Genomic DNA, 57,671 nt, shown 5'->3' with positions numbered 1-57,671 from the left:
TGGGTGCAAACCCGCGCACGGCCTTCTTCAAGGTGGTTATGCCGCTGATCATGCCGGGTGTGGTTTCCGGGGCACTTTTCGCCTTCGTGACTTCGTTCGACGAGGTGGTCGCGGTTCTCTTCATTGCCGATCACACCCAGCAGACGATCCCGCGCCAGATGTGGAACGGTATCCGCGAACAGATCTCGCCCGCGATCCTTGCCGTGGCGACGATCCTGGTGCTGATCTCGATCCTGCTGCTGACGACGGTCGAGCTGCTGCGCCGCCGCTCGGAACGGCTCCGCGGCGTCAGCCCGCAGTAAGCCGCAGTCATCACGACGAACGACGCGAAAAGGGGGGCTCCGCCCCCCTCTTTGCTATTCGCAAATTCACCCCCCGGGATATTTGCGCAAAGCCGAAAGGAGAACGAGCCCTCTATTCGTCTTTGTCCAAATATCCCGGGGGTGAGGGCCGCCAGGCCCGAGGGGGCAGCGCCCCCTTCGCGCTCAACAAGATCAAGGAAGGATCGCGAGCCAGGCCCAGATCGTCAGGATCGAGGCGGCTGTGGCGACCAAGACTGACGAGGCCGCGACCCGACGGGCTGCGCCATACATATTGGCGAAGAGATAGGCATTTACGCCGGGCGCCATCGCGGCCGTCATAACCGCCGAGCGCAAGGCTGCCGTATCCAGCGCGAAGACCCAATGGCCCAGCAGGTAGGCGATGCCCGGATGCACGATCAGCGAGAGGGCCGAGACCATGACAATGGCGCGCCCATCGCCCTCTGGGCGGTAGCGGAACAGCACGCCGCCAAGGCCGAAGAGGGCGGCGGGCAGAGCGGCGTTCGCCATCATGTTCATCGCCGCCCAGACCGGCCCCGGAAGGTCATGCCCTGTCATTTTGCGCAGGATCTGGATGGCGAAACCGCAGAGAATGCCGATCACGAGGGGGGTGCGCAGCACGCCCATCAGCGCGTTGAAACCCACGCGGCTGAGTCCCGCGCCGGTTCCGGCGGAGCGCACGGCCTCCATCGCCACGATACCAATGGTGTAAAGCATCGGCGAATGGATCGAGATGATGGCAAAGTTGCCCGCCAGCGCGTCGGGGCCGTAGGCGCGCTCGGTGATCGGGATGCCGAGCAGGAGCGAGTTCGAGAAGAGGCAGCAAAAGCCGATTGCGACCGCATCCGGACCGGTGCGGCGGAAGATCACCCGCGCCGCCGTGATCCCGATGGCAAATGAGGTCAGCGCGCCGACGTAGAACGAGATCATCAGCCCTGCGTCATAGCTCGTGCTCAGGTCGAGCATGGCGATGGAGCGCGCGAGCAGCACCGGCACGGCGAAGTTCTGCGCAAAGCGCATCAGCCCGTCGACCGCTGCGTCGGAAAAGAGGCCACGCCACGAGACGACGTAACCGAAGCCGAGCACGAGAAAGACGGGCAGGATGACGTCGATCAGCGCGCTCATTGCGCGGCGAACTCCAACACCAGCCCGTCATAGGCGGGGCGGATGTGTTCGGGTGTCTCGGCTGCGACATCGTCATAGTCGAGGTCGATATGCATGTTGGTCAGCACCGCCGATGCCGGTTTGACACGCTCGATCCATTCCAGCGCGAGGGCAAGATGCGCATGGGTCGGATGCGGCGTGCGGCGCAGCGCGTCGAGGATCCAGCACTCAAGGCCGTTCAGATGCGCCCAGGCTTCCTCGGGGATGGTGCTGACATCGGGCAGGTAGGCCACGTCGCCGATGCGGAAGCCGAGGGCGTCGATATTGCCGTGCTCGACGCGGAAGGGGTGCAGCTCGATCGGGCCACCGGCGCCGGTGATCTCGAAGGTGCAGTGGATCGCGCGCAGGTCGCAGATCGGCGGGTAGTTCGAGTCCGGCGGCTGCACGAAGGCGTAGCCGAACCGGCTCAGCAGGGCTTCCTGCGTGTCGCTATCGGCCCAAACGGGCAGGCGTCGGCGCATGTTGAAGGTGATCTGGCGCAGGTCATCGAGCCCGTGGACATGGTCGGCATGGCTGTGGGTGTAGACGACGGCATCCAACTCGCCCACGCCCGCGCGCAGCAGTTGCTCGCGCAAGTCGGGCGAGGTGTCGATCAGCACGCGGGTCGTGCCGTTGGGCGAGACGCGCTCGACCAGCATCGAGCAGCGCGAGCGGCGGTTCTTCGGGTTGTCCGGGTTGCACTCGCCCCAGTGTCCGCCGATGCGGGGCACCCCGCCAGACGAGCCGCAGCCGAGGATCGTGAAACGCATCCGGGTCATCGTTTGGCCTTCCAGAACAGGCGGTCGAAATTGGCCGAGGTGGCGGCGGCGAATTCTGCATAGCTGACGCCGTAGAGCTCTGCACCGATTTTCGCAGTCAGCGCGGTATAGGCGGGCTCGTTGCGGCGGCCGCGATGGGGTGGGGGGGCAAGATAGGGGGCGTCGGTCTCGACCAGGATGCGGTCGAGGGGGGCGGCGGCGAAAATCTCTCGCACCTCGGTCGATTTCGGGAAGGTCGCGATTCCCGACATGGACAGGTAAAAGCCCATCTCGAGAGATGCTTGCGCCAGGCGCGGCCCCGAGGAGTAGCAATGCATTACGCAGCTATAGGGGCGCGACTTCAGACCCTCGGCCAGGATCGCCTCCATATCCTCGTCAGCGGCGCGGGCGTGGATGATTAGCGGCAGGCCGGTTTCCTGGGCGGCCTCGATATGGATGCGCAGCGAGGTCTTCTGCACCTCGGCGCTGTCGGCCGTGTAGTGGTAATCCAGCCCCGTCTCGCCGATGCCCACGAATTTGGGGTGGCGGGCGAGGGCCACGAGCTCCTCGACGGAAGTCAACGGCTCTTCCGACGCGCTCATCGGATGGGTGCCGGCAGCGTAGTAGATGCCGTCATGCGCCTCGGCAATGGCACGAACGGAGGGTTCATTGCGCAGGCGCGTGCAGATGGTGACCATGCGCGTCACGCCAGCGGCGCGGGCGCGGGCGATCACCTCGGGCAGTTCCTGGGCGAAATCAGGGAAATCGAGGTGGCAGTGGCTGTCGACGATTTCGGGCGGATGGGTTTCGGTCTCGGCCACGGGCAGGTCCTTTATGGGCGGCTCAGGCGGCGGCCGCCGTGATTTCAAGAACCATATCCATGACCAGCGCGGCAGGGTCAAGGTTGACCCCCTTGCCATGGCGCGCGCGGGCGCCAAGGGTCTGGTGCAATGCCGCCCATTTCATCGCCGCGTAGCCATCGGGGCTGAGGCGAGCGATGACCTGCGCCTCGCCTGCCGCGCCTTCCAGGGGCGGCGGCCCGGCCACGCCCGCGCGGGCAAGGCGCGCCAGGAATAGCTCGATCAGCCCGAGCATCAGGTCGTAGCGCGGCTCGTTCTGCTTCCCGGTGATGCTGTCGGCCAAGGCGAGCGCACGCACGCGGTCAAGCCGGGGCAGGGTGCCGAACAGCGCCACGAGCTTTTCATAGGTCGCCAGCCCATCGAGGTTCAAAAGCCGGATCGCCTCGCCCACCGAGCCGCCGGAAAGCGCGGCAAGGGCCGCGGTGTCTGCCTCGACCGCCTCGCCGGCGGCGGCGAGGGCTGCGGCCATATCTTCGGGCGCAAGCGTGGCCAGCCGCAATTCGCGGCAGCGCGAGCGGATCGTGGGCAAGAGCCCCGCGGGCTGGTGCGAGATCAGCAGGAAGGTGACCCGCGGCGGCGGTTCCTCGAGCAGCTTGAGCAGCGCGTTGGCTGCCTGCGTGTTCATCTCGTCGGCGCTGTCCACGATGACGACGCGCCGTCCGCCTTCGGCTGCCGACAGGTGCAGGAAGCTTTTGAGCTTGCGCACCTCATCGACGCGGATGTCTTGCGAGAGGCCCGTTTCTGTGGCGTTCAGCCCGCGCTTGAGCAGGAACACACCGGGTTCCGAGCCCGCGTGGATGCGGCGGCAGACCGGGTGCTCGGGGTCGGTTTCAAGGTTGGTGGGCGGCGGGGGCGCGCCGAAAAGGCCGCCGCCATCGTCGGTGGGCTGGGTCAGCAGGAAGCGCGCGATGCGCCACGCCAGCGTCGCCTTGCCGACGCCGCGCGGGCCGGTCAGCATCCAGCCGTGGTGCATCCGCCCAGAGGTGAAAGCGTCGAGGAAATCCGCCTCGGCGCGCGCCTGCCCCATCAGGTGCTGCGTGTCGCGCGGGTGGATCGCACCTTCGACCTGCGTCGGATCCGGGATTTCGGCTGTCTTGCTGCTCATGCCAGCGCCGCCCGGGTGAGCGAGAGGATCTCGGCCGCGACATCTTCGGTCGGTCGGGCGCCGTTCACCAGCCGGAAGCGGGTGGCAAACTCGCGCGCCAGCGCCAGGAAGCCCGCGCGCATCCGTTCCTGCATGGCAAGGCCCATGTCCTCGAACCGCTCCTCGGTGCCCTGACGGCCCTTGGCGCGGGCAAGGCCGACGGTTGGGTCGATATCCACGAGGAAGGTCAGGTCGGGTTCGCGCCCGATCATCAGGGCGTGCAGCTGATCCACCAGCCCGCGCAAATCGCCGCGCGACAGGCCCTGATACATGCGGGTCGAATCCGCGAAACGGTCGCAGATCACGATGCGCCCGGCGGCCAGTGCGGGGGCGATGGTGCGTTCCAGATGGTCGCGGCGGGCGGCGGTGAAGAGCAGGATCTCGGTCTCGGGGGACCAGCGGTCGGGGTCGCCCTCAAGGACAAGGCGACGGATTTCCTCGGCGCCGGGCGATCCGCCGGGCTCGCGCGTCAGGACCACGTCAAGGCCATCGGCGCGCAGGGCTTCGGCCAGCAGGCGCGCCTGCGTGGATTTGCCCGATCCGTCGATGCCCTCGAACGTGATGAACATCTGGCCTCAGCTGTTCGCGGCCTGCATGGCCTTGGCGGTGAGGCGCGCGAAGGCCGCCTTGACGCGCACCATGAAGCCGCCTGCGGCGACGTCCTCGGCCGCGACCAGCGCGACGCGTTTGGGTTCCGTCAAGCCCGGGATCGTCAGCACCAGTTCGCCCAGCTTGTCGCCCGTGGCGATCGGTGCGGCGATGGGGCCGGTAAAGACCGCCTCGGCCTTGATCGCATCCTGCGCGGAGGCCGGGATCAGCAGCGTCAGATCCTCGGCCGGGGTCAGCCCGACCTTGTCCGTGGCGCCGAGCCAGACCGGCGCTTCGGCCAGACGGCTGCCCTTGGTGGCCAGCGTTTTCAGCACGAACTGGCGGAAGGCCCAGTTGGCGATCGCCTCGGCCTCTTGCGCACGCTCGGTTTCCGAGGTCATGCCGCTGATCACGAAGACGATGCGGCGATCACCCATTACGGCCGAGCCGGCGAGGCCATAGCCCGCCTCTTCGGTATGGCCGGTCTTGAGACCATCCGCGTGCCAATCCGCCGCCGCGATCTTGAGCAGCGGGTTGCGGTTGTTCGCGTTGGCGGGCGAGCGATCCTTATAGTTATACGAGGTTTCCGAGAACAGCGGGTAATAGTCGGGGAATTCCGAGATAAGACGCACGGCCAGGATGCCCAGATCGTGCATCGACATGCGCTGCCCCGGATGCGGCCAGCCTGATGAGTTCGCGAACATCGAGTTGTTCATGCCCAGTTGACGCGCACGCTCGCCCATCTGGCGGGCGAAGGCCTCTTCCGAGCCGGCCAGCCCCTCGGCCACGACCACGCAGGCATCGTTGCCCGAGTTGATGACAATGCCTTGCAGCAACTCGCCCACGGTCGGGCGGTCCATCTCGTTGAGGAACATGGTCGAGCCGCCCATCTGCTTGGCGCGGGTCGAGACGGCAAAGCTTGTGTCCATGGTCACGCGCCCGTCGCGCAGGGCCTCGAACAGCATGTTCACGGTCATCAGCTTGGACATCGACGCGGGCGGCAGCGGGATATCGGCGTTCTTCTCAAGCAGCACGGTCTGGGTCGTCACGTCGTAGACCCAGGCGGCCGTCGCGCGGGTCTCGAAGGCGCGGGCGGGCAGGGCCGCAAGAAGCGCAAGGCAGATGACGGTGAAAAGGCGGGTCAATTGCATCGGGCTGGTATTCCTTATTTCGAGACGGCGTAGGCGTCGGCAAAGCCGAAGCCCTTGAGCTGGGCAAGCAGCTTGTCGCGGTCGGCTGGCGTGGCGACGGGGCCGACGATAACGCGCCAGACGGTCTTGATCGCGCCAACCTCTTTGCGGATGACGACGTCCTTCACGCCCTTCTTGAGAAGATCTCCAGCCGCGCGCTGCGCATTGGCCTCGCTGCTGTAGGTGCCGATCTGCACCAGCAGCTTACCAGTAGGTGCTGCGGGGGCTGCGGCTGCGGGCTTGGCCTCGGCGGGTTTCGCATCGGCAGGTTTGGCCGGAATTGGGGTGGGGGCCTCGGGCTTTGCCGTCGCGGCCTTTGCAGGGGCTTCCGCTTTGGCCGGAGCGGCCGTTTTCACGGGTTCGGCGGGCTTGGCCTTCGGATCGGCCTCGGCCTTGGCGATGGCTCCGGCGGCAGCGGCGGTGATCGCGGCGGTGGGTTTGGGTACAGGCTTCACATCAACCGTGGGCTTGCCCGAGGGCGCTGCTGCGGCGGGTCGCGCGGGCTCAACCGGCACTTCCTCGCGGCGCAAGGCCACGACGGAAAGCTTGGCTGGCGCACCGGCAAGCATCCCGAGCGCGGCCGCTGCATCGGAGGAAACCTGGATCTTGGGGCCGGGGTTTTCCCGTTCGCGCCGGAACAGCGCAGCGTTCACCGACTTGCCGTTCGAGAGGTTGCGCACCAGAACGCGCTCGGGGTCTTTGACCGAGGCATGGGCAACCCAAACGCCGCCAAGCGAGGGACGCCCGTCCCACAGCCCCTCGTCCTCGACCGCGAAAACCTTGGGCGCCTCGACGTCACGCTCGACCGTGCGGACGGCGGCGGTTTCGGGGGGCGTGCCGTCGGCGGGCGCCTCCTCGGGATTGGCGCCGGTGCCCATCTGACAACCTGCTAAAGCCACTGCCGTTCCAAGCATCAGAACGTATCGCGACAACGATCCCTTGCGCATCATGCCCCTTCCTGCGCGGCTGCTTCCGCGTCTCATCTCTGGCCCGTCAGAGCCCTGCCCCGGCTGTCGTGGCCGCCTCGCGCCGCGCATCATGCGCGTCCCTGCACTGGAGCGGACTTTACCCCGTCCGCGCGGGCATGAAAAGCGGCCCAACCGGTCACCGGCGGAAATCGGTAGGTGCGCTCTTTCAGAATCGCGTGAAGGGCGTTACGCGAAGGGCGTCGGAGGAGTGGCAGAGTGGTTTAATGCACCGGTCTTGAAAACCGACGAGGGTGAAAGCCCTCCGTGGGTTCGAATCCCACCTCCTCCGCCATATGATTATGATTTTATTGATAAATTTGCATTTAAGTCTGCCTTACCCGCCATAAAGCCCGCCATTGGAAAAACGCTTGGGTGCGGCGCGCACTTGATTAAGTCTTGATAGTTAATCAAACGGCAGAAAAACTTGCGCGGGGGTCTCCTAACCGTTCAGGGCCAGAGATGTGCGGAAGATTCGTCGATCCAAATCTGCGTGGAACCGAACTTGAACTGTCACAGATCAAGATCAGTCCGTTCCCTCGGCGTTTCAACGTCAAACCAACCGATGATGTGCGTATCTACGCTAAAGACCCGCTTGTTGGTTACTGTCAAATAAAACTGCCTTGAGGCGGGCAGGGCGGTTTCGTAGCTTTTCGGGATGACGAAACGATCGCCCTTCCGCTATTTCAAGACGAGCCCTGAAGTTATCCGACTGGCGGTGATGATGTACGTCCGGTTCCCGCTGTCGCTGCGCAACGTCGAGGACCTGCTGCGCGAACGGGGCATCGATATTTGCCACGAGACAGTCCGATTTTGGTGGCATCGGTTTGGTCCGATGTTCGCCGCGGAGATCCGAAAGCGTCGGGTCGAGGGTATGCGGTCGAGCCATTGGAGATGGCACCTGAACGAGGTTTCGTGAAGATCAACGGGGAGCGCCACTACCTCTGGCGGGCGGTCGATCACGAAGGTGAGGTGCTCGAGAGCTTTGTGACGAAGACTCGGGACAAGAAGGCTGCATTGAAATTCCTGAAGAAATCTCTGAGGCGGCACGGTTCTGCCGATGAATTTGTCACCGATCGTCTACGTTCCTATGGTGCCGCTCTCGTTGGGCTCGGTATCCGTGACCGTCAGCAGACCGGTCGGTGGATGAATAACCGGGCAGAGAATTCACACTTGCCATTCCGAAGGCGGGAGCGGGCGATGCTCCGCTTCCGGCGGATGCGAACGCTACAGAAATTCGCCTCCGTTCACGCGTCGGTCCACAACCTCTTCAACACGGAGCGCAGCCTCTCTTCCAGAGCCACCTTCAAGAGGAACCGCGCCACCGCTCTTGCCGAGTGGCGCGGTCTCTGCGCCGCATAAGGGATAGGGCCACTTTCCAAACTGAGACTGGTTCGAATTCGTCTGGCAGCACCCCCACTTGCCGTTCCGACGACGAGAGCGGGCAATGCTCTGGTTCCGGCGGATGCGAAGTCTGCAGAAGTTCGTCGCCGTCCACGCCTCGGTCTTCAACCATTTCAATGCTGAGCGAAGCCACTACTCCAGGGACAGTTTCAAGCTGAAGCGTGCCGCTGCTCTCGCCGAATGGCGCGGTCTCTGCATGGCATAAGGGGCAGTCATTCTGCCCTTGCGTAGACTGGTTCGAATCCGTCTGACAGCACCGTGTCGCACCCTGAATTGTTGAGGTCGTTGTCCGTGAGCTCGCCCGGTGCAAATCGGTAATGTTGGGTGGTCACATGTGTGTCAGACGGAGTCCTTTGGCTGGCCACCGATTCCGCTCGAGAGAACCCGGGTCATGATCTTAACCCCGGCTTCGATCTTTTCTTCCGCGATTGACGAGTAACCCAAGCGAAAGAATGGGCAGGGATTGGGCGGATCGGCGAAGAACGGGCGGCCATGTTCGATGAGTACGCCGTTAACCGCCAGTCGTTCCGCGAAGGCGGCAGAATCTACGTCTTCGGGGGCTTCGATCCAGAGGCTTGAGCCGCCATGCCGCGCGGCGCCAGCAATTCGAAACGGGGTTTTCTCCAGCGCGTGTGTCAGTGTCTCGCGCCGTTGCCGAAACGCCTCCCGCAGACGCACGATATGGGCGTCGTAATGGCCGAGCGCGAGGAAGTATCCCGTCACGCGCTGCATATGCCCCGGTGCGTGCCTTAGCATCATTGCGCGCAGCGCGCGCGCCTGTTCGATGAAGGGGGCGGGCCCCACGACGTAGCCAATGCGCAGCCCCGGAAACAGCGCCTTCGAGAAGCTTCCGATATAGATCACCCGACCGGCCCCATCGAGCGACTTGAGCGCGGGCGAGGGCGGTTCGAGGAAGCTCATCTCAAATTCGTAGTCGTCCTCGATGACCAGGAAATCGTGCTTGTCCGCCATCGTCAGCAACTCGCGGCGTTTATGGATCGGCATCGTCGTGCCGGTCGGAATCGAGTGACTGGGCGTTACGGCGACAAGCCCGGTGTCATGGGGCAGGGAAGAGGGCTCCAGCCCCTCATCGGTGCAGGGCACATAGTGGATGGGCATCTGCGCGAACTGGAACGTTGCGGCGAAGTCGGGGAAGCCCGGATCCTCCATCACTGCCACCCGGTCCTTGCGCGCAAGAAGTTGAACCGCAAGCCAAATCCCATTTTGTGCGCCAAGCGTGATCAGGACTTCTTCGGGGCGGGCGCGAATGCCCCGTCGCGGAAGGGTGTTGCGGCAGATGAAATCCACCAGGACCGGGTCGTCCATGGCCATGCGCTCGTCGGCGAGATCGGTGAACTCGCGCGCGCCAAGCGCCCGGCGCGCGCAGTCCCGCCACGCGGCGTGATCGAACAGTGTCGGGTCGGCCTGGCCATAGAGGAACGGATAGGGATAGCTGCGCCAGTCAAGTGGCTTCGCAATGCGTCGCCGCGCCGTCAGATCCTGTTTCAGCCAGCGCCCCCAATCGACGGGCTGAGAAAAGCTCAGCACATCCTCGCGCCCGATGCGCCGGTGCGGGACTTTCTGCGAGACGACAAAGCCGGATCGCGGGGCGCTGTCGAGATACCCCTGAGCAACGAGATCCTGATAGACAAGCGTCACCGTCAGGCGAGAAATACCAAGGTGATCAGCAAGTTGTCGTGTCGATGGCATGCGTGTGCCAGAGCGGGTGCGTGCCTCCAGGATCGTCGAGACGATCGAACTGGTAAGCTGCATCTGGAGGCTGCGCCGATCCGCCCGATCAATGAAGAACATCTCGGAAGAGAGCCGACCGACAAGATTCTCGCCCATCGCAGCAGGCCTCCGTTCTGGACTTAAGAGTAGTCGCATCTGGATATAACCCAGATGACAGCGTGGTGACAATGTGTCGCAAGGCCGAAGCAAAGAATCGGCCGCACTCAGGGAGCTACACAATGAAAATGACGTTCAAGGCGCTTTCGGGCGCCATGGTTGCCGCATTGCTGGCAACCACCGCACTGCCTGTATCCGCCAAGGAGTTTCGCGTCGCCGTGGGTGACGGTGCTGGCGGCACGCAAGAGGCGCTTGGCCTTGCCTTTGTCGAGGCGCTCGAGGCCAAGACCGGCGGTGCGCATAGCGCGAAGCTATTCCTGAACGGTCAACTCGGTGACGAGCAGGACACCGTGACCGCCGCTGCGACCGGAACGCTCGATTTCTCGATCCTCGCGATCAACAACATCACGCCGTTTTCGCCCTCGGTCGGCACGCTGACACTGCCCTACGTGATCCTGTCGCTCGAGGATGCTGAGAACATCACTCAGGGCGAAATCGGCCAGCAGATGGTCGACAAGACCGTCGAAGACGCAGGCGTGCGCATCATCGGCTGGGCCTATTCGGGCTTCCGCGTGCTGACCAACTCGAAGCATCCGGTGACCACGGTCGCCGACCTGCAAGACCTCGTGGTCCGCGTGCCCAAGAACGAAATCATGATCGAGACCTACAAGTCCTGGGGTATCGATCCGACGCCGATGGCCTGGGGCGAGACCTTCGCCGCGCTTCAGCAAAAGGTCGTGGATGGTCAGGACAACCCCTACATGACCGTCTACGCGATGAAGTTCGACGAGGTGCAGAAATACGTCACCAACATCCGCTACATCTTCTCGATCGAGCCGCTGATCGTTTCGGAAAGCCTGTTCCAGTCGCTGTCGGCCGAAGAACAGCAGCAGGTTCTGGATGCGGGTCACGAGGCCACGCTGGCCTCGGGAGCGTTCCTGCGTGCCGAGGAAGCCAAGATCAAAGCTGAGCTTGCCGCGCGCGGGATGGAAATCTCGGACCCGGCCGATGGCGAGCAGGAGTTCATCGACCTCGCCACCGCAAAGGTCTGGCCGAAGTTCTACGACACGATCGGCGGCAAAGAGGTGCTCAACGGCGTCCTGACCGCTCTCGACCGTCCGACGGTCGAGTGATCGGCGCGGGGCCGGCCCAGTCGGCCCCGACCTTGTCCCCAAGCAGGTGCTCTTATGACTTCGTTCTGGCGTCATCTCGACAAGCTCGAAAGCTATATATGCCAGGTGCTGCTGGCGGTGTTTGTCGGTCTGCTCTTCGCGCAGATCGTCTCGCGGCAGGTGTTTGGCAGCTCGATCACCTGGATCGAGGAGCTGTCGGTCATTCTCTTCGTCTGGTTCGCCTATTTCGGGGCCAGCTACGCGGCCCGGATGGCGGCGCATAACCGGATCTCGTTCCACCTCAATCGCATGGACCGCCGCCGCGCGCGCCTGATCGAGGCCTTTGGCGACCTGTTCTGGATCGGCTTCAACGCCGTGTTCATCTGGCAGTCGATCACGTTCATCTCGATGCTCAAGCCCTTCGTGAAAGCCCAGACCCTGGGTTGGCAGATGCGGTGGGTCTACATGGTGCTGCCGATTGCCTTCGCGCTGATGACGCTGCGCATCTTGCAGGTGAATTACATGAAACTGGTGCTCGGCAAGGACCCGCGCGATCCCGACAAGGTCGAGATCGACGGCATGGGCGACACCCCCGAGGGAGGTCGCGCGTAATGGACGGCTACCTGGTGGAAATTCTCTTTGGCACCTTCGCCTTCCTCATGGTGGTGGGCGCGCCGATCACCGTGGCGCTGGGAGTCTCGGCGCTGGCCGCGATGTGGTACCTGGGCGACAACCCGATCAAGATGGTCCAGATGTCCTGGTCGTCGGTTGGCTCTTTCCCGCTGATGGCGCTGCCCTCGTTCATCCTTGCCGGGGCGCTGATGGAGGCCGCAGGCCTGTCGCGGCGCCTGATCGCGGTGGCCGAGACGATGGCCGGGCCCTTCACCGGCGGTATTTCGGCCGCGACGGTGCTGGCCTGCCTGTTCTTCGGGGCGATCTCGGGTTCCGGCCCGGCGACGACCGCCGCTGTGGGGATGCTGATGATCCCGGCGATGGCGCGGGCCGGATATGCGCGGGGCTATGCGGCCTCGGTGACGGCGGCGTCGGGTGGTCTGGGCATCATTATTCCGCCCTCGATCCCGATGGTCATCTTCGGCATCTCGGCGATGGGCCTTCAGCCGTCCCCCGAGGCGGTCGAGAAGTTCGGCACCTTCCAGAGTGTCTCGATCTCGAAGCTGTTCATCGCGGGCTTCTTCCCGGGCTGCCTGATGGCCGGGATGCTGCTGGCGAACAACTACATCCGCTGCCGCGCCGCTGGTTATCGCGGTTCGGCCGAGCCGCTGTCGCTCTCGAAGATCCTGCATGCGAGCTACAAGGGCTTTTGGGCGATCATGGCGCCGGTGGTCATCCTGGGTGGGATCTACACCGGCATGTTCACCCCGACCGAGGCGGCGATCGTGGCGATCTTCTACACGCTCTTTGTGGGTGTGGTGATCTACCGCGAGCTGAACCTGCGCCAGATGGTTGCCGCGCTTGAGACGACGACCTGGCTGGCAGGTCGGGTGCTGCTGGTGCTGTTCACCGCCACCATCTTTGGCCGCATCCTGGTTGAGAATGGAGTGCCTGCCGTCATCGCGAAGGGGATGCTCTCGCTGACCGACAGCCTCTACGTGATCTGGATCCTCGTGATCGCGCTGCTCCTGATCGTGGGCATGTTCATGGAGACGCTGGCCGCAATCATGATCCTCGTGCCTGTGATGCTGCCTGTAGCCTACCAGATGGGGATTGACCCGATCCACTTCGGCATCGTGATGATCTGCACGCTCTCGATCGGGTTCCAGACCCCGCCGCTGGGAGAGAACCTGTTCATAGCCTCGGGCATCTCGAACGTGTCGATGGAGGAGATCTCGCTGCGGGCGCTGCCCTTCGCCATCACCGGGGCGGTAGCGATCTACATCATCGCCTGTTTCCCGCAAATCGCACTCTGGCTGCCGCGCGTCGTCGGTTACTGAGGGAGGATAGAATGCTCAAAAAGATCAAGACGATCCTCTACGCGACCGACCTGTCTAACACCTCGGTCTATGCCTTCCGCTACGCGGTCTGCCTGGCGAAGGCGCTCGATGCGCGGCTGCATATCCTGCACGTGGTCGAGCCGATGAGCGAGGACGCGCGGGTCACGCTGCACTTCTTCATCAACGACCCGCTGGCGCGTGAACAGGCGCTCAACCGCCGCTTCGAGAGTGCCCGCGAGTTGCTGAACGAGAGGCAGGAGGCGTTCTGGACGCAGATGCCCTCGGATGAGAAGGCGCTGCGCGACCGGGTGGACGAGATCGAGGTGATCGAGGGCTTCGCCGCCGAGGCCATCCTGAAGCGCGCCGCAAGCCTGCCCGCTGACATGATCCTGATGGGCAGCCATGCCCACGGCATTTCCCATACCTTCCTTGGCACGGTCGCCAAGCGGGTTCTGCGCCGCTCGCGCATCCCGACCCTGATCGTGCCCTACGCCGAAGACTGAACCACAAGGACAAGACCATGACCAAGACCCTCACCGCAGCTGACCTGCGGGCGACCTTTGACGCCTTCAACCGTCACGACATCGACGCCGTGATGACCCATTTCGCCGATGACTGCGAGTTCACGACTGTTGCCGGACCCGAGGAATTTGGTGCGCGCATCGTTGGTCGCGAAGCCATCGCCAAGGCCTTCGTCGGGGTCTGGACCGCGATGCCGGATGCCGAATGGGCGGATCACCATCACTTCGTCTGCGGCGATCGCGGCGTGTCGGAATGGACCTTCCGGGGCACCGATGCCGAAGGGCGGCGGATCGAGGCCAAGGGCGTCGATCTGTTCACTATCCGCGATGGCCAGCTGGTGACGAAACAAGCCTTCCGCAAGCAGCGGCCCGTGCTCGACCCGAAATAATCCCCCTCCAGCGCAGGAACCACGGCAATGAATGCCTTCACCCAACGGCGGGCCAGTGCGCCCTACAACCCAAGCTACGATCCGGTAACCGACCGCTCGATCGGTCATGGCAGCGCCTATGCGCCGACCTATTGGATCGGAACGGCCGGAACCCCGCCGGCCGATGACGGCCCGGTGACGCAGGACATGGATGTCGATGTCGTGGTGATCGGCTCGGGCTACACCGGGCTGAGCTGCGCGATCCACCTGGCCAAGGAATTCGGCATCAAGGCGCATGTGCTTGAAGCCAACGGCGTGGCCTATGGCTGCTCGACCCGCAACGGCGGGCAGGCGCAGATCTCGTCGGGGCGCCTCAAGCGTTCGCAATGGATCGAGCGTTGGGGCCTCGATATCGCCAAGGGGATGCATGCCGAGGTCACCGAGGCCTTCGATCTCTTCCGTGGCCTGATCTGCGACCACGCGATCGCGTGCGAGCCGCAGGATGGCGGGCATTACTACATCGCCCACAAGGCCTGGATGATGCCCAAGCTTGCGAAGGAAGCTGCCCTTCTGCGCGAGACCTTCGGTTATGGCGCGCGCATGCTGAGCCGCGAGGAGCTGCACGAGACCGCCGTCAAGGACATGGAGGCCCAGGGCGCCATGTGGGAGCCCGACGGCACCGGCATCCATGCCGCCAAGCTGGCTTTCGGTTACCTGCGGGTTGCGCGCGAACTCGGCGCCAAGGTGCATGTCGACAGCCCCGTCGAGGGGTGGGAGACGAAGAACGGCGTTCACCATCTGCGCACGCCGGGCGGCACCGTCCGCGCCCGTGCGGTTGCCGTGGCGACGGCGGGCTATGCGCCGCGCGGGCTGCACCGCCGGCTGCGCGACCGGATCATGCCGATTATGTCGAACTCGATCACCACGCGGGTTCTGACGGACGCTGAACTTGCCGCCTGCGATTTCAAGGTGACCTCGCCGCTGACCGATACGCGCACGCTGCGTCACTACTACCGGCTGCTGCCGGATAACCGGGTGCAGATCGGCTCGCGCGCTGCGATCACCGGGCGTGACGCGGACAATCCCGCCCACCTCGCCGCCCTGCGCGAGGGGCTTGCGCGCAAGTTCCCCGCGCTGCGGGGCATTCCGCTGGATTACAGCTGGTGGGGCTGGGTCGATGTCAGCCACGACATGATGCCGCGCATCACCGCGATGCCGGATGTTCCCAATGCCTACTATGCCTTGGGCTATGGCGGGAACGGCGTGATGTATTCCGCCCAGGCTGGACGGCGCATGGCGCAACTGGTCGCAGGCCGTGCCGCCGACATTCCCCAACTGCCGATCTTCCGCAGCGAACTGCCCCACGAGGGCTGGAAAACGCCGTTCCGGCGCCTCGGCCAGTGGGGCCTCTACAAACTCTACCACTTTCAGGACGAGCGCGGCTGAGCCCGCGTGAACAAGGAGAAACGCACATGAAAATGACCACTGAAGAAGCCTTCATCAAAGTCCTCCAGATGCATGGCATTGATCAGGCTTTCGGCATCATCGGCTCAGCCATGATGCCGGTCTCGGACCTGTTCCCGAAGGCCGGGATCAAGTTCTGGGATTGCGCCCATGAAACCAATGGCGGGCTGATGTGCGACGGTTACATCCGCGCCACCGGCAAGATGGCGATGGCCATCGCGCAAAACGGCCCCGGTGTGACCGGTTTCGTGACTGCGGTGAAAACCGCCTACTGGAACCACACGCCCATGCTGCTGGTGACTCCGCAGGCCGCCAACAAGACCATCGGCCAGGGCGGCTTCCAGGAAATGGAGCAGATGCGCCTGTTCACCGACAGCGTCTGCTACCAGGAAGAGGTGCGTGATGCCTCGCGTATCCCCGAGGTGCTGAACCGCGTGATCCTGAAGGCGCTGCGAGGCTCGGCCCCGGCGCAGATCAACATCCCGCGCGATATGTGGACCCAGGTGATCGACGTTGATCTGCCTCAGATCGTGAAGTTCGAGCGCCCCGCCGGCGGCGAAGAGGCCGTGGCCGAAGCCGCTCGCCTGCTGTCCGAGGCGCGCTTCCCGGTGATCCTGTCGGGCGCCGGCGTGGTGCTCTCGGGCGCGATCGCTGATCTGGCGAACCTGGCCGAGCGTCTGGACGCGCCGGTGTGCTCGAACTACCAGCACAACGACAGCTTCCCCGGCTCGCACCGTCTGGCAGTTGGCCCGCTTGGCTACAACGGCTCGAAGGCCGCGATGGAGCTGATCGCCAAGGCCGACGTGGTTCTGGCACTGGGCACGCGTCTTAACCCGTTCTCGACCCTGCCGGGCTATGGCATCGACTACTGGCCGAAAGAGGCCAAGATCATCCAGGTCGATATCAACGCCGACCGTATCGGGCTGACCAAGAAGGTTACCGTGGGGATCGAGGGCGACGCGGCCAAGGTGGCGCGCGGAATCCTTGCACAACTGTCGGGCACCGCAGGCGACGAAGGCCGCAAGGAGCGCCGCGAGCTGATCTCGCAGACCAAGTCGCGTTGGGCGCAGGAACTGACCTCGCTCGATCATGAGCAGGACGACCCGGGCACCGTCTGGAACGAGGACGCCCGCACCCGCGACGCCGATCTGATGAGCCCGCGTCAGGCATGGCGTGCTATCCAGGCCGCGATCCCCGAGGATGCGATCATCTCGTCAGATATCGGCAACAACTGCGCCATCGGCAACGCCTACCCGGCGTTTGAGAAGGGCCGCAAATACCTGGCGCCCGGCCTCTTTGGCCCCTGCGGTTACGGCTTCCCGTCGATCCTCGGCGCCAAGATCGGCTGCCCGGATGTCCCGGTCATCGGTTTTGCCGGCGACGGCGCCTTCGGTATCTCGATGAACGAGATGACCGCCTGCGGTCGCGACGACTGGCCGGCGATCACCATGGTGATCTTCCGCAACTACCAGTGGGGCGCGGAAAAGCGCAACACGACGCTTTGGTATGCCAACAACTTCGTCGGCACCGAACTGGACCGCGACACCACCTATGCCGGCATTGCCCGTGCTTGCGGTGCGCATGGCGTCCAGGTGCGCTCGACCGAGGAGCTGACCGAGGAACTGCGCAAGGCGGTCGATCGTCAGATGACCTCGAAAGAGACGACCTTCATCGAGGTTCTCCTGAACCAGGAACTCGGCGAGCCCTTCCGTCGCGATGCGATGAAGAAGCCGGTCGTCGTGGCGGGTATCGACCCCGCGGATATGCGTGCGCAAAAAGGCGCGTTCTGAGCCACTGGGGGCGGCGCCCATCCGCCCCCAGAACCTGCCCGGCCCCCCTCCACCCTACCTCGGGGCCGGGCAACACCCCGTCTTGACCAGATTGGATATTCCATGACCGCCCTGCTGGCTTCCCCGGCTGCCGTGCGCAGCCATTTCCCCGGTTTTGTCGTGGCGCTGCTGATCGCCGTGACCGCCCAGTTCCTGTCCGAGCATTACGGCGCACCGGCGATGCTCATGGCGCTGCTGCTTGGGCTTGCGTTGAACTTCCTGGCCGAAGACGGCAGTGCCACGGCGCCCGGCATCGCCATGACGGCGCGCACCGTGCTGCGCTTCGGCGTGGCGCTTCTGGGGGCGCGCATCTCGGTCGAGATGCTGGCGCAGCTGGGGCCGCAGTTGATCACGCTGGTCGTCGGAGGGGTTTTGGCCACGATTGCTTTCGGCCTGATCCTTGGCAAGCTGACCGGCCGCGACTGGCGCTTTTCGCTGCTGACCGCAGGCTCGGTCGCGATCTGCGGCGCCTCGGCCGCCATGGCCATCGCGGCCATTCTTCCGCGCCACGACCGCGCCGAACGCGATCTGAGCTTCACGGTCCTGTCGGTGACCGTGCTGTCCACCATCGCCATGGTCCTCTACCCGATGTTGTCCGCGCAACTGGGCTTCGATGCCCGCGCGGGTGGCGTGTTCCTGGGCGGCACCATTCATGATGTGGCGCAGGTCGTTGGTGCAGGCTTCTCGATCGGTCCGGAGACCGGTGAGACCGCGACGCTGGTCAAGCTGATCCGCGTATCCATGCTCGCACCCGTCGTTCTGGGGGCGTCGCTCATCATCCGCGCCAGCGGCGCGCATAACGGCACCGAGGGTAAGCGGCCGCCGATCTTGCCCGGCTTCGTGCTTGGCTTCCTGGCGCTTGCGGCGCTGAATTCCTTCGGACTGATCCCTCAGGTCGTCGCGGAAGCCGCCAACGTGGTCTCGCGTTGGGCCCTGCTGACGGCCATCGCCGCTGTGGGCGTCAAGACGTCGCTTGCCAAGGTGCTCTCGGTCGGCACCGGCGCGATTGCCACAATCGTCGCGCAAACCGTGTTCATCGGGGCGGTCGTCCTGATTGGCCTCCGCTTTCTGGGGTAAGACATGAAAGTTCTGAACGATATCTTCGAGGCCGCACGCGCGGACAATCGCATCATTCTGTTGCCCGAGGGCGAGGATCCGCGCATTCAGGCCGCCGCGCTGCGCGCGCGGCGCCTGGGGATCGCCACGCCCGTTCTTCTGGGCGATGTGGCTGCCATCGAGAACGGCCTTCGTGAGCTTGGCGCTGCGCCGGGCGAGATCGAGGTTGAAGACCCTCGGACCTGTGCCGACTACGACGCGCTCTCCCAATCATGGCACGCGCTACGTGCCCACAAGGGAACGACACTGGACGAGGCCCGCCGCGCCGTCGCCGATCCGATGCTTCAGGCCGCGTTGCGCGTGCGCCTTGGGCACGCCGATGGCACCGTGGGCGGTGCCGTTGCCACCACGGCTGAAACGGTCAGGGTCGCGCTTCAGGCCCTCGGCTGTTCGCCTGGCAACAGCATCGTCTCAAGCTTCTTCCTCATGATGGCCTGCGCCGACACCGCGCCCTTCAAGGGAGGGATGATCTTTTCGGATTGCGGCCTCGTGGTGTTGCCCGATGCCCGGCAACTGGCCGCGATTGCCCGCGCGGCTGCCCAAAGCTGTCGACAGTTGCTCAAGGTCGAACCGCAGGTCGCGATGCTGTCCTTCTCGACCGCCGGATCGGCAAGCCATGAAAGCATCGACCGCATCCGCCAGGCACTCGCGATCGTGCGCGAGGAGGAGCCGGATCTGAACATCGACGGCGAGATCCAGTTCGATGCGGCCCTGGACGAGGAGATCCGCGCACGCAAGGCCCCCGGCAGCCGCTTGGCCGGGCGCCCCAACGTGTTCATCTTCCCGGATCTGGCCTCGGGCAACATCGGCTACAAGATCGCCCAGAGGCTTGGCGGGCTGCAGGCCATCGGGCCGGTTCTTCAAGGCCTTGCGCGCCCGGCGAACGATCTGTCGCGCGGCTGTTCGGTCGAGGATGTCGTCAGCGCCATCGCGATCACCGCAGTTCAGGCGCAGGTGCATCCGAAGGCGAAGGGCGTCTACGGTTTGGGTTGCGCGCGGTATTACTAGGGTCAGGACTCATAACCGGAACATGAGGGTTGCGGCGAGAGCGACGGCCGAGAGAAAGCCCTTCTGGCATCTGTCGTAACGGGTCGCCACTCGCCGCCAATCCTTTGGCCTGCCGAACATGATCTTGATCCGGCTGCGGCGTTTGTAGCGGCGCCTGTCGTATTTGACGGGCTTGCTGCGGGACTTCCGGCCCGGGATGCAGGGTCTGATCCCCCGTCTTTTAAGGCTTCGCGGAACCAATCCGCATCTAAGGCTTCGCGGAACCAATCCGCATCATAGCCCCGGTCGGCGAGCAGCCAGTCGGCCTCGGACAGGCTGTTCAGCAGTGCGGCAGCGCCGGCATGGTCGCTGACTTGGCCCGCAGTCATGAAGAACTTAAGCGGGCGGCCCCTGGCGTCCGTGACGGCATGCAGTTTGGTGTTCATGCCGCCCTTGGTTCGACCTATCAGGCGTCCACGCCCCGCTTTTTCGATCGCAGGCTCGGGGCCGTGCGATGCGCTTTCAGATAGGTCGCGTCAATCATGATTGTCTTCCGATCTGAAGCCTTCGCAGCCAGTCCCTCGAAGATCCTGGCGAACACGCCCATCTCGCTCCAGCGTTTCCAACAGTTGTAGAGCGTCTTCGGCGGGCCCTACACGGTCGGCGCGTCGCTCCACCGCAAACCATTGCGATTGAGAAAGATTATCCCGCTCAACACACGCCGGTCATCGACGCGCAGCTTGCCGTGGCTCTTTGGAAAGAAAGGCTGAAGCCGCGCCATCTGCGCGTCCGTCAGCCAGAAAAGACTGCTCATCATGACCCCTTCAGTTCAGGAGCGTGAATCACGCCAGCAGAGCATCCGCAAGCCGATTAATGGGGCCTGACCCTAAGGAACCGATCCGCACCATAGAGGATCTCCAAGGCAAGCGCCTGCGCCTTTCAGGCCTTGAGCAGGGGCGACTGCTGAACGAGCTTGGCGGTAGCCAGGTGTCGATGGCTGGCGGCGAGGTCTTTCAGGGAGGGCCGGAGCGAATCTGGCGCGTCCCGCGCCGACGTCGCGCCGCCTGCTTAAGCCGCTCCCGTACCGCCTCTCAGGTAGCTGCATCGATGATGACCGGATGCGCGGCGGGCCAGCGTCAGCTCTTGTGGCCGATCATGCCACGATCGACTTGGTTGGTGAACAGTTGGTGGATTTGGCCAGGGGTAAAGAACAGGCCTCCGGTCTGGCGGTCGCCCTCGTTGATCCTGAGCTTCGAACGCAAGCGAGCTGCCTCGGCCGCCCGGGCGGTTGCATTCAGGCATTCATGCCGGAGATAGAGGTCAAAGATGTTGCGGATGGGTCAAGAAGAACGAGGTGCCACAACGCTCGCGATACGTTCACGAGTGAAACTCAGTAGGATTTCCGCTGCCCGCGACAGGCGGCGTCCTCGTCCGCGTATGATGAGATATGGATCGACGACGACCTGACGCTTCAGTTCCAGACGTCGAAATCCGGCCGATACGGGCGGCTCAAGCATTAGTTCGATGACTTCCATCGACATAGGCGCAATGGCATCTGATTCCTTGAGTAGCGCGATGATCACAAGCAGGGACGAGGTTGTGATCACGTCGTTCGGGGCGACCAGGCCCTCATCGTGAAATGCGGCCTCGATCGCCTGACGGATTGGCGCACCGCGGTCCTGAAGGATCCACGGGAGGCGGTGCAGAGAGCCGATCGACACCGGTCCTTGGCCAAGCATCGGATGCTCGTCCCGGACCAGAAGTTGCACGATCTCGTTGCGTGCAGGCTCGATCTCGAAATCGCGCTGATCCACGTGCGGGGGCAGGCGCGCGAGAACGAAGTCGAGATCGCCGCGTTCCAACGCCTGTGTCAGGACAAGCGAAGGCGCAACCTCGACCGAAATATTGACCATCGGTGCCTGCTGTTTCAGGCGCTGTATCGCGGGGACCAGCTGGCCAAGCGCAGGGCCAGTCACTGCGCCGACCCGCACGAGCCCGCCTTTGCCGGTCTGCAGTTCGGCGAACTCCTCCGAAAGCTGACCAAGGTCGAAGACCATTCGCGCCGCGTGGCGCGCCAGCAAGGTGCCCGAGGGCGTCGGCTCCATGCCCTTTGGGGTACGGATAAAAAGCCGCGTTTCGAGCTGGCGCTCGAGTTCTGCCAGCAGTCGCGAGGCAGCCGGCTGGGTCATGCCGCATTCGGAGGCGGCGACCTGGAGCTGCCCATGCCTTTCGATAGCCGCAATGAGGCGGGCCTGGGCGGGGCGAAGGTTACGTAGGAGGTCCGTCATGACATACCGTTTAAGTAATGTAGAATACTTATATTGGTATTTGTTTGGTATGTCATTAGCGGATAAAACGATTCCGTTCCCAGAGTGGAACCCGACGGGGGGCAGGGAGGCTCCCCCGCAATGGGAGGATACCAATGAAATTCATGAAACTCGCGGGTGCGCTCGCGGTCAGTGTTCTTGCGATTACGTCGCAGCTGCATGCTGAGGGCAAGGGCACGGTCGGGATCTCGATGCCGACGAAATCGTCGGCACGCTGGATTGACGACGGCAACAACATGGTCAAGCAATTCCAGGACGCGGGCTACGACACCGACCTGCAATATGCAGAAGACGATATCCCCAACCAGCTTGCTCAGATCGAGAACATGGTAACCAAGGGCGTCGATGTCCTCGTGATCGCCGCGATCGACGGCACGACGCTGTCGAACGCGCTTGAAAATGCCGCGGCGGCCGGCGTCAAGGTTATCGCCTATGACCGTCTCATCCGTGACTCGGGCGACATCGACTATTACGCGACCTTCGACAACTTCGGGGTGGGTGTGCTGCAGGCAAACTCGCTGGTCGAGGGCCTCAAGGCACGTTTCCCCGACGTTCATCCGTGGAATGTCGAGCTGTTCGGCGGCAGCCCCGACGACAATAACGCCTATTTCTTCTACGACGGCGCCATGTCGGTCCTGCAGCCGATGATCGACGCTGGCGACATTGTCATCCCCTCGGGGCAGATGGGCATGGACAAGGTGGGCACGCTGCGTTGGGACGGCGCGGTGGCTCAGGCGCGGATGGATAACATCCTGTCCGCGAACTACACCGATAAGGAAGTCAACGCGGTGCTTTCGCCCTATGACGGTCTCTCGATCGGCATCCTGTCCTCGCTCAAGGGCGTGGGCTACGGCTCGGGTGATCTCAAGATGCCGATCGTCTCGGGTCAGGACGCCGAAGTGCAGTCGATCAAGTCGATCCTGGCGGGCGAGCAATACTCGACCGTGTTCAAGGATACCCGCGAACTGGCCAAGGTTACGGTCGGCATGGTCAATGCCATGCTTGAGGGCAACGAACCCGAGGTCAACGACACCACCACCTACGACAACGGTGTGAAAGTCGTTCCGTCCTACCTGCTCGTGCCGGTTCCGGTTGATGCCTCGAACTGGGAAAGCGTGCTGATCGGTTCGGGCTACTACACCGCCGACCAGATCAAGTGATCCTCCCGTGATGGCGTCCGCGGTCTGCGGATCGCGGGCGCCAGCCTTTTCCGGCAGGGCGTGGCCTCGGCCACCCCTATCGGGCACACTTTCGCAAGAGGCAGGGCGATGACCACTCTTCTCGAAATGCGCAATATCACCAAGGAATTCCCCGGTGTAAAAGCGCTCGACCACGTGAACCTGTCCGTGCGGCAAGGCGAAATTCACGCAATCTGCGGCGAAAACGGCGCCGGCAAATCCACCCTCATGAAGGTTCTCTCGGGTGTCTATCCGGCGGGCAGCTATGACGGCGAAATCCATTACGAGGGCGCGCTGGCGGAATTTCGCAACCTGCGCGACAGCGAAGACCGGGGCATCGTCATTATCCACCAGGAGTTGGCCCTCGTCCCGCAGCTCTCGATCGCCGAGAACATCTTTCTGGGCAACGAGCGCCAGAAGGGCGGCGTGATGCAGTGGCAGGAAACCTTCCGGCGCACCGAGGAATTGTTGCGCAAGGTCGGGCTTAAGGACACCCCCGGCACGATCGTCGACAAGATCGGCGTCGGCAAGCAGCAGCTTGTCGAGATTGCCAAGGCTCTCTCCAAGGATGTAAAGCTGCTGATCCTTGATGAGCCCACGGCGGCTCTGCAGGAAAATGACTCTCGCAAGCTCCTTGACCTGATGCTGGAGCTGAAATCACACGGTGTGACCTGCATCATCATTAGCCACAAGCTGAACGAGGTGCGCTATGTCGCCGATACGGTCACGGTTATCCGAGATGGCATGACCGTCTCGCGGCTCGATGCCAAGCAGGGTCTGCGTGAGGACGACATCGTTCGCGACATGGTTGGGCGGGACATGTCCCACCGCTACCCCGAGCGCGAGCGCCGCGCAGGCCAGGTGGTGATGGATGTTTCCAAATGGAATGTCTGGCACCCCGAACACGCGGGCCGACGCGTCATCAAGGACATTTCCTTCAGCGTCCGCGCTGGCGAGGTCGTGGGGATCGCGGGGCTCATGGGCTCGGGCCGGACCGAGCTTGCCATGTCGATCTTCGGGCGCAGCTGGGGTCGCGACATCTCGGGAGAGGTGAAGTTGCACGGAACGCCGGTCGACGTGTCGTCCGTCGATCGTGCTATCGCGGCGGGCCTGGCATACGTGACCGAGGATCGCAAAGGCCTTGGGCTGATCCTGGACGAGTCCATCCGTGTGAACACCACGCTTGCAAACCTCGCCGGGGTCTCGACGCGTGGCGTGCTTAACGAGGCAGAGGAGACCGAGGTTGCCGAGCGCTACCGCAAGGTTCTCGCCACGCGCACGCCTTCGGTGATGCAAAAGGTTGGCAATCTGTCGGGTGGCAACCAGCAGAAGGTCGTGCTGGCCAAGTGGCTCTTTACGGAGCCCGAGGTGCTGATCCTCGACGAGCCGACGCGCGGTATCGACGTGGGCGCCAAATACGAAATCTATTCGATCATCAACGACCTCTCGGCGCAGGGGAAGGCCGTGGTGATGATCTCGTCCGAAATGCCCGAACTCTTGGGCATGTGTGATCGGATTTACGTCATGAACGAGGGGGCCTTCGTGGGCGAGCTTGCAGCCGCAGAGGCCAGCCAGGAGCGCATCATGTCGCTCATCGTAACGGAGTGAAGGGAATGGCCATGCAATCGAGTGAATCGGGCGCCGCGGGGGCGGGCGGCGGGGCGCTGAAGTCCTACCTTGTCGCCCACATGCGGGAATATGGGCTGCTGTTCGCCCTGATCGCGATCATGGTGTTTTTCCAGATCGTGACAGGCGGGACGCTGATGCGCCCGGTGAACATCACCAACCTGTTCCTGCAGAACAGCTACATCATCATCATGGCCCTCGGGATGTTGATCGTCATCGTCTCGGGCAATATCGACCTGTCGGTGGGCTCGGTCATGGGCTTCATCGGTGCGTTTGCCGCCGTGATGATCGTCGAATGGAACGTCCCGGTCCCGCTGGCGGTCCTTGTTTCCCTCGTCATGGGCACGCTGATCGGTGCCGCGCAGGGTTACTGGGTCGCCTACTGGAAGATCCCTTCATTCATTGTCACGCTGGCGGGCATGCTGGTTTTCCGCGGCGCCTCGCTGTGGCTGCTCGAGGGCCAGTCGGTCGGTCCGTTCCCGGGTTCGTTCCAGCTGCTCTCGACGGGGTTCGTTCCCGATGTCCTGCCCAAGGAGGCAACTGCGGAGCTTGGCGCGGTCTTCGGCGCCCGCAGCTTCAATATTCTGGCAATGGGCGTGGGGATCGTTGCCGCGGTGGTCATCGTCTCGCTCGGACTGCGCGAACGTGCCCGCAATAGCGCCTACGGGATCGAGGGAGAGCCCGCGAACTTCTTCTGGGCGCGCAATGTCATCGTGCTTGGGGCGCTGCTGTTCCTGACGTTCAAGCTGGCCACCTTCCGCGGCCTGCCCAATGTCCTTGTCACCATGGGAGTGCTGATCGTGATCTACGCGTTCATCACGCAGAACACGGTGATCGGCCGGCGTGTCTATGCGCTTGGCGGCAACGCCAAGGCGGCGAAGCTCTCTGGCATCAAGACGGAACGGCTGACGTTCCTGGCGTTCGTCAACATGGGCTTCCTGGCGGCACTTGCTGGCCTGATCTTCGCTGCGCGTCTGAACACTGCGACGCCCAAGGCAGGCTTCGGGCTGGAACTCGACGTGATCGCGGCAGTCTTCATCGGCGGTGCCTCGATGTCGGGCGGTTCGGGCAAGATCGTGGGGGCCGTGGTCGGCGCCTTCATCATGGGCGTGATGAACAATGGCATGTCGATCATGGGCATCGGCATTGACTACCAGCAGATGATCAAGGGTCTCGTGCTTTTGGCTGCCGTGATCTTCGATGTCTACAACAAGCAAAAGCAGGGGTAAGCCATGCATCTTTCGCAAGTTATCGGCGGCGGCGTCGTCGTCCGTGCGGGCCGGGATGCCCGCCTGATCCCCGGGGCAACCATCTTCGCGCTTGCCTCCGAGGCGGTGGCGCAGGCCCGGCCGCTGCTGCACATGCTGCCCGAAGGCGGCGAGCGTGTCGATGTGATGGCGCTCGCGGCGGGGAACAAGCTGGATGTGCCGGTGCGCCATCCGGAACCCGCGCGCATGTATCTGTGCGGCACCGGGTTGACCCACCTCGGCTCTGCAGCCACGCGCAATGCGATGCATGGCGGCGCGCCCGAGCACGAAACCGACTCGATGAAGATGTTCCGGATGGGGATCGAGGGGGGCAAGCCTGCGGCCGGTGCCGTGGGTGTGCAGCCCGAGTGGTTCTACAAGGGGCCGGGGACCGAGGCCGTTGCGCCCGGCGCACCGCTCACCTCACCGGGCTTTGCGCTCGATGGCGGCGAAGAGCCCGAAATCGCAGGCTTCTACCTGATCGGCCCAGACGGCACGCCGAACCGTATCGGTTTCACGCTGGCCAACGAGTTTTCGGACCACGTGACCGAAAAGATCAATTACCTCTTCCTGGCCCACTCGAAGCTGCGTCCGGCCAGCTTTGGCCCTGAACTGCTCATCGGAGACCTGCCGCACCATATCGAGGGGCGTTCACGTATCCTGCGTGACGGCGAGGTGATTTTCGACAAGCCGTTCCTGTCGGGCGAGGACAACATGTCCCACTCGATCGCCAACCTCGAACATCACCATTTCAAATACGCGCCCTTCCGGCGCCCCGGCGATTTGCACGTGCATATGTTCGGCACGGCAACACTTAGCTTTGGCGCGGGCATCAAGACCGAGCCGGGCGATGTGTTCGAGATTTCCGCCCCCGCCTTTGGCCTCGCGCTGAAGAACCCGCTGCAGGTGGCGCCCGACACCGGGCTTGTCACTGTCCGTACCCTCTGATCGGAGTCCGTCATGTCTGCCAAGACCTTTACCCCCGCCCCGTGGCCACGCCGCCTGCGTTCGCAGGAATGGTATGCAGGCACGTCGCGCGACACGATCTATCACCGCGGCTGGATGAAGAACCAGGGCTACCCACATGACCTGTTCGATGGCCGTCCTATCATCGGTATCCTGAATACCTGGTCCGACCTGACGCCCTGCAATGGTCATCTGCGGGAACTGGCGGAAAAGGTTAAGGCTGGCATCTGGGAGGCGGGCGGCTTTCCGGTTGAGGTGCCGGTCTTCTCGGCCTCCGAAAATACCTTCCGACCCACCGCGATGATGTTTCGCAACCTCGCGGCCCTCGCGATCGAGGAAACCATTCGGGGCCAGCCGATCGATGGGGCCGTGCTGCTTGTCGGCTGTGACAAGACTACGCCCTCGCTGATGATGGCTGCGGCGTCCTGCGATATCCCTTCCATCGTTGTGACCGGTGGGCCGATGCTGAACGGCTACTTCCGGGGCGAGCGGGTCGGTTCTGGCACGCATCTTTGGAAATTCTCCGAGGCGGTGAAGGCTGGCGAAATGACGCAGGAGGAATTCCTTGAGGCCGAGGCGTCGATGAGCCGTTCCTCGGGCACCTGCAACACGATGGGGACGGCCTCGACAATGGCCAGCATGGCCGAGGCGCTCGGTATGGCGCTGTCGGGCAATGCCGCGATCCCTGCGGTCGACAGCCGCCGTCGCGTGATGGCCCAGCTTTCCGGTCGACGCATCGTTCAGATGGTCAAAGACGACCTGAAACCGTCAGATATCCTAACGAAAAATGCGTTCGAAAACGCTATTCGCACGAACGGGGCGATCGGTGGTTCGACCAATGCGGTGATCCACCTGCTTGCCCTGGCGGGCCGTGTGGGCGTGGATCTGTCGCTCGACGACTGGGATCGCTGCGGTCGCGACGTGGCAACCATCGTGAACCTCATGCCGTCGGGAAAATACCTGATGGAAGAATTCTTCTACGCTGGTGGCTTGCCGGTTGTCCTCAAACGGCTGGGCGAGGGCGGGCAGTTGTACAAGGACGCGCTGACTGTCTCGGGCCAGACAATCTGGGATGAGGTCAAGGACGTCGTGAACTGGAACGAGGACGTGATCCTGCCGGTCGAAAAAGCGCTGACGCAGCATGGCGGGATCGCGGTGCTCAAGGGCAACCTCGCGCCCAAGGGGGCGGTTCTCAAGCCCTCGGCCGCCAGCGAACACCTTCTGGTGCATCGTGGTCGCGCCGTCGTGTTCGAGGACATCGACGACTACAAGGCGAAGATCGAAGACCCCGATCTGGACATAGACGAGACCTGCGTGATGGTTCTCAAGAATTGTGGACCCAAGGGCTATCCCGGCATGGCCGAGGTGGGCAACATGGGGCTTCCGCCGAAGGTGTTGAAAAAGGGCATCACCGATATGGTCCGGATCTCGGATGCGCGGATGTCGGGCACTGCCTATGGCACTGTAGTGCTGCACACTTCGCCCGAGGCGGCAGCTGGCGGCCCGCTTGCCGTCGTGCGCAACGGTGACATGATCGAACTCGACGTCCCGAACCGGCGGCTGCATCTCGATATTCCCGAGGCAGAGTTGGCCGCGCGGCTTGCGGATTGGCGACCTCATCATGACGCCGCCGAGAGTGGCTATGCCTGGTTGCATCAGGCGCATGTGGAGGGCGCAGACACCGGAGCGGATCTCGATTTTCTCAAGGGCTGTCGCGGCAATCCGGTGGGCAAAGATAGCCACTGACGGGCGCGAGGAAAAGGACGACAAGATGACATTCAATCCGCACGGCAAGCATCTGATCGCCGGGGAATGGGTCGCGGGCGAGGCATTCTTCAGTTCGGCACCCGCGTCGGGCGCTGCGCATCAAGTTTCGCTGGGCGCCGAGGCGCATGTAGACGGCGCGGCTCGGGCCGCCGAAGAGGCGTTCTGGTCATATGGATATTCGTCACGCGAGAGCCGTGCGCAGTTCCTCGAGGCCATTGCCGAGGCAATCGAGGCCCGCGGCGCGGATATAACGGCGATCGGTGCGCGAGAGACCGGCTTGCCGCCAGCGCGCCTCGAGGGTGAGCGGGGGCGGACCACGGGGCAGCTGCGTCTGTTTGCTGCACATATTCGCAAGGGCGAGTATCTTGACCGGCGGCACGATCCGGCGCTGCCGGATCGCCAGCCGCTGCCGCGCCCCGATCTGCGGTTGATGCAGCGCCCCGTGGGGCCGGTCGCGGTCTTCGGTGCGTCGAACTTTCCGCTGGCTTTCTCGGTTGCCGGGGGGGACACGGCATCTGCCCTCGCGGCGGGGTGCCCGGTTGTCGTCAAGGGGCACGAAGCGCATCCTGGCACCGGTGAAATCGTTGCTGAGGCAATTGCCGAGGCCGCGCGGGCCTGTGCGATCCATCCCGGCGTTTTCAGCTTCATCCAGGGCGGATCGCGCGAGGTCGGTGCTGCGCTTGTAACCCACCCTCTGATCCGCGCGGTCGGTTTCACCGGCTCGCTGGGGGCCGGACGCGCGCTGTTTGACCTCTGCATGCGCCGCCCCGAGCCGATCCCGTTCTTTGGTGAATTGGGAGCGGTGAATCCGATGTTCCTGCTGCCCGAGGCGGTCGCGGCACGTGGCGCTCAGATCGGTGCGGGCTGGGCCGGGTCGCTCACGATGGGCGTTGGCCAGTTCTGCACCAATCCGGGTATCGCGGTCGTGCTGAGTGCGCAGGCGCGAACGATCATCGAGGGCGCTCGCGCGGCTCTCGCTCCGGTCGGCGCACAGGTAATGCTGACCGAGGGGATCGCGGCCTCTTACCGCGCGGGAGCTGCGCGGATCGCGGATGCCAAAGGCGTGCGCGAAGTGCTGACCTCGATGTGTTCGGCCCGAGAGGGGGCACCCAACCTCTTCGTGGTGCAGGGGGACGACTGGCTGGGCAATCACCTATTGCGCGAAGAGGTCTTTGGTCCGCTCGGTCTGCTCGTCACCGCCGCGAGTGTCGAGCAGATGGTCGAGATCGCGCGCAGTTTCGAGGGGCAACTGACGGCCACGCTGCACATGGACGACGCCGATGCGCCGCTTGCGGCGCGTCTGCTGCCCATTCTCGAGCGCAAGGCTGGCCGCGTTCTGGCCAACGGCTTTCCGACCGGCGTCGAGGTCTGTGACGCGATGGTGCATGGCGGACCATATCCGGCTTCGACGAACTTTGGCGCGACTTCGGTCGGGACCATGGCGATCCGCCGTTTCCTGCGCCCGGTATGCTACCAGAACCTGCCTGAGAACCTGCTGCCGGAGGATCTGTGCTGAGCATGGAAAAGCCCGACTGGATCGCTGTCGACTGGGGGACGACGCAGCTGCGTGCCTTCGTGATGCGCGGTAATGTGCCTCTGGCCAGCGCAGAGTCGCCGGATGGCATGGCGCAACTTGCGCCTGATGCGTTCGAGCCGGCGCTGCTGCGGCTGATCGATCCGTGGCTGACGGACGCTACCCTGCCGGTGATCGCATGCGGGATGGTCGGTGCGCGCCAGGGATGGGTCGAGGCCCCTTACAGAAGCGTGCCCTGCGCCCCGGTCGCCACTGGACAGACACAGGTCGTTCCGACCCGCGACCCTCGAATTCGCGTTGAAATCGTGCCTGGCCTATCGCAGCAGACCTCGGCCGACGTGATGCGCGGGGAAGAGACCCAGATCGCGGGCTTTCTGGTGCAGGTTCCAGAGTTCGAGGGCGTGCTGATCCTGCCCGGAACGCATTCCAAGCATGTCCAGATCGCGGCGGGGCAGGTTGTGCGTTTCGCCACGCACATGACAGGCGAGCTCTTTGCTCTGCTGTCTCGACAGTCGGTTCTCAGGCATTCGGTTGCGGGAGACGGGCATGTCGATGCGGCATTTGTCGAGGGGGTCGAGAGCGGGCTGACGGGGCACGTGCTGGAGCGCCTCTTTTCGATCAGGGCCGAAGGGTTGCTTGCAGGTCTGCTCCCTGCCGCCGCCCGCGCGCGGCTTTCGGGGATGTTGATCGGCGCCGAGCTCGCGCGCTTGCCCGCGGCTGCGGACTATGTGCTGATCGGGAACGGGGGGCTGATTGCACTTTATGCGCGAGCCATGGCCGTGGCCGGGTTGAATTCGAAACAGCATGACGGTGCCGATCTCGTGTGCAAGGGGCTTGGTGTCGTGCGTGGGGAGATGGCGAGATGAGCCGCAACATCATTGCAATCCTGCGGGGTATCACACCTGACGAGGCTGTTCCGGTGGCCGAGGCCCTCGTGTCGGCCGGGATCTTGGCGATTGAGGTTCCGCTGAATTCGCCCTCGCCCTTTGTCTCGATCACGGCGATGGTGCGGGCTTTCGTCAATCGGCCGGAGGTGGTGATCGGGGCTGGGACTGTGCTCACGGTCTCGGAGGTTCGACAGGTCGCAAGCGCCGGCGGCCGTCTTATTATCTCGCCCAACTGTGATCCCGAGGTGATCGGTGTCACGGTGGCCTCCAAACTAGCGTCGTGGCCCGGCGTGTTCACGCCGACCGAGGCCCTTGCAGCAATCAAGGCGGGCGCCACTGGGCTGAAGCTCTTCCCCGGTGCGATGGCCGGTCCCTCGGGCCTGAAGGCGATGCGCGCTGTTTTGCCAGGGCGAGTTCCGGTTTACGCTGTCGGTGGCGCGGGCCCGGGCAATTTTGCAGAGTGGCTCGCCGCCGGAGCGGATGGGTTCGGCATCGGCACTGCCCTCTACACCCCCGGGCTTTCGGTCCCTGAAATCGCTGAGAGGGCACGAAACATCGTGCAGGCCTACGACAACGCACGCGAAGGGATGGGCAGATGATCCCGTTCGATCAACGGATCTGTGGGTTGGGCGAAGGGGCTCTCTGGCACCCACAGCGGCGCGAACTTTTTTGGTTCGACATCACCGGCAAGCGATTAATGGCGCGCTCGCCAGAGACCGGGGTGGCACGTGAGTGGGCTTTGGCCGAAATGTGCTCTGCCGCAGCATGGATCGACGCGGGGCGCCTGCTGATCGCTTCCGAGATGGCACTTGCCGTCTTCACCCTCGAAACTGGCGCCATTGATCCATTGGAGCCCCTTGAGGCGGATAATAAGCGCACTCGCTCGAACGATGGGCGGGCAGATCCTTGGGGCGGATTCTGGATCGGCACCATGGGCAAGTCAGCCGAGCCCGGTGCGGGCGCGATCTACCGCTATTACGGGGGGCAACTCCGGCGGCTGTTCGACGGGATTTCGATCCCGAACGCAATCTGCTTCGCGCCAGATCGAACTTGCGCCTATTTCGCAGATACGGCACGGGCGACGCTTTACCGGGTGGCGCTGGACGCGGCAGGTTGGCCTGCGCGCGAACCCGAGGTCTTCGTGGATTTCACAGCGTTCGGCCTTCGGCCTGATGGGGCCGTAACGATGGCGGATGGCAGCCTGAGGGTTGCACTGTGGGGCGCCGGGGCCGTGATTTCGGTATCCGCCACTGGCGAAATAGGTGGGCGGATCACGCTGCCCGCCCCGAATACTACCTGTCCGGCCTTTGGCGGGACGGATTTCGCAACGCTCTTTTGTACTTCGGCCACACAAGGCCTGAGTGCGGAAGCACTTGCCAAGGCACCTCTCTCAGGCGCGACCTTTGAGGTGCAGGGCGCCGGGCAGGGCAAACCCGAGCCCGCCTTCCGCCTGCAACCGACCGGAGACGACACATGACCGCCCCCATCACGCTTGGCCTTGTCGGCCTCGGCACGATCGCTCGCAACCAGCATCTTCCATCGCTGGCGGAAACCCCCGCCCTCGCACTGGTGGCCATCGCAAGCCGGAACGCGGCACTCGACGATTTACCGGCCTATCACGACATCCACGAGATGCTCGCCGCCGAGCCCGGATTGCAGGCGGTTTCGCTCTGCACGCCACCGCAGGGCCGCTTCGAACAGGCCGTCGCCGCAATCCGGGCGGGGCGGCATGTGATGCTTGAAAAACCGCCGGGCGCGAGCGTCTCCGAGGTTACAGCGCTTGCTCATTTGGCGCAGGAAAACGGCGTTACGCTGTTCGCGACCTGGCATTCGCGCGAGGCCGCCGCAGTGGAAGAGGCGCGCCGAAGGCTTGCCGAGGCCCAGGTCCGTCGAGTGCAAATTACCTGGAAGGAAGACGTGCGTCATTGGCACCCGGGCCAGGAGTGGATCTGGCAGCCCGGCGGGCTCGGCGTGTTTGATCCCGGCATCAACGCGCTCTCGGTCTTGACCCGGATCCTGCCTGACGCCGTTCATCCCGTCGCGGCGACGCTTGAGGTTCCTGCGAACCGTCAGTCCCCGATCGCTGCGCAAATGGATATGGTGACCAGTTCCGGAGCACCGGTTCGGGCGGAGTTCGACTGGCGCCAGACCGGCCCTCAGACCTGGGATATCTTGGTCGAGACGGACGGATCAGAGATACTCCTGCGTCTGGGCGGGGCAGAGCTACATGTGGATGGCGTGCAGGTCTCGACCTCGGTCGATCTGGAATATCGTCGGCTCTATGCACGCTTTGCCGAATTGGTTGCATCGGGACAGTCGGAGGTAGACCTCTCTCCATTGCAACTCGTGGCGGATGCGTTCCTTTTGGGAGAACGGCGGACCGTCGAGGCATTCCACTGGTAGTCGTTCTGTAGGGCTTGTCAGGGCGAGTCCGTTCGAGCAGTGAAGGGCGGCTTGTCTTAGGAGCCGTGTTTGAGGCAGTTAGGGTGGTTTCGTCGCCTCGTCGGATGGCGAAACGCTCTCTCTACCGCTATTTATAGACGAGCACTGAAGTGTGATCCGGCTTGCCGAGAGGATATACATCCGCCTTCCGCTACGCTGCGCAATGTCGAGGATCTGCTACATGAGCGGGACAGACGGCCCGATTTTGGAGTATCGGTTCGGGCTTCTGTTAGCTTCGCCGATCTAGACGCGGCGCGTCAAGGGTCTGCGATCAAGCCACTGGATTTAACATCTCGATGAGTTGTTCGTGAAGATTCGTGGCGAGCTCCACTACCAGTGGAGCGCCGTAGATCATGAAGGCGAAGTCATCGAGAACTTGGTAACGAGGAAACGCGACAAGAAAGCGACTTTGAAATTCCTGAAGAACTCTTTGAGGCTACACGGTACGGCTGGCGCGCTGTTGCCGACCGTCTACGCCCTTATGGTGCGGCTCTTCACGAACTCGGTCTCCGTGGCCGAGAGCAGGCTGGTCGGTAGATGAATAACCATGCGGAGAATTCGCCCTTGCCATTCCAAGGGGGGGAGGAGGAGCTTCGCTTCTGGCGGATGAGAACGCTCCGGACATTCGCTGCCGTTCATGCCTCCGTCTTGAGCCAATTTGACGAGGACTGCGGCTTCAGCTCGTGACAATATTTCAAGCCGAACCGAGCCGCCGCTCATGCCGAGTGGCGTCAACTCGGCGAGGCATTAGAGACTAATATACCGCCGTTGAGGAGACTGGTCAGAATTAGTCTGCCAGCGCTGATTGTCCTAGACCAGACTGCTTTTCGAGGAGAACCGCGCCGATATGCTTCACTCGCTTAGCCCAGTACGACGTCGCCCTCGATGCCAGAAGCGCCGGTCGTAAGTAAATATCCAAGATCAGCGAGAGACGCGACGGACCAATCGGACAGATAGTTGGTGTCGTCATATGACCCGTCATCGGCGAGGTGGCCGATGTAGCCGGTCATCAGCTCATCCTTATAGGTGTCCTCGTCCCAATGGCCCCCAGCCGTTCCCGATCCGCCGTCGGTTTCGACAAATAGCAGGGTATCCTCGGTGTATGCCAGGTTTGCGGCTGCACCGGTGTAGACACTCGTCACGATATCATCGGTCGGTTTCTTGGTATTGTTGTCGTCGATGACCTGGGTGGTTACGAGGTTGTTGTAATCCCAAAGGGTACCAACCCCCATGACGTGCATCATCTCGTGAAGGACGATGTCGTCGAACAGTCCCAGATTGTAGTATTTGACTGCATCAGCCTGATCGAAGGTCATCTCACCGACCGCGGGTAGCCCCGTGTCCGAGCGGATCCCGGTCGGTCCGGCCTGTCCCAAGATACCGCCAACGCCATCAATGGCGTCGAGGTCGGCGGTAATGACCAGATCGTCATAAAGGTTTCCGGAGCCATCAATCGCATCCGGGATGTCTTCGGCGATCAAAGACGCCAAGTAATCAGCAGAGGCGATGAAGACGGCCTTGAGCTCATCTGACCACTCACCGACGAACCTGATCTCGATATTGTATTGCTGGCTATCGTCGATGCCGTCGCCGGTGCCTGTGATGGCGATCCAGTCGCCAGTGCCGGTGATGTAGACATCCGTGACGATCTCCGTGTCCTCAATGATCGGGCCCGGTCCACTCGGCGGGCCCTTGCTGCCCCTTGCATCTCCGCTGGTGTCGATCATGGTTAAGTCACCACTGACCAGTCCGGTCAGGTGGCTTGCGTTATCTGATCGATAGAGGTCCGACGCCCCTTGGCCCGACGATTTAACGTAGTCCAGGAAACTTCCCTTGCTCGCATAGGACATTGGACTCTCCCCTTCGACTTCAGCGTTTCCGATAAAAGACAGACGAGTTCTCTTTCAAAGAGTAACTCTAAGCTCGCACGAAACGAAAGGAATTTGACTCAATCGTGTGCGCGATTGGTGCTCGCGGCTGGTCAATGCGGCGAATTAATAAGGATTGTTTATGCTCCTAGGGTCAGGACTCATAACCGTGCTCTGCCTGCTGAAAACTGGACCATTTGAAGCTGGAGTTTTCGGTTAGTCTTTCCTGGCTGGGAAAGGAGCGGAAACGTATGAAAGCATCGAAATTCACGGAGGCACAGAAGGCGTTCATCTTGCGGCAAGGCGAAGACGGGATGCCTGTCGCCGAGATCTGCCGAAAGGCTGGGATCAGTCAGGCGACCTACTTCAACTGGAAGAAAAAATATGGTGGGCTGCTGCCAGACGAGATGCGGCGTTTGAAGCTGCTCGAAGACGAGAATGCGCGGCTGAAGAAGATTGTCGCGGACCTGACGCTGGACCGTGAAATGCTTCAAGATGTCATCCGCCGAAGCTCTGAAGCCGGAACGGTCGCGTGAACTTGTCTGCGGGATGTGCGCAGATTGGGCGGTTTCGATCCGCAGGGCTTGTGGGGCCCTTCGTTTTGACTGTTCCAGCTATCACTACCAATCCCGCCGCACCGATCCGGCAGCGCTGAAGGCGCGCATCAAAGAGATCTGCGAAACGCGTGTCCGGTATGGATACCGGCGCGTGCATGTTGTCCTTGATCGCGAGGGTTGGCGCCATAGCGTCAAGAAAACCTACAGTGTTTACAAGGCAATGGGCATGCAGTTGCGGAATACGACACCGAAGCGGCGCGTGAAGGCTAAGCTACGAGAGGAACGCGCTGAGGCCGTCGGGCCGAACGATGTCTGGGCGAAGGACTTTGTTCACGACCAGTTGGCTCTGGGGCAGAAGTTGCGCATTCTGACGGTCGTCGACACCCACTCGCGCTTCTGTCCGGCGCTGGATGCATGCTTCAGCTACCGTGGCGAGGATGTCGTAAAGACACTGGAAAAGTGTGCGGCCGGATCGGTTACCCGAAGACAATAAGGGGCGATAATGGCACAGAGTTGGTGTCTCGCAACCTCGATCTGTGGGCCTACGCAAAGGGTGTGACCTTGGACTTCTCGCGGCCAGGCAAACCAACGGACAACGGGTTCATCGAGGCGTTCAATAGCAAGTTCATGTCCGAATGCCTGAACGCACATTGGTTCATGAGCCTTGCAGGTGCCGTCGAAAAGCTGGAGGATTGGCGTAGACACTAGAACGACGACAGACCGCACAGCGCCATCGGATATAACGTCCCCAGCGCATTGCACTTTCCCGGTGACGGAACCAGCCCGTCATCGTGAACAAAGCCCGAAAACTCCAGCCTCGGGTGGTCCAGAGTTGGTAGGCAGAGCAAGTCTGCCAGCACCTCTTGGCCAGTTCTTAGATTCTGACGGTGCAGGTCAAGCTTGAAGGCGTTTGCGTCTACCAGCCAATTCCTTCGTAGCTATGCGGTCTTGAGGTCTTATCCATCAACCGGGCCACGTCGATGACCAACTTTCGCGTATCGCCAAGAAGATCACGGTAACGAGGCAAGTCGTGCGTAACAAAGACGATATCGCAGCTCTTTACGACCTCTGCGGGGTCTGCCAGCAACATCCCGTCAAGGCGCGCGTCGAGTTCGTCGCTCAGGCCGACGCGCGGACGTTTTGGGCGTGCCGGTTTCGCAGCGATTGCGCAGGGCTTTGGCGAGAGGCAGTGGTCATGCGCGACGATGTCCATTCCGCAATCCAACAGTCGCGTCACGATCTCTACCGCCGGGCTTTCCCTTAGATCGTCGGTGCCCGGCTTGAACGCCAGGCCCAAGATCCCGACCCGGTGCGCGCCGCTTGCACGGATGAGGCTCATCGCGGCGTCAATTTGTGCCTCGTTCGATTTGGCCAAACTGTTGACCAGCGGCAGTTCGACGCCTTGCTGCGCTGCCAAATGCGCAAAGGCTCGGACCTCTTTGGGCAGGCAGGAGCCTCCATAGGCAAAACCCGGTTTCAAGTAATAGGGCGACAGGTTGAGCTTGGTGTCCCTGCAGAAGATATCCATTACCGCTCGACCGTCGATCTGCATGGATTTTGCAAGCCGCCCTACCTCGTTCGCGAAACTCACCTTGGTGGCGTGCCAGACGTTATCGACATATTTCACCATCTCCGCAGTTTCGATTTCTGTGAAGATCGGGCAATTGTCGATGGGACGGAAAATCCTCGAGACCACCTCGCGTGTGCGGGCGTCGCTCGCGCCGATCACCGTTTTCGGGGGGGCATTGAAGTCGGCGATGGCCACACCTTCGCGCAGGAATTCCGGAACAAATGCCAGGCCGAAGTCGGTGCCAAGTGACTTTCCGCTCCACTTTGCGATGCGCTGCGCCATGACGCCCTGCGTCGTACCGGGCGGGACTGAACACCTCAGGACGACGATGTGAAAGCCAAGCTTCTTCCGCAGTGCCGTACCGATCGCTTTGGCCACGGCCACGAGGCCGGACAGATCGCAGGAGCCGTCGTGTGCCGTCGGTGTCCCAACGGAAACAAACGTCACGTCTGACTCGGCCACCGCCGCGCCAAGATCCGTCGTCGCCTCGATCCGCCGCGCGGATACGCCCCTCTTGAGCAGGGTCTCCAGGCCGTTTTCATGCATCGGTGATTGGCCATTTTCAATCGAGGTAACCTTTTCCGGGTCGATATCGACACCGACAATTCTATGGCCGAGTTCAGAAAGGCATCCGCATGTCACGGCGCCGACATAGCCGAGACCGACGACGCTGATGGAGGGTTTCGGGGCAGTCAGCCACGGTTCGAATTCCACGGCCTTCCGGCGCTTGATGGCGGCATCGTTCCTGATCATTCGGATGAACTTTCAAATGGTTAACTCGCTCATCTTCGTGAATGGACAGTGAATCGGGTCGAATTGCGGCGATTGAATGGTATTTGTGGATAATTTTCTCAGAATGCGCCGAATGTTTCGCTGCTGCCAACGATCCACGCCGTCATGAATAAGAAGACCAGCATGGCGGTGACGTACTGAAACAGTGCAAAGGCAGACTTGGCCCGTTGTATCCAGCCTTCGCCGCCGCCGGCGCGTTGCCCGCCGCGATTTGCCCACGCCTGGTTCTGCGGAAAGAACGTCATGTAGGACTTCACGAGGGCGTTCACCAACTGGTTTCCATAGAGCAGGAATGGCCATGTCATGTCGGCATTTCTCGCATAGCGGAACAGATAGACGCTAAGCACCAGACGTGATGAGATGACCCAGAGGATCGCCGGCATCAGGAAGCGGGGCTCAAGAAAAACCGCTAAGAGCAGCAGTGCCGGGCTGACAAGTGTCGTCCAAATGGCGAGCTTCTGATCCAGCACGCACCACCAAATGAACATCCCAACGCGCCGGGGGCCCAGGCTCAGAGCGCGCGAGCCGTTGCGCAGCATGTTTCCTGACCATCTGCGTAGGTTCTGTACCATGCGCCGGACGCCTGTGCCCTGGATGATCTCGACTGTGTAGACATAGGCGTCAGGGACGTAGGCCATCTTCGAGCGCCGCTTGAGCATGTAGTACCAGGTGCTCTTGTCGTCGCCCGACAGAAAGCGGAAGCGCCCCCAGAGCCAGTGGTCCAGATGATCGGCTTCGATCGTCCGAATGAACTCAATGTTGGTGATTGCGCCGGCGCGGAACATACTCATGCGGCCAGTGAGCGTCAGGACCTTGTCGCTCATGACATGGCTCTGCATGGCGAGGCGGCGTTGGGCAAATCGCAGGTTAAGCAACCGCCTGAACCAGCCGGGACCATAGACGATGGCCTCTTCGTTAGTGGTCAGTGCATCAAGCCCGGGATCTGCGCCGAACATCGCGCAGCTGCGCGCGAGCGCATTGGGCGCGAAGATTGTGTCGCCGTCCATAAAGACGATCACGTCGTCGTCTTCCGGCGCAACGCGCATGATGGCCCGCATCACCAACCCGATCGCCATACGTTTTCCGGGTTGGTTCTGGCGCACGAAGACGATCTGCGCGTCAAGGTCGGGGGCCTCTTCGAAGGCGATTTCTTCGATAATCTCCTCGTCCTGGCGCCCCCCGGTGCCGACGTAGATCGTTGCCGTCAGACCAGCCTCGCGGATCTGATCGAAAAGTGCGCGCATCACGTGTCGCGTGATGGCCGGTTCCTCGAAAAAGGTAGTCATTTGGATATGCAAATGCCCGGGGCGCCAGCCACTGTTCCAGACCTCGTCCCGCCGTTCCCGCATTTCAGGCCATTTGTGGTGCCCAAACTTTCTCGCCCTGCGCGCATGGTTGAACCACCACCCATACCGCCAAAGCCCGAGCGCCCCCAAGATAGGGAGCAAGCCATGCTGACGCGGATCGTAGCCAGAATTCCATTGGTACAGGAACCCCAGGACGCAAAAGCCCAGTATGAGCCCAAGCGCCACGATATCCCTGAGCCGCCACTTGGGAACACCGCTGGCAAACTCCCGATTCAACTCGGTGACCCGCCGGGCTATGTCCTGTTCGAGATTTTCTTCGGGAAACGCGAGAAGGGTCATCAGCGCGACGCCATCAACCGAGGCCCGACGTCGGCGCAATACTCGGCCACGGCGGGCATCACGATGGGGCGATAGGCCAGGAAGGCCATTCCGGAAAACAGGCAAACGAAGAAGGCCGTGCGCAGGAACCGCGGCAGGACCGAAGCCTGCCCGGCCTTCCGCTCGGAAGCGGTTTCCTGCATGGGAACAAGGTCGAGCGGCACGTCCATCGCGCTGATCATGCGGTCTATGCTGATTGCGCGGCCGGTGACGATCTCCCGGTAGAAATGCCACAGAACGCCGAACTCCCGGTTGCCGAGGTTGATGAACCGCAGAATGCCGGCCTGCTGATCGCGGACGAGTTGCACCTGAAGCGTGATGCCGAAACCATGGAATGGTATGGTCAGGAGCCCAAAACCGGCAACATTGTCCAATTCCGGGGTCAATGCGATGCCTTCCAAAGACCAGCGATCAATAGAGCCGATGCGCTGTCCCTCGACGTCGAGGATCAGCGGTGCCCGGACCATATAGCTGACGTCCGGCAATGCAGGCTCATACCTGATGTGCATCGATTCCCGTCCATTTGCATCTAAATCGAAACAATTAATAAATAGCTGGGCAAAACTGTGACGAAAGGTGAACAATTTTCGCCCGCCGCATGTTTGGTTGGATGCTTGCCTCCGAGACCCCGAAGCGCCGCGCCGCCGGTATGAATTCGAGCCAAATGGGGAGGACATCTCGACGAGATATTCGTGAAGAACAGGGTCTAGCGCCGCGACCTGTTGCGTCCTGTCAATCAAGAGAGCGAGGTGCTGACAGCGCCGTAGAAGGCACAATGATCGACATCAATAAGTCGTCGCGGTTTTTGGTGTAGATTGGCCTTCATACTGCTTCTGGAATGAGCACTCGCATCGGTTGAGCCGGGGATCAGTGGGCGGCATTAGTTCGGCGAGGGGGGAGTATGACTTGGGAGGTTATCCGCAAGACGGCGGCCGAAAGGTCGTCCGCTACGCTGACTGAGGCTGTACGTGCGCAGTTCACTTGGGCTGACGCCGAGTCGATGCTTGATGGTCTGCCAGGCGGTGGTCTCAATATCGCCTATGAAGCGATCGATCGTCATGTTGCGGCCGGGCACGGTGCGGAGGAGGCCATCTGCTGGTTTGGCAAGGATGGCCGGACGAGGCGACTGAGCTACGCCGACCTCGCATCTGAAACCGCGCGATTTGCCAATTTGATGGTGGCGAATGGCTTGCGTCCTGGCGACCGGCTCTTTGCCATCGCCGAACGCGTTCCTGATCTCTATATCGCCGCGCTCGGGACGCTGAAGGCGGGCATGGTCTTCTCGCCGCTCTTTTGGGCCTTCGGACCCGATCCGATCCGAATGCGAATAGAGATCGGCGAGGCCAAAGCCTTGGTCACAACCGCTGCGATCTACCGCCGCAAGATAGCCGCGTGGCGCGAAGAGTTCCCCTCGCTCAAGCTCGTTTTGATCATCGGCGATGAGGCGCCAGAGGGGTGCGTTGCGCTCGGACCCGCGATGGCAGGGGTTTCGGACCAATTCGATATCGTTCAGACCCGGCCCGAGGATCCTGCGCTGATCCATTTTACCTCGGGCACGACCGGGCGGCCCAAGGGGGCAGTGCATGTTCACAAGGCCGTGGTGATGCATGCCGCCGCAGGTCGCTATGCGCTCGAACTAGTTCCCGGCCGGCGTTACTGGTGCACTGCCGATCCAGGCTGGGTGACAGGGACGTCGTTCGGAATCATCTCGCCGCTCGTCAACCGGGTGTGCATGATAATCGACGAGGCGGATTTCGACCCTGAGCGCTGGTATTCCATTTTGCAGGATCAGAAGGTCGAGGTCTGGTACACGGCCCCGACCGCGATCAGGATGATGATGCGGGCGGGAAAGGATGTGGCGGCGCGCTACGATTTCTCGGCGCTCAGGTTCATGGCTTCGGTGGGGGAGCCGTTGAACCCCGAAGCCGTTGTCTGGGGAAACGAGGTCTTTGGCAGGCCGTTCCATGACAACTGGTGGCAGACCGAAACCGGAGGGATCATGATCGCCAACACCGCGGCGATGGATATTCATCCTGGTTCTATGGGCAAGCCTCTGCCAGGTATTGAGGCAGGTATAGTCGAGCGCGACGGCGACGAGGTGCGCGAATGCGCCCCGGGAGAGATCGGCGAGCTTGCGCTGCGCCAGGGCTGGCCCTCGATGATGCGGGCCTATCTGCATGAGGAAGCGCGTTACAAGAAATGCTTCGCCAGTGGCTGGTATCTTTCGGGTGACCTCGCAGTGCGCGACGCCGAGGGTTACTTCTGGTTCGTCGGTCGCGCCGACGATCTGATCAAGTCGTCGGGCCACCTGATCGGCCCCTTCGAAGTCGAAAGCGCCCTGATCGAGCATCCGGCGGTAGCCGAAGCTGCTGTGATTGGCCTGCCTGACGAAACTGCGGGCGAGGTGGTCAAGGCATATGTCGCCCTGAACCCGGGATACGAACCCTCAGAGGAACTTGAGCGCGACATTCGCGGTCTGGCCCGCAAAAAACTCGGCCCCTCCGTCGCGCCGCGCGAGGTGGCTTTCCGCAAGACTTTGCCGAAGACCCGATCGGGCAAGATCATGCGTCGGCTGCTGAAGGCGCGTGAGCTTGGCCTTCCCGAAGGCGACATTTCCACGCTGGAGAGCGATGAGACATGAGCGATGTGAAAGCCCATCTGACCCGCGAGCATTCCCGCGAACTTCTCGCGATGATGATCCGTATCCGACATTTCGAGGACAAGTGCGCGGAACTCTATACTCAGGAGAAGATCCGCGGTTTTCTCCACCTCTATGACGGCGAGGAGGCCGTTGCGGCGGGGGTGATCTCGACACTGGCGCCAGCGGATCGGATCGTCGCGACCTACCGGGAGCATGGCCATGCACTGGCGCGTGGCGTAGCGATGAACGCGGTCATGGCCGAGATGTTCGGCAAGGCGACAGGCACGTCGGGCGGGCGCGGCGGATCGATGCATATCTTTGACGCCGGGAAAAACTTCTACGGGGGGAACGCCATCGTTGGCGGCGGGCTTCCGCTGGCCGTGGGATTAGCGCTGCGCGACAAGATGATGGGCGAGACCAATGTTACCGCCTGCTTCTTTGGCGAGGGCGCGGTGGCCGAAGGCGAGTTTCACGAAGCGATGAACCTTGCCGAGTTGTGGGATCTGCCAGTTCTCTTCGTCTGCGAGAACAACGGTTACGCCATGGGCTCGGCGCTGAAGCGGACGGAAGCCGAAACCGATATCCACGCCAAGGCCGCCGCCTATTCAATGGAGGCCGAGCAGATCGACGGGATGAATGTCGTCGCGGTGGAGGCCGCGGCGCGCCGCGCTCTTGCACACATTCGCGAAACGGGCAGGCCCCGGTTTCTAGAATGCCTGACCTACCGCTTTCGCGCGCATTCGATGTTCGACGCCCAGCTATACCGTGACAAGGAGGAGGTGGCCCTGTGGCGTGAAAAGGGGCCGATCGTGCGCTTTCAGGGCTGGCTCGTTCAGAACAAACTGATCCACAAGGAAGAGATCGCGCAGATCGAGGCCGAGGTGGATGCCGAGGTCGCCGCCGCGGTCGAGTTTGCCGAGACCAGCGATTGGGAGCCTGTCGCCGACCTGACCCGACACGTCATGTCCGAAGCGCGTCCGGAGCCTCCGCCGCAACCGGAACCATCGCCCGAGACGGTTGAGATAACCTATCGCGAGGCGGTCAAGCAGGCGATCCGCGAAGCGTTGAAGCGTGACGAGCGGGTTTTCATGATGGGTGAAGATGTAGGCGCCTACGGTGGGTGCTACGCGGTTTCCAAGGGGTTGATGGCGGAATTCGGCGAGGAGCGCATCCGAGACACGCCCCTGTCAGAGTCTGGGTTCACCGGTGCCGGTATCGGCGCGGCCGCAGCAGGGATGCGTCCGATCGTGGAACTTATGACGGTGAACTTCTCCCTGCTGGCGCTTGACCAGATCATGAATACTGCGGCCACAATCCGTCACATGTCGGGCGGTCAGTTCGGCGTCCCGCTGGTCATTCGCCTGGCCACCGGCGCGGGCAAGCAACTCGCGGCGCAGCATTCGCATTCGCTCGAGGGTTGGTATGCACATATTCCTGGGCTGCGTATCCTGGCTCCGGCAACGCTCGAGGATGCGCGCGGGATGCTGTGGACAGCGCTTCAGGAGCCTGACCCGGTGCTGATCTTCGAGAACGTCATGCTCTACAACATGACCGGCAAGCTTGCGGTCAATGCCGGGCCCGTCGAGATCGACAAGGCGGCGATCCGGCGCCCGGGTCGTGATGTCAGCCTGATCACCTATGGCGGGTCGCTCTTCAAAACGCTCGAGGCCGCCGACAAGCTTGCTGCCGAGGGGATCGAGGCCGAGGTCATAGACCTGCGCGTGCTCCGGCCACTTGACGATGCCACGATCATGCAATCCCTTGCCCGCACCCGCCGGGCCGTGATCGTGGATGAGGGCTGGCGGTCGGGTTCGATCTCTGCCGAGATCGCGGCACGGATCGGCGAGCAGGCCTTCTGGCATCTCGATGCCCCGGTGGGCCGGGTGTGCACGGCCGAGGTGCCCATTCCCTATCCCAAGCATTTGGAAGATGCCGCTCTGCCGCAGGTCCCCGCGATTGTCGCGGCGGCGAAAGCGGCCTTGGGGAAAGACTGATGGCTGTGTTCAGCATGCCCTCTCTCGGCGCGGACATGGAGGCGGGAACGCTCGTCGAATGGCTTGTGAAACCGGGCGATGCCGTAACGCATGGCGATATCGTAGCGGTGGTCGAGACCCAGAAGGGGGCCATCGAAATCGAGGTCTTCGAGGATGGCACGGTCGCGAAACTGCTTGCCGAACCCGGGCAGACCCTTTCGGTCGGCTCCCCACTGGCGATCATTGCGGCGGCGGGCGAGGTGGACCAAGAGGTGCCAGCGCCCATGCCCGCCAAGCCATCTAGAGCGCCGTCGATTTCCAGTACCGGGATTGCCGCGTCACCTGCGGCGCGGGCAAGGGCGGCAGAGCTTGGCATTGATCTTGCGCGCCTCAAGGGCAGCGGGCCGGGCGGGGCTATCGTTCTGGCAGATGTCGAGACAAGCAAAGTGTCACCCGAGCCCATCGCAGCTGCCTCGGACCGCGCCGCCTATCTCTCTGAAATGCGCAAGGCAATTGCGACTGCCATGGCACGGTCCAAGCGCGAGATCCCGCATTACTACGTTAGCCACACGGTCGATCTGAGTGCGGCGTCCGATTGGCTGGATGCCGCGAATGCGACTCGTCCTCCGGAAGAACGGCTGCTGATGGGCGCGCTGTTGGCGAAGGCGATCGCATTGGCTGCGGCTGCCGTGCCCGAGGTGAATGGTCATTACGCTGCCGACCGCTTCGAGCCTTCGGCTGAGGTCCACCTTGGGCTTGCCGTGGCGCTGCGGGGCGGCGGTCTGATGGCCCCGGCGATCCTGAATGCCGACAAGCTCGATCTCTCGGCGCTGATGGCCGCGATGCGAGATGTCACTACGCGGACCCGAGCAGGCCGCTTGAAGAGTTCCGAGATGAGCATGGCCACGCTCACCTTTTCGGGGCTTGGCGACAGCGGGGTTGAGGCAATGGCCGGAATTATCGTGCCGCCGCAGGTTGCCCTGGTCACTGCCGGTGGGCCGCAACCGATGGCGCTGGTGAGGCACGGAGCGGTAGTTGCAGCCACCGCCGTCACGCTGATCCTTGCCGCCGATCACCGCGTCAGCGATGGTCGCCTTGGCGCCAAGTTCCTACTGGCCGTAGACAAGTTTCTTCAAACCCCGGAAGCGCTATGACCGAAGATGAAATCCGCAAGAGTTATATCGAGGAGCTGATCCGCGTCGCACCGGATCTCGACGCCGCCACGATCAGCGGAGGCGACCATCTGCAGGACGATCTCGAACTTGACTCCATGGATGTGCTCAACCTCGTGATTGCGCTTTCCAAGCGGTTCGGAAGGGACATCCCTGAGGCGGACTACCCGCAGATCGCAACGGCAGATCTTGCAGTCGCCTATCTCGGAAACCTGCCGGGCGAGAGCGATCGCCTGATCTGACGGGCTTTTCGACCGGTGACCTCGATAGTGACCGGTAGAGCCGAGCAGTACCGTTTTTCGGCGCTCTGCTGAGATGGATCAACCCAGTGGGCGGTCGGGCATGCTAGGCTTGCGATCGCTCTCATCATACGCCCGACTATGGGTTCCACCGGCGATCGGGCCTGCGCCAAGGAGAGGAGCGTGTCATGATCGAGGAGGAAATGCGCTTTTCCGATCGCGCCGAAGCTGGACGCCAGCTTGGTGCGCGGCTTGCAGATGCCGGGCTCGAACAGCCTGTCGTCTATGCCCTGCCGCGTGGGGGTGTGCCCGTGGCGCTGGAGGTCGCCCTTGCGCTCGACGCTCCGCTCGATCTGGTTTTCGTGCGCAAAATTAGCGCGCCGGGCGCACCGGAATTGGCGCTGGGCGCCGTGGTCGACGGAGAGAACCCGCAGACAGTGATCAACGAAATGGTCCAGCGGCACTCCGGAGCCAATGCGGATTATCTCCGCCAGGAAACCGAGCACGAACTGCAGGAACTGGAGCGCCGCCGCACTCGATATCTCGGGACGCGCAAGCAGGTCTCGCCCAAGGGGCGGACGGCGGTGGTAGTCGATGATGGCCTGGCGACGGGGGCAACGATGAAAGCCGCGCTGCTGGGTCTCCGGCAGCAGGGCGCATCAAAGGTCGTCATTGCGGTCCCGGTTGCACCCGTCTCTGTCATCCCAGAGTTCGAGGAGTTGGCCGATCAGGTCATCTGCCTGAATTCTGCGATCCGGTTCTACGGGGTGGGCGCATTCTATGACGATTTTCACCAGCTAACCGACGAAGAGACGATCGACCTGCTGCAACAGGGATGAGGCCTTGATGCCTTGTCAGAGGAAACACCGTTGAGCGGAGCAGGGAGGTCGCGTGGCGTCTCGGGATGACGCAAGACGCCCCATTCGAGGACTTCCGGACCAGCCCGGGAATCATTCGCCTGGCGGTTATGATTTAGGTTCGGCTCCCTATATCGATCCGCATTGTTGAGGACCTTCTGCGCGAACGCGGCGTCGACATTAGCCATGAATCTGTCCGTTTTTGATGGAGCCGCTTTGGCCCGATGTTCGACTTCGAGCTCCGAGCGCTACGGGTCGAGCTGCTGCACTCCGGCCCCCAGTGGCGTCGGTATCTCGGTGAGGTTTTCGTGAGAATGAATGGCGAACGCCACTATCTGTGGCGGGCGGCCGATCACGAAGGCGAGGTTCTCAAGAGTTTCGTGACGAAGAAACGGGACAAGAAGGCGGCACTGCCTTTTTTGAAGAAAACGAAGCGGCGATACAGTAGACTCGAGATTATCGTTACCGATCTGCTGCGATCCAGCGGGGCGGCCTAAAAGGCGAAAAGTGCGGCAGACCTGCAGGATACCGAGCGCCGGCTGACCCGCCGGGCGGAGAATTTACACCGGCCATTCCGACGGCAGGAACAGTCGATGCAGCGGTTCCGGCGGATGCTAAGTCTCCAGAAAGTCGCCGCTGTCCATGCCGCCGTCTCGAACCACTTCAATCAGGGGCGTAGCCTTTCGAGCAGACATCTCTTCTAGGCCAACCTCACCGCAGTTCCATCCGAGTGGCGTACTCTCTGCGTGGTATACAGGGCAGCCTCACTGTCCAAGCAGAAACGGGCTCGAATTCGTCTGACATCCGCTCCCCCAAGGCTTGCGTTTTTTGTGCGATCTGTATACAACTGCATACCGAAGTGGCTACGCTCCAGCCGCCATGTCATTCAGCCATTGGGAACGCAGATGACTCTCTATGCCCGCTACCTCGAAGAGATCGAAACCCGCAAAGCTCAGGGCCTCAGCCCCAAGCCGATCGACGACGGCGCCCTGACCGCCGAGATCGTCGCGCAGATCCGCGATGCTGCACATCCGCACCGCGCCGACTCGCTGCAGTATTTCATCTATAACACCCTGCCTGGCACCACGGCTGCCGCAGGTGTGAAGGCAGAGTTCCTGAAAGAGATCGTGTTGGGCCAGGTAGTGGTTCCGGAAATCACCCCCGCTTTCGCGCTGGAACTGCTGTCGCACATGAAGGGCGGGCCCTCGGTGCGCGTGCTGCTTGATGTGGCGCTTGGCGCGGACAAGGCGATCGCCGAACAGGCCGCCGCCGTGCTCAAGACTCAGGTCTTCCTCTATGACGCCGATACCGACCGCCTGAAGGCCGCACATGAGGCGGGCAATGCAATTGCCACCGATATCCTGCAAAGCTATGCGAAGGCCGAGTTCTTCACCAGCCTGCCCGACGTCGAGGACGAGATTGAGATCGTCACCTTCATCGCGGCCGAAGGCGATATCTCGACCGACCTGCTTTCGCCCGGCAACCAGGCGCACTCGCGTGCCGACCGCGAACTGCACGGGCTGTGCATGTGCGACGAGGCCGCGCAGCAGACGATCCGCGACCTGAAGCTCCAGCATCCCGGCAAGCGCATCATGATGATCGCCGAAAAGGGCACGATGGGCGTCGGTTCGAGCCGCATGTCGGGCGTGAACAACGTCGCGCTCTGGACCGGCAAACAGGCCAGCCCCTATGTGCCCTTCGTCAACATCGCCCCGGTGGTCGCCGGCACCAACGGCATCTCGCCGATTTTCGCGACCACGGTCGACGTGACCGGCGGGATCGGGGTCAACCTCAAGAACTGGGTCAAGAAGACCGATGAGGATGGCAAGGCCATCCTGAACAACGACGGCAACCCGATCCTCGAGCAGAAATTCTCGGTCACCACCGGCACCGTGCTCAAGATCGACACGAAGAAGAAGAAACTGCTCAGCGAGGACGGCGAAGAACTGGCCGATCTGTCCAGCTCGTTCACGCCCCAGAAGGTCGAGTTCATGAAAGCCGGCGGCTCCTATGCCATCGTCTTCGGCAAGAAGCTGCAGACCGTCGCGGCCGAGATCCTCGGCGTCGAGGCTCCCGCGGTCTTCGCCCCCTCGAAAGAGATCAGCATCCCCGGCCAGGGTCTGACCGCGGTCGAGAAGATCTTCAACGCCAATGCCCGTGGCGTCGCGCCCGGCAAGGTGCTGCATGCCGGTTCGGACGTGCGTGTGCGCGTCAATATCGTCGGCTCGCAGGATACCACCGGCCCGATGACCGCGCAGGAACTCGAGGCGATGGCCGCCACCGTGATCTCGCCGCTGGTTGATGGCGCCTATCAGTCGGGCTGCCACACCGCCTCGGTTTGGGACAAGAAGGCGCAGGACAACATTCCGAAGCTGATGTCCTTCATGAACAGCTTCGGCCTTGTCACTGCGCGCGACCCGAAGGGCGAATATCACGCGATGACCGACGTGATCCACAAGGTGCTGAACGACATCACCGTGGATGACTGGGCGATCATCATTGGCGGCGACAGCCATACGCGCATGTCCAAGGGCGTGGCCTTCGGCGCTGACTCCGGCACCGTGGCGCTCGCGTTGGCCACTGCCGAGGCCGAGATGCCGATCCCGGAATCTGTCAAGGTCACCTTCAAGGGCAAGATGGCCGAGTACATGGACTTCCGCGATGTGGTTCATGCGACCCAGCAGCAGATGCTCAAGCAATGCGGCGACAACGTCTTCCAGGGCCGCATCATCGAGGTGCATCTCGGCACGCTGCTAGCGGACCAGGCCTTTACCTTCACCGACTGGACGGCCGAGATGAAGGCCAAGGCAGCGATCTGCATTTCGGAAGACGAGACGCTGATCAAGTCGCTGGAACTGGCGAAATCGCGCATCCAGATCATGATCGACAAGGGTATGGAGCAGCAAAGCGGCATGCTGGCCAAGCTGATCGCGCTCGCGGACAAGCGTATCGCGCAGATCCGCTCGGGTGAGAAGCCGGCGCTGGCGCCCGACGCCAACGCGAAATACTTCGCCGAGGTGGTGGTGGATCTCGACATCATCGACGAGCCGATGATCGCCGACCCCGACGTGAACAACGCCGATGTCTCGAAGCGCTACACCCACGACACGATCCGCCCGATCTCGTATTACGCGGCGGAGAAGAAGGTGGATCTGGGCTTCGTTGGTTCGTGCATGGTGCACAAGGGCGACATCAAGATCGTCGCCCAGATGCTCAAGAACCTCGAGGAACAGACCGGGCGCGTCGAGTTCAAGGCGCCGCTCGTGGTGGCAGCGCCCACCTACAACATTATCGACGAGCTGAAGGCGGAAGGCGACTGGGAGATTCTTGAGAAGTACTCGGGCTTCGAGTTCGACGACATGTTCCCGAAAGCCAAGGCGCGCACCGAATACGAGAATATTCTGTATCTCGAGCGTCCCGGCTGCAACCTGTGCATGGGTAACCAGGAAAAGGCCGAGAAGGGCGATACGGTGCTGGCCACCTCGACCCGCCTCTTCCAGGGTCGTGTCGTGGCTGACAGCGAAACCAAGAAGGGCGAGTCGCTCCTGGCCTCGACGCCCGTCGTCGTGCTCTCGGCGATCCTCGGACGCACGCCCACGGTGGCCGAATACAAGGAAGCGGTGAAGGGCATCGACCTGACCAAGTTCGCGCCGCCGGTTCAGGTGCCTCTCGACAGCAAGTCGGTCCACTTCTAAGGACCTGCGATAAACGAAAAGAACGGCCCGCGCTGTGCGCGGGCCGTTTTGTCTTGTTGGTGTCTGTTTGGCCGAGTGCCCCTCAAGGCCCCTGCCCAGAGGCGTCGCCGTGCCCATTCGTTACGCCCCGGTATCGGGTGAGCCGGGCGCGTAAATGGAACTCGGTCTGATGAGGGCAGGGCGGTTTCGCCGCCTCGTGAGATGACGAAAGGCTCTCCCTTCCGCTATTTCGAAGCACGCCATGAAGTCATCCAACGGGCCATGATAATGTATATCCGCGTTCCCCTTGTTCTGCGCTCTGTCGAGGGCCTGCAATATGAGCATAGTATCGACATCTGCCATGAGACGGTCCGATTTTGGTGGCTTCGGTTCGGGCCGATGTTCGCCTCGGAGATCAGGAAGCGGCGCGTCGAGGGGCTGAGGTCGAGCCACTGGCGATGGCAGCTCGATGAGATGTTCGTGAAAATTAGTGGCGAGCCCGACTACCTGTGGCGCCGTCGATTATGAAGGCGAAGTACTCGAGAGCTTCGTAACGAGGAGACGCGATAAGAAAGCTGCGTTAAAGTTCCTGAAGAAATCTTTGAAGTGACAGGGGGTAGTCGGTTTGCTGGCGACCGACCGTATTCGCCCTTATGGCGCGCCTCTTTGTGAACTCGGTATCCGTGGCCATCAGCAGACCGGTCGGTGGATGGGTAATCGCAAGGAGAATTCACCCTTGCAATTCCGAAGGTGAGAGCGAGTGATGCTATGCTTTCGGTGGATGAGAACGCTCCAGAAATTTCCGCCGTTCATGCCTGCGTCTTGAACCTCTTCAACCATGACAGCGGCCTCTCAAGTAGACCTCTCTTTAATGCCGACCGCACCGCCACTCTGGCCAAGTGGCGCGATCTCTGTGTCGCGTGAGGAACAGCGTCACTGTCCAAGTGCAGACTGGTTTGAATTCGCCTTGCAGCCCCCTCCCGCAACCGGAAACCGTGTGACTGTGCCAAGCCAAGCGATTCCCAGAGTGGAAAACGCTTGATCCCGCAACCTCTTCAGGCAAACATTCCGCTAAACAACATGCCACGTGGTCAATGTCGGCTAAATGGATCTCGCAGCATGGTTTTTGAGAGGAGGATAAGATGAAGAAATTTCTGGCAACCGCGCTGATCGTCGCCGGGACGACCGCGTCGGCAGGTGAGATGTCGCCGCCGACGCCGACCACGATGACGAACAATGACCCTTCGGTGTTTCTCGGGCTGACTTGGACCTTCGGGGGATCTTCTCCGGCACAGGGTGCGGGCATCGGCCTCAAAGTGCTATCGACCAACAAACGCGATGCCGGCGCCCTTGCCGCGGGTGTGACGTATAATTTCGACGGCACAATCGGCTGTGATGTGGGGGCGGCCTACAACTTCGACGATGCCACGCTGACGGCCGGATGGGATTTCTGCAAGAGCGCGCCTCAAATCGGTTTGGGTGGGACCAAGAAACCTGACACAACGACCTACAACCCGGAACCGGACACCTAAATACGCCGGGTGCCAGATTGTTGGGGTCAGAGCATGCCGGATTCGGATTGGCTGGAAGCAGCCGCGCCCCGCCTTAGTAGGCGGAGCCTGCTGTTTCAGGCCCTCTCTGCCAGCCTCGCGGGCTTTGCTGTTCCGGTACTGGCCCAAGAGGGGCAAGTACAGTCCCTTGGATCGCTTGGTTCCGTGCTCGACACACTCTTGCCGGCAGATGAATTCTCGCCCTCGGCAACTGCGCTAAGGGTTGACCAAGACGTGATGGATTTCGTCGCCCAGAACCAGTTGATGTTGCGGCTTTTTGTGGCTGCGCTGGGTTGGATGGATTCGCTTTCGGATCGACCTTTTGGTGAACTGCCGGCGCAGCAACGCATTGCGATTCTGTCGGCCATGGAGCAGGCAGACTACAATCAGATCCCAGGGCGCTTCTTCCACATCCTGCGCTCGGTCGCGATCGAGTTCTATTACGCGCGACCCGAGGCGATTGCAGGTTATCCTCTGTCCCCGGCGCCCCAGCCCGCCGGATATCCTCCACCATGGAGCTAGGGCAGAGGCATGATGTTGTCGTCATAGGATCCGGCGCAGGTGGCGCGGCTGCCGCGTGGAGACTGTGTCAGCATGGACTCAAGGTCCTGATGCTCGAGGCGGGGCCGGGTTTTGACCCCGTAACGGATTACCCGCTCGACAAGACTGGCTGGGAGCGGAGGGGTTTTCCGGCTAAGCCCGGCAGCCAAGGCCAAGTGAGCTATGGCGACCTGGGCCTGTTTGAAGCCGAGAATGAAGATCTGCGCGCTTGGTCGCGCGGCGGCTATCCGTGGCGCGCCCCAAGCGGACAGCCCCGCCCGGCCTCGGTTTCGGGTTACAGCCATGTGATGGGGGTGGGCGGCAGCACGCTGCACTACGTGGGTGAGTCACATCGCCTGCATCCGGACGCCTTCAACACGTTTTCCAAAACTGGCGAGGGCGTGGATTGGCCTGTCGGTTACGCGGCGCTTGAACCCTATTATACGCTTGTCGAGAAGGTGCTGGGTGTCGCCGGAGATGATGGCGATGGGGCGCGCTGGCGCAGTGCACCATATCCATTGCCCGCGCATCCGCTCAGCCCCGGCGCACAGGCCCTGATCGCCGCGGGTAAGCGCATCGGGCAAGGCTGGGGGGTTAACCCGCGCGCGGCGCTGTCAGCCGCCTATGACGATCGCACGGCCTGCAATTACTGCGGCCAATGCTCGCGTGGCTGTCCACTGGGCGATAAGGGGTCGACCGATGTGACCTTTCTGCGGCAGGCGCTTGGCACCGGCAATTTACAGCTGCTCTCCGAAGCCACGGTCATCCGCCTCATAACGGGACCAAACGGCCGCATCGTGCAACTGGAACTGCACCATGCGGGTCAGACGCACTTGGTTGAGACCCCAGTCGTCGTGCTTGCTGGCGGGGCGATACAGACCCCGCGGCTTTTACTGCTTTCGGCAGATCCCGAACATCCGGACGGGTTGGCAAATGCCTCTGGCCAGGTCGGTAGGAACTTCATGGAGACCCTGAACTGGGTCAGTGCTGGCCTCGTTTCCGACATGCGCAACAGTCACATGGGGCTGCCGGCTGATGCGATCTGGTGGGGGCCGGGGATTGAGGCCGGATTCCGGCTGAATCATACGACGCTGGAAACGGGGCTGAACGGGCCGATAGGTTATGGGACGCGCCTAATTGCCGGGTTTGGTTCTGGGTTCAAACAGGCGATGCGCGCAGGCTTTGGGCAGGCGCTGGCCGTGGGCGGTATCGGCCGGGTGGTGCCCGACGAACGCTCGCGCGTCACGCTCGACCCTGAGTTGCGCGATGTCCATGGGTTGGCGCTGCCCCGGATCAGCTCGGTCCTTACCCCGGCAAGCCTGCAGCGACTGCGCCACATGGCAAATGCTGCCCGCGCCGTTCTGCGCGAGGCCGGCGCCGAAATCGTTTCGGAAAGCGGAAGCGCCAGCGAGTTCTCTGCAACCCATGTCTTTGGGACGGCGCGAATGGGCGAGGACCCTAAACATTCGGTTGTGAACGCGTTCGGGCGCACACACGATCACCCCAATCTCTGGATCGCGGATGCGAGCGTCTTTCCCGGTTCGGGCGACGGGGAGTCGCCAAGCCTGACGATCATGAGCCTCGCGCTGCGCACGGCCGACGCAATTCACACACAGTGAATGGCCCCGCAGGAGACAGAGGCGCCGATATGGCATTGACATCAGCCACGAAGCGGCGCGGTTCTGACGCCATCGTTTCGGTCCGATGTTTACCTCCGAGATCCGGAAGCACCGCATCGAGCGGATGAAGTCGCGCCACTGAAGGTGGTAGTTCGATTAGATGTTCGTCAAGATCATCGGGGGGCGCCACTATCTTTGACGAGCCGTTGATCAAGAACGCGAGGTGCGGGAAAGCCTCCTCACCAACCTGCAGAACAAGAAGGCCGCGCTGGAATTCCTAAAGCTCACCATTCAGAGAGATGGCTGCGCGGGACTGTTGGTGACCGACACGTTTCGTTCTTACGATGCCGCCATGCAAGCGCTCGGCATTCCGAAGCCGCAGAAGACGTGGCGCTGGCTAGACAATCGGGTCGAGAGTTCGCACCTCGCGTTCCGGCAAAGAGAGCGACCCATTCCCCGCCTGCGTCGTACGCGAAGTCCTCAGAAATTCTCTGCCATCCACGCTTCGGTTTTGAACCACTTCGCCAAGGAAGACAGGTTCTCCAGCAATCCCTTTTCAAGCTGACCGCGCCGCTCGGCACGAACAGCGACGCGGTTTCTGCACGGTAAAAGGCACAGAAATACTCGCCTGGAAGAGACGAGTTCGAGTTGGTTTGAAGCTACGTTTTCAGTGGGTTAGATCATTGGGGGGAGAGCCGTGAAGATCGCCCGTGTGACCCGGCAGTCGAACGGAAACTCCGGAACCGGGCGGATATTTAGCCCGGATTTTCTTCGCAAGGACGACGAAGAACCGCGACGGATGACAGCTTTCGGGCATAATGTGAATGAGTGAAACTGAGCACGGGCTTTACATGACCCTAGAGATCGCAATCGTGCTGGGCCTCCTGTTGGTGGTGATGGTTCTGTTCATCACCGAGTGGCTCTCGGTCGATGTTATTGCACTGCTATTGATCGTCGCGTTGGTGGGCACCGGCATCCTGAACCCTGCAGAGGCAATCGGAGGTTTTGGCGATGAGGTCATCATCGTGTTGGCCTCGATCATGGTTCTGGCGGGCGCGGTGGTGAAGGCTGGGGTAATGGATGGGTTGGGGCAACTCGCGCATCGTGTCGCTGGGCAAAATCAACAGCTCTCGATTCTGACAATTCTCGGCGTTTGTGCTGGAAGCTCCGCCTTCCTGAGCAATACCAACACCACCGCAATTCTGATGCCGGCGGCTGTCGAGACCGCGCGTCAGGCAAGGGTGAGCCCGAGTCGCATTTTGATGCCGCTGGCCTATGCCTCGATGCTGGGCGGTGCGTGCACTCTGATCGGCACCTCGGCGAACCTTGCCAGTAGCGGTCTGATCGCCCGCCTCGGGCTGGAGCCATTTTCGATTTTCGAGTTTGCAGGCGTCGGTGGGGTGATCGCTCTGGCCGGTCTTCTTTGGGTCGTGGGGCCGGGGCGCTACCTGTTCCCCGAGCATCGCGCGGTCGAGACGCGATCTGTGCAGGACACACGGCATTTTTTTACCACGCTTTGTCTGCCCGACGGGTCGGCGGCTATCGACAAGTCACTGCACGAAGTCGATTTTGAAGCGCTCGACGCAGAGTTGCTGGCGATCTTGCGCGGTTCTGAGCGCCTCGGGCCGCATGCCTCCAGAAAGCTGAGAGCGGGGGACGAACTGATCGTTCGCGCGTCTAAGGACGGGTTCCTGAAACTCTGGAAATCGAAAGATTTCGCGCTTGAGCCAGACATCCACTTCTCGGATCGCCACGGCGAGACGGTGGCGCCAGTTACATTCGAGGCAGTCGTGACCCCGCAATCTGGTCTGGTGGGGCGGTCGTTGAAGCAGATCGGTTTCTTTGACCGGTACCGCAGCATCGTCCTGGCAATCTATCAGCGTGACAGAAACTTGCCGGTGCGGATCGAGAACCTTCGCCTGCGGGCGGGAGATTTGCTGCTGTTACAGGCGACTGAGGATGATCTGGCCGCGCTACACGGAGACCCCGATCTGCGCGCCCTGAGCGAGGTGGAAAAGGTTGCCCTGACGCAGCGCGACGGGATCACGACGCTTGTCGCCATGGTGGCTGCGGTCGCGCTTGGCGCATTGGGGTTGGTCCCACTGTCGATTGCCTTCCTTTCCGCGGTGTTGGTTGTCGTAATTGCCGGGGTCATAAGCATGAGCCAGGCCTATCGTTTCATCGAGTGGCGCCTGCTTGTGCTGATAGCCGCCATGTCGAGCTTTGGAACCGCTATGGAAGGAAGCGGCGCCGCAGATTTTCTCGCGGATTACATCGTGGCGGTTGGAGCGCCTTTGGGACCAGTCGCCTCGATGGCGGGGTTCAGCCTCATTACAATCCTGCTGACGCAGCCGATGTCGAATGCCGCGGCCGCGCTGACGGTGATCCCGGTCGCCGTTGCAGCAGCGGAGGGGCTTGATCTCGACCCCAGAATGCTTGCCATTCTCGTCACCCTGTCTGCGTCGCTCTCGTTCATCTCGCCGCTCGAACCTGCGTGTCTGCTGGTCTATGACGCGGGGCGCTATCGTTTTCGCGATTACATCAAGGCGGGAATCCCGCTGACGATATTGTGCGTGGTCTTGTTGCTCATCCTTGTGCCCTTGATCTGGTCCTGAAACCAAGCCTGAGGGCAAGTGGCAATGCAGGCTCCTAACCTTCGGCTTATTCCGACGCGCGAGGGGGGCGGCGACTTGCGCCCGGCATCCAGCGGATCCAGAACTGTCCGATCACGAGCGGAACCGCGCTCATCGCGACGGCAAGGCCAAGGCCTGCCTTGCCCGGCGGATCAAGCCGAAGCACGTCCGCAAGGACCGGCTGCCAAAGCGCCAGTGCGACAAGGCCAAGGCACAGCACGATCGCACCCCAGACATAGGGATTGCGCGTCACGGCGTTGCTGAGCGCCTTGGTGCTTGGGGCGCGCACATTGAAGACGTTCCAGATCTGAGCCAACGCAAGGGTGACGAAAGCCACCGTGACCGACGGGCCAGCCGCGAGGTCGAGCGCATAAAGCGCCAGGCCAAAGGCAAGCAGAGTGGCCAGCGTGATCGAGCCACCCAGCACCGCAATTTGCAACCAGTGGGCGCGGGCAACGATCGGCTCCTTGGGGTCGCGGGGCGGCTGTGACATCACCTGGTCGCTGCCCGCGCCAAACCCAAGCGCAAAGGCTGGAAAGATATCCGTCACGAGGTTGAGATAGAGGATCTGCAAGGGCAGCAGTGGAACTGGTAACCCGCCACCCACCGCGAGCCCAACCACGAGCACCTCGCTTACGTTGCACGACATCAGGTAGACGACGAACTGCCGGATGTTCTGAAAGATCACGCGTCCCTGACGCATGGCAGCGATCACAGTCGAGAACGCATCGTCGCGCAGGATCATTTGCGCGGCTTGC

44 protein-coding genes, 1 tRNA gene and 9 pseudogenes (2 of these 54 cut by a window edge) are annotated in these 57,671 nt (G+C 62.3%); 39 read left to right on the top strand and 15 right to left on the bottom strand.

What is annotated here, in order from left to right; genetic code table 11:
- Positions 1 to 302: the final stretch of an ABC transporter permease gene (locus tag LZA78_RS03780; protein WP_233675608.1), read on the top strand. The gene continues 658 nt to the left of window position 1, outside the view; 302 of the gene's 960 nt are visible here — the last part of the coding sequence; the start codon falls outside the window, past its left edge; the stop codon is at positions 300 to 302.
- A gap of 192 nt (positions 303 to 494) precedes the next feature.
- Here the strand turns inward: LZA78_RS03780 and LZA78_RS03775 are convergent, their stop codons facing one another.
- The 7 genes from LZA78_RS03775 to LZA78_RS03745 are packed head-to-tail and all read right to left on the bottom strand — an operon-like array spanning position 495 to position 6,881.
- On the bottom strand, positions 495 to 1,445 hold the full coding sequence (locus LZA78_RS03775; RefSeq protein ID WP_233675607.1) for an AEC family transporter: 951 nt from the start codon (positions 1,443 to 1,445) through the stop codon (positions 495 to 497).
- Positions 1,442 to 2,242: an MBL fold metallo-hydrolase gene (locus LZA78_RS03770; RefSeq protein WP_233675606.1), complete on the bottom strand. Its 801-nt coding sequence runs from the start codon at positions 2,240 to 2,242 to the stop codon at positions 1,442 to 1,444. Before LZA78_RS03770 ends, LZA78_RS03775 begins: the two co-directional genes overlap by 4 nt.
- Positions 2,239 to 3,042, bottom strand: coding sequence for a TatD family hydrolase (locus LZA78_RS03765; protein WP_233675605.1), 804 nt, complete (start codon positions 3,040 to 3,042; stop codon positions 2,239 to 2,241). Before LZA78_RS03765 ends, LZA78_RS03770 begins: the two co-directional genes overlap by 4 nt.
- Before the next feature lie 22 nt (positions 3,043 to 3,064).
- Positions 3,065 to 4,186 carry a DNA polymerase III subunit delta' gene (locus tag LZA78_RS03760; protein WP_233675604.1) on the bottom strand — a complete coding sequence of 374 codons (1,122 nt, stop codon included), beginning with the start codon at positions 4,184 to 4,186 and terminating at the stop codon, positions 3,065 to 3,067.
- The gene (gene tmk / locus LZA78_RS03755; RefSeq protein ID WP_233675603.1) at positions 4,183 to 4,794 is read right to left on the bottom strand and encodes a dTMP kinase; all 612 of its coding nucleotides are present in this window, start codon (positions 4,792 to 4,794) and stop codon (positions 4,183 to 4,185) included. Before tmk ends, LZA78_RS03760 begins: the two co-directional genes overlap by 4 nt.
- Before the next feature lie 6 nt (positions 4,795 to 4,800).
- Entirely contained in the window at positions 4,801 to 5,964 is a 1,164-nt protein-coding gene (locus tag LZA78_RS03750; RefSeq protein ID WP_233675602.1) for a D-alanyl-D-alanine carboxypeptidase family protein, read from the bottom strand.
- 14 nt (positions 5,965 to 5,978) lie between these two features.
- The gene (locus LZA78_RS03745) at positions 5,979 to 6,881 is read right to left on the bottom strand and encodes an SPOR domain-containing protein (protein WP_233675601.1); all 903 of its coding nucleotides are present in this window, start codon (positions 6,879 to 6,881) and stop codon (positions 5,979 to 5,981) included.
- Between the two features lie 292 nt (positions 6,882 to 7,173).
- Here LZA78_RS03745 and LZA78_RS03740 point away from each other — a divergent pair.
- From LZA78_RS03740 to LZA78_RS03730, 3 genes and pseudogenes are all read left to right on the top strand, one after another.
- Positions 7,174 to 7,263 (top strand) — tRNA-Ser (locus LZA78_RS03740).
- A 363-nt stretch (positions 7,264 to 7,626) separates the two neighbouring features.
- A pseudogene (locus LZA78_RS03735) lies at positions 7,627 to 8,330 on the top strand (IS6 family transposase).
- A gap of 52 nt (positions 8,331 to 8,382) precedes the next feature.
- Positions 8,383 to 8,577: pseudogene (locus LZA78_RS03730) on the top strand (IS6 family transposase); the annotation flags it as partial.
- A 134-nt stretch (positions 8,578 to 8,711) separates the two neighbouring features.
- On the opposite strand, the gene pdxR reads toward LZA78_RS03730, so the two are convergent.
- A complete protein-coding gene (gene pdxR / locus LZA78_RS03725; protein WP_233675600.1) occupies positions 8,712 to 10,220 on the bottom strand; it encodes a MocR-like pyridoxine biosynthesis transcription factor PdxR in 1,509 nt (502 codons plus the stop codon).
- A gap of 128 nt (positions 10,221 to 10,348) precedes the next feature.
- Here pdxR and LZA78_RS03720 point away from each other — a divergent pair, with 128 nt between their 5' ends.
- The 9 genes from LZA78_RS03720 to pta all read left to right on the top strand — a co-directional run bounded on the left by LZA78_RS03720 (position 10,349) and on the right by pta (position 19,590).
- Positions 10,349 to 11,353, top strand: coding sequence for a TRAP transporter substrate-binding protein (locus LZA78_RS03720; RefSeq protein WP_233675782.1), 1,005 nt, complete (start codon positions 10,349 to 10,351; stop codon positions 11,351 to 11,353).
- A gap of 54 nt (positions 11,354 to 11,407) precedes the next feature.
- On the top strand, positions 11,408 to 11,944 hold the full coding sequence (locus tag LZA78_RS03715) for a TRAP transporter small permease (RefSeq protein ID WP_233675599.1): 537 nt from the start codon (positions 11,408 to 11,410) through the stop codon (positions 11,942 to 11,944).
- On the top strand, positions 11,944 to 13,284 hold the full coding sequence (locus tag LZA78_RS03710; RefSeq protein WP_233675598.1) for a TRAP transporter large permease: 1,341 nt from the start codon (positions 11,944 to 11,946) through the stop codon (positions 13,282 to 13,284). Before LZA78_RS03715 ends, LZA78_RS03710 begins: the two co-directional genes overlap by 1 nt.
- A gap of 11 nt (positions 13,285 to 13,295) precedes the next feature.
- The gene (locus LZA78_RS03705; protein WP_233675597.1) at positions 13,296 to 13,787 is read left to right on the top strand and encodes a universal stress protein; all 492 of its coding nucleotides are present in this window, start codon (positions 13,296 to 13,298) and stop codon (positions 13,785 to 13,787) included.
- 17 nt (positions 13,788 to 13,804) lie between these two features.
- Positions 13,805 to 14,194 (top strand): nuclear transport factor 2 family protein, encoded by a 390-nt coding sequence (locus LZA78_RS03700; protein WP_233675596.1) that lies wholly within the window; start codon positions 13,805 to 13,807, stop codon positions 14,192 to 14,194.
- Between the two features lie 27 nt (positions 14,195 to 14,221).
- Complete coding sequence (locus LZA78_RS03695; RefSeq protein ID WP_233675595.1) at positions 14,222 to 15,619, top strand: NAD(P)/FAD-dependent oxidoreductase; 1,398 nt, start codon at positions 14,222 to 14,224, stop codon at positions 15,617 to 15,619.
- A gap of 26 nt (positions 15,620 to 15,645) precedes the next feature.
- Positions 15,646 to 17,427: a sulfoacetaldehyde acetyltransferase gene (gene xsc, locus LZA78_RS03690; protein ID WP_233675594.1), complete on the top strand. Its 1,782-nt coding sequence runs from the start codon at positions 15,646 to 15,648 to the stop codon at positions 17,425 to 17,427.
- Positions 17,428 to 17,529: 102 nt separating this feature from the next.
- A complete protein-coding gene (locus LZA78_RS03685; protein WP_233675593.1) occupies positions 17,530 to 18,543 on the top strand; it encodes a YeiH family protein in 1,014 nt (337 codons plus the stop codon).
- 3 nt (positions 18,544 to 18,546) lie between these two features.
- Positions 18,547 to 19,590, top strand: a complete 1,044-nt coding sequence (pta, locus tag LZA78_RS03680) for a phosphate acetyltransferase (protein ID WP_233675592.1) — start codon at positions 18,547 to 18,549, stop codon at positions 19,588 to 19,590.
- Positions 19,591 to 19,599: 9 nt separating this feature from the next.
- Here pta and LZA78_RS03675 read toward each other — a convergent pair.
- Positions 19,600 to 20,383: pseudogene (locus LZA78_RS03675) on the bottom strand (IS5 family transposase).
- Positions 20,384 to 20,460: 77 nt separating this feature from the next.
- Here LZA78_RS03675 and LZA78_RS03670 point away from each other — a divergent pair.
- A pseudogene (locus LZA78_RS03670) lies at positions 20,461 to 20,586 on the top strand (ABC transporter substrate-binding protein); the annotation flags it as partial.
- A 323-nt stretch (positions 20,587 to 20,909) separates the two neighbouring features.
- On the opposite strand, the gene LZA78_RS03665 reads toward LZA78_RS03670, so the two are convergent.
- Positions 20,910 to 21,857, bottom strand: a complete 948-nt coding sequence (locus tag LZA78_RS03665) for a LysR family transcriptional regulator (protein ID WP_233675591.1) — start codon at positions 21,855 to 21,857, stop codon at positions 20,910 to 20,912.
- Positions 21,858 to 21,991: 134 nt separating this feature from the next.
- On the opposite strand from LZA78_RS03665, the gene chvE reads away from it, so the two are divergent.
- The 11 genes and pseudogenes from chvE to LZA78_RS18050 all read left to right on the top strand — a co-directional run.
- Positions 21,992 to 23,056 carry a multiple monosaccharide ABC transporter substrate-binding protein gene (gene chvE / locus LZA78_RS03660; RefSeq protein WP_306798957.1) on the top strand — a complete coding sequence of 355 codons (1,065 nt, stop codon included), beginning with the start codon at positions 21,992 to 21,994 and terminating at the stop codon, positions 23,054 to 23,056.
- Positions 23,057 to 23,164: 108 nt separating this feature from the next.
- The gene (gene mmsA, locus LZA78_RS03655) at positions 23,165 to 24,682 is read left to right on the top strand and encodes a multiple monosaccharide ABC transporter ATP-binding protein (protein ID WP_233675590.1); all 1,518 of its coding nucleotides are present in this window, start codon (positions 23,165 to 23,167) and stop codon (positions 24,680 to 24,682) included.
- 5 nt (positions 24,683 to 24,687) lie between these two features.
- Complete coding sequence (mmsB, locus tag LZA78_RS03650) at positions 24,688 to 25,929, top strand: multiple monosaccharide ABC transporter permease (RefSeq protein ID WP_438811051.1); 1,242 nt, start codon at positions 24,688 to 24,690, stop codon at positions 25,927 to 25,929.
- Positions 25,930 to 25,932: 3 nt separating this feature from the next.
- Positions 25,933 to 26,895 (top strand): AraD1 family protein, encoded by a 963-nt coding sequence (gene araD1, locus LZA78_RS03645; RefSeq protein ID WP_233675589.1) that lies wholly within the window; start codon positions 25,933 to 25,935, stop codon positions 26,893 to 26,895.
- Positions 26,896 to 26,907: 12 nt separating this feature from the next.
- Positions 26,908 to 28,659: an L-arabinonate dehydratase gene (gene araD / locus LZA78_RS03640; RefSeq protein ID WP_233675588.1), complete on the top strand. Its 1,752-nt coding sequence runs from the start codon at positions 26,908 to 26,910 to the stop codon at positions 28,657 to 28,659.
- Between the two features lie 25 nt (positions 28,660 to 28,684).
- Positions 28,685 to 30,196, top strand: coding sequence for an aldehyde dehydrogenase (NADP(+)) (locus tag LZA78_RS03635; protein ID WP_233675587.1), 1,512 nt, complete (start codon positions 28,685 to 28,687; stop codon positions 30,194 to 30,196).
- A gap of 2 nt (positions 30,197 to 30,198) precedes the next feature.
- The gene (locus LZA78_RS03630) at positions 30,199 to 31,080 is read left to right on the top strand and encodes a 2-dehydro-3-deoxygalactonokinase (protein WP_233675586.1); all 882 of its coding nucleotides are present in this window, start codon (positions 30,199 to 30,201) and stop codon (positions 31,078 to 31,080) included.
- Positions 31,077 to 31,700, top strand: coding sequence for a 2-dehydro-3-deoxy-6-phosphogalactonate aldolase (locus tag LZA78_RS03625; protein WP_233675585.1), 624 nt, complete (start codon positions 31,077 to 31,079; stop codon positions 31,698 to 31,700). Before LZA78_RS03630 ends, LZA78_RS03625 begins: the two co-directional genes overlap by 4 nt.
- Positions 31,697 to 32,578, top strand: coding sequence for an SMP-30/gluconolactonase/LRE family protein (locus LZA78_RS03620; protein WP_233675584.1), 882 nt, complete (start codon positions 31,697 to 31,699; stop codon positions 32,576 to 32,578). The genes LZA78_RS03625 and LZA78_RS03620 overlap by 4 nt, the downstream gene beginning before the upstream one ends.
- On the top strand, positions 32,575 to 33,504 hold the full coding sequence (locus tag LZA78_RS03615; RefSeq protein WP_233675583.1) for a Gfo/Idh/MocA family protein: 930 nt from the start codon (positions 32,575 to 32,577) through the stop codon (positions 33,502 to 33,504). The genes LZA78_RS03620 and LZA78_RS03615 overlap by 4 nt, the downstream gene beginning before the upstream one ends.
- 104 nt (positions 33,505 to 33,608) lie before the next feature.
- Positions 33,609 to 34,290, top strand: a pseudogene (locus tag LZA78_RS18050) (IS6 family transposase); the annotation flags it as partial.
- Between the two features lie 113 nt (positions 34,291 to 34,403).
- Here LZA78_RS18050 and LZA78_RS03605 read toward each other — a convergent pair.
- On the bottom strand, positions 34,404 to 35,393 hold the full coding sequence (locus LZA78_RS03605) for a leishmanolysin-related zinc metalloendopeptidase (protein ID WP_233675582.1): 990 nt from the start codon (positions 35,391 to 35,393) through the stop codon (positions 34,404 to 34,406).
- 269 nt (positions 35,394 to 35,662) lie between these two features.
- Between LZA78_RS03605 and LZA78_RS03600 the strand changes: the two are divergent.
- Positions 35,663 to 36,763: pseudogene (locus LZA78_RS03600) on the top strand (IS3 family transposase).
- A 121-nt stretch (positions 36,764 to 36,884) separates the two neighbouring features.
- Here the strand turns inward: LZA78_RS03600 and LZA78_RS03595 are convergent.
- From LZA78_RS03595 to LZA78_RS03585, 3 genes are all read right to left on the bottom strand, one after another.
- Positions 36,885 to 38,291 (bottom strand): nucleotide sugar dehydrogenase, encoded by a 1,407-nt coding sequence (locus LZA78_RS03595; RefSeq protein ID WP_233675581.1) that lies wholly within the window; start codon positions 38,289 to 38,291, stop codon positions 36,885 to 36,887.
- Between the two features lie 98 nt (positions 38,292 to 38,389).
- Positions 38,390 to 39,976 (bottom strand): glycosyltransferase, encoded by a 1,587-nt coding sequence (locus tag LZA78_RS03590; protein ID WP_233675580.1) that lies wholly within the window; start codon positions 39,974 to 39,976, stop codon positions 38,390 to 38,392.
- Complete coding sequence (locus LZA78_RS03585) at positions 39,976 to 40,500, bottom strand: hypothetical protein (protein WP_233675579.1); 525 nt, start codon at positions 40,498 to 40,500, stop codon at positions 39,976 to 39,978. Before LZA78_RS03585 ends, LZA78_RS03590 begins: the two co-directional genes overlap by 1 nt.
- A 416-nt stretch (positions 40,501 to 40,916) precedes the next feature.
- Between LZA78_RS03585 and acsA the strand changes: the two genes are divergently transcribed.
- The 13 genes and pseudogenes from acsA to LZA78_RS03520 all read left to right on the top strand — a co-directional run bounded on the left by acsA (position 40,917) and on the right by LZA78_RS03520 (position 56,895).
- Entirely contained in the window at positions 40,917 to 42,656 is a 1,740-nt protein-coding gene (gene acsA, locus LZA78_RS03580) for an acetate--CoA ligase (RefSeq protein ID WP_233675578.1), read from the top strand.
- Positions 42,653 to 44,650, top strand: a complete 1,998-nt coding sequence (pdhA, locus tag LZA78_RS03575) for a pyruvate dehydrogenase (acetyl-transferring) E1 component subunit alpha (RefSeq protein ID WP_233675577.1) — start codon at positions 42,653 to 42,655, stop codon at positions 44,648 to 44,650. Before acsA ends, pdhA begins: the two co-directional genes overlap by 4 nt.
- A complete protein-coding gene (locus LZA78_RS03570) occupies positions 44,650 to 45,783 on the top strand; it encodes a dihydrolipoamide acetyltransferase family protein (protein ID WP_233675576.1) in 1,134 nt (377 codons plus the stop codon). Before pdhA ends, LZA78_RS03570 begins: the two co-directional genes overlap by 1 nt.
- A complete protein-coding gene (locus LZA78_RS03565; protein ID WP_233675575.1) occupies positions 45,780 to 46,043 on the top strand; it encodes an acyl carrier protein in 264 nt (87 codons plus the stop codon). The genes LZA78_RS03570 and LZA78_RS03565 overlap by 4 nt, the downstream gene beginning before the upstream one ends.
- 185 nt (positions 46,044 to 46,228) lie before the next feature.
- Positions 46,229 to 46,879 (top strand): phosphoribosyltransferase, encoded by a 651-nt coding sequence (locus LZA78_RS03560; RefSeq protein WP_233675574.1) that lies wholly within the window; start codon positions 46,229 to 46,231, stop codon positions 46,877 to 46,879.
- Between the two features lie 65 nt (positions 46,880 to 46,944).
- Positions 46,945 to 47,601: pseudogene (locus tag LZA78_RS18045) on the top strand (IS6 family transposase).
- A gap of 201 nt (positions 47,602 to 47,802) precedes the next feature.
- The gene (locus LZA78_RS03550; protein ID WP_233675572.1) at positions 47,803 to 50,592 is read left to right on the top strand and encodes a bifunctional aconitate hydratase 2/2-methylisocitrate dehydratase; all 2,790 of its coding nucleotides are present in this window, start codon (positions 47,803 to 47,805) and stop codon (positions 50,590 to 50,592) included.
- Positions 50,593 to 50,793: 201 nt separating this feature from the next.
- Positions 50,794 to 51,495, top strand: a pseudogene (locus tag LZA78_RS03545) (IS6 family transposase).
- Positions 51,496 to 51,713: 218 nt separating this feature from the next.
- Positions 51,714 to 52,103: a hypothetical protein gene (locus LZA78_RS03540; protein WP_233675571.1), complete on the top strand. Its 390-nt coding sequence runs from the start codon at positions 51,714 to 51,716 to the stop codon at positions 52,101 to 52,103.
- A gap of 33 nt (positions 52,104 to 52,136) precedes the next feature.
- Positions 52,137 to 52,643 carry a gluconate 2-dehydrogenase subunit 3 family protein gene (locus tag LZA78_RS03535; protein WP_233675570.1) on the top strand — a complete coding sequence of 169 codons (507 nt, stop codon included), beginning with the start codon at positions 52,137 to 52,139 and terminating at the stop codon, positions 52,641 to 52,643.
- Positions 52,634 to 54,280: a GMC family oxidoreductase gene (locus tag LZA78_RS03530; protein ID WP_233675569.1), complete on the top strand. Its 1,647-nt coding sequence runs from the start codon at positions 52,634 to 52,636 to the stop codon at positions 54,278 to 54,280. The genes LZA78_RS03535 and LZA78_RS03530 overlap by 10 nt, the downstream gene beginning before the upstream one ends.
- A 211-nt stretch (positions 54,281 to 54,491) precedes the next feature.
- Positions 54,492 to 54,845 (top strand): annotated as a pseudogene (locus tag LZA78_RS03525) (DDE-type integrase/transposase/recombinase); the annotation flags it as partial.
- 286 nt (positions 54,846 to 55,131) lie between these two features.
- A complete protein-coding gene (locus LZA78_RS03520) occupies positions 55,132 to 56,895 on the top strand; it encodes an SLC13 family permease (protein ID WP_233675567.1) in 1,764 nt (587 codons plus the stop codon).
- 46 nt (positions 56,896 to 56,941) lie between these two features.
- Here LZA78_RS03520 and LZA78_RS03515 read toward each other — a convergent pair whose 3' ends face one another.
- Positions 56,942 to 57,671, bottom strand: the final stretch of a protein-coding gene (locus LZA78_RS03515) for a cation-translocating P-type ATPase (protein WP_255697144.1). It continues 1,976 nt past the right edge of the window; the window shows 730 of its 2,706 coding nt (coding positions 1,977–2,706); the start codon falls outside the window, past its right edge — the gene reads right to left on this strand; it ends in the stop codon at positions 56,942 to 56,944.

It is taken from the genome of Rhodobacter flavimaris (assembly GCF_021378075.1).
Taxonomy (GTDB): domain Bacteria; phylum Pseudomonadota; class Alphaproteobacteria; order Rhodobacterales; family Rhodobacteraceae; genus Rhodobacter; species Rhodobacter flavimaris.
This window is presented reverse-complemented; position numbering and strand designations above follow the sequence as displayed.

Bases quoted from the DNA above. Each gene is read 5' to 3' on its own strand.
- LZA78_RS03760 (WP_233675604.1), bottom strand. From the start codon at position 4,186: ATGAGCAGCAAGACAGCCGAAATCCCGGATCCGACGCAGGTCGAAGGT.
- LZA78_RS03750 (WP_233675602.1), bottom strand. From the start codon at position 5,964: ATGCAATTGACCCGCCTTTTCACCGTCATCTGCCTTGCGCTTCTTGCG.
- LZA78_RS03560 (WP_233675574.1), top strand. From the start codon at position 46,229: ATGATCGAGGAGGAAATGCGCTTTTCCGATCGCGCCGAAGCTGGACGC.
- LZA78_RS03535 (WP_233675570.1), top strand. From the start codon at position 52,137: ATGCCGGATTCGGATTGGCTGGAAGCAGCCGCGCCCCGCCTTAGTAGG.
- LZA78_RS03695 (WP_233675595.1), top strand. From the start codon at position 14,222: ATGAATGCCTTCACCCAACGGCGGGCCAGTGCGCCCTACAACCCAAGC.
- LZA78_RS03700 (WP_233675596.1), top strand. From the start codon at position 13,805: ATGACCAAGACCCTCACCGCAGCTGACCTGCGGGCGACCTTTGACGCC.
- LZA78_RS03685 (WP_233675593.1), top strand. From the start codon at position 17,530: ATGACCGCCCTGCTGGCTTCCCCGGCTGCCGTGCGCAGCCATTTCCCC.
- acsA (WP_233675578.1), top strand. From the start codon at position 40,917: ATGACTTGGGAGGTTATCCGCAAGACGGCGGCCGAAAGGTCGTCCGCT.
- LZA78_RS03625 (WP_233675585.1), top strand. From the start codon at position 31,077: ATGAGCCGCAACATCATTGCAATCCTGCGGGGTATCACACCTGACGAG.
- LZA78_RS03550 (WP_233675572.1), top strand. From the start codon at position 47,803: ATGACTCTCTATGCCCGCTACCTCGAAGAGATCGAAACCCGCAAAGCT.
- LZA78_RS03565 (WP_233675575.1), top strand. From the start codon at position 45,780: ATGACCGAAGATGAAATCCGCAAGAGTTATATCGAGGAGCTGATCCGC.
- araD1 (WP_233675589.1), top strand. From the start codon at position 25,933: ATGCATCTTTCGCAAGTTATCGGCGGCGGCGTCGTCGTCCGTGCGGGC.
- LZA78_RS03705 (WP_233675597.1), top strand. From the start codon at position 13,296: ATGCTCAAAAAGATCAAGACGATCCTCTACGCGACCGACCTGTCTAAC.
- LZA78_RS03770 (WP_233675606.1), bottom strand. From the start codon at position 2,242: ATGACCCGGATGCGTTTCACGATCCTCGGCTGCGGCTCGTCTGGCGGG.
- xsc (WP_233675594.1), top strand. From the start codon at position 15,646: ATGAAAATGACCACTGAAGAAGCCTTCATCAAAGTCCTCCAGATGCAT.
- LZA78_RS03715 (WP_233675599.1), top strand. From the start codon at position 11,408: ATGACTTCGTTCTGGCGTCATCTCGACAAGCTCGAAAGCTATATATGC.
- LZA78_RS03635 (WP_233675587.1), top strand. From the start codon at position 28,685: ATGACATTCAATCCGCACGGCAAGCATCTGATCGCCGGGGAATGGGTC.
- LZA78_RS03775 (WP_233675607.1), bottom strand. From the start codon at position 1,445: ATGAGCGCGCTGATCGACGTCATCCTGCCCGTCTTTCTCGTGCTCGGC.
- chvE (WP_306798957.1), top strand. From the start codon at position 21,992: ATGAAATTCATGAAACTCGCGGGTGCGCTCGCGGTCAGTGTTCTTGCG.
- LZA78_RS03595 (WP_233675581.1), bottom strand. From the start codon at position 38,291: ATGATCAGGAACGATGCCGCCATCAAGCGCCGGAAGGCCGTGGAATTC.
- LZA78_RS03615 (WP_233675583.1), top strand. From the start codon at position 32,575: ATGACCGCCCCCATCACGCTTGGCCTTGTCGGCCTCGGCACGATCGCT.
- LZA78_RS03720 (WP_233675782.1), top strand. From the start codon at position 10,349: ATGACGTTCAAGGCGCTTTCGGGCGCCATGGTTGCCGCATTGCTGGCA.
- pdhA (WP_233675577.1), top strand. From the start codon at position 42,653: ATGAGCGATGTGAAAGCCCATCTGACCCGCGAGCATTCCCGCGAACTT.
- mmsB (WP_438811051.1), top strand. From the start codon at position 24,688: ATGGCCATGCAATCGAGTGAATCGGGCGCCGCGGGGGCGGGCGGCGGG.
- mmsA (WP_233675590.1), top strand. From the start codon at position 23,165: ATGACCACTCTTCTCGAAATGCGCAATATCACCAAGGAATTCCCCGGT.
- LZA78_RS03745 (WP_233675601.1), bottom strand. From the start codon at position 6,881: ATGGGCACCGGCGCCAATCCCGAGGAGGCGCCCGCCGACGGCACGCCC.
- LZA78_RS03570 (WP_233675576.1), top strand. From the start codon at position 44,650: ATGGCTGTGTTCAGCATGCCCTCTCTCGGCGCGGACATGGAGGCGGGA.
- araD (WP_233675588.1), top strand. From the start codon at position 26,908: ATGTCTGCCAAGACCTTTACCCCCGCCCCGTGGCCACGCCGCCTGCGT.
- LZA78_RS03590 (WP_233675580.1), bottom strand. From the start codon at position 39,976: ATGACCCTTCTCGCGTTTCCCGAAGAAAATCTCGAACAGGACATAGCC.
- LZA78_RS03620 (WP_233675584.1), top strand. From the start codon at position 31,697: ATGATCCCGTTCGATCAACGGATCTGTGGGTTGGGCGAAGGGGCTCTC.
- pdxR (WP_233675600.1), bottom strand. From the start codon at position 10,220: ATGGGCGAGAATCTTGTCGGTCGGCTCTCTTCCGAGATGTTCTTCATT.
- LZA78_RS03605 (WP_233675582.1), bottom strand. From the start codon at position 35,393: ATGTCCTATGCGAGCAAGGGAAGTTTCCTGGACTACGTTAAATCGTCG.
- LZA78_RS03665 (WP_233675591.1), bottom strand. From the start codon at position 21,857: ATGACGGACCTCCTACGTAACCTTCGCCCCGCCCAGGCCCGCCTCATT.
- LZA78_RS03630 (WP_233675586.1), top strand. From the start codon at position 30,199: ATGGAAAAGCCCGACTGGATCGCTGTCGACTGGGGGACGACGCAGCTG.
- LZA78_RS03540 (WP_233675571.1), top strand. From the start codon at position 51,714: ATGAAGAAATTTCTGGCAACCGCGCTGATCGTCGCCGGGACGACCGCG.
- tmk (WP_233675603.1), bottom strand. From the start codon at position 4,794: ATGTTCATCACGTTCGAGGGCATCGACGGATCGGGCAAATCCACGCAG.
- LZA78_RS03530 (WP_233675569.1), top strand. From the start codon at position 52,634: ATGGAGCTAGGGCAGAGGCATGATGTTGTCGTCATAGGATCCGGCGCA.
- LZA78_RS03520 (WP_233675567.1), top strand. From the start codon at position 55,132: ATGACCCTAGAGATCGCAATCGTGCTGGGCCTCCTGTTGGTGGTGATG.
- pta (WP_233675592.1), top strand. From the start codon at position 18,547: ATGAAAGTTCTGAACGATATCTTCGAGGCCGCACGCGCGGACAATCGC.
- LZA78_RS03710 (WP_233675598.1), top strand. From the start codon at position 11,944: ATGGACGGCTACCTGGTGGAAATTCTCTTTGGCACCTTCGCCTTCCTC.